A 54,605-nucleotide genomic window follows, 5' to 3' on the forward strand; every position below is an offset into this window, starting at 1 on the left:
GTTTTTCTCGGTTCCCTGCTGGCCGCCATGGCCCTGGGCGTGCCGATTGCCTTTTCCCTCTTGCTGTGTGGTGCCGCCCTGATGTGGCACATGGACATGTTTGATGCGCAGATCCTGGCGCAAAACGTCATCAACGGTGCCGACAGTTTTCCACTGCTGGCCGTGCCCTTTTTCATGCTGGCGGGCGAGGTGATGAACACCGGCGGCCTGTCGCGGCGCATTGTCGACTTTGCCATGGCCCTGGTCGGCCACATCAAGGGCGGCCTCGGTTACGTGACCATCATTGCCGCCTGTCTGCTGTCGGCGCTGTCGGGGTCCGCCGTGGCCGACGCGGCCGCACTCACGGCTTTGCTGCTGCCCATGATGGTCAAGGCCGGGCATGACAAGGCGCGCAGCGGCGGCCTGATCGCGGCCTGCGGCGTCATCGGGCCCATCATCCCGCCATCCATTGGGTTTGTGATTTTTGGCGTGGCGGCCAATGTGTCGATCAGCAAGCTGTTCCTGGCCGGCATCTTCCCCGGGCTGGTGCTGGGCGCGGGCCTGTGGTTGACCTGGTGGTGGCTGACACGCCGCGAACACATCGCCACCCCGCCGCGCCGTTCGGGCGCCGAAGTGCTGCTGGCCATGCGCCAGGCCGGCTGGGCGCTGATGCTGCCGGTGATCATTCTGGTGGGGCTGCGCATGGGCGTCTTCACGCCGACCGAAGCCGCTGTGGTGGCCGCGGTGTATGCCTTGTTCGTCGCAGGTGTCATCTACCGCGAACTCAGCATCAAGCAGTTGTACGACGTTTTTCTGGCCGCGGCCAAAACCACCGCCGTCATCATGTTCCTGGTTGCCGCCGCGATGGTTTCGGCCTGGCTCATCACCGTGGCGCAACTGCCCGCGCAAGTCATCAGCCTGCTGGAGCCGCTGCTGGGCAACCCCACCTTGCTGCTGATGGCCATCATGGTGCTGGTCATGGTTGTCGGAACCGCGATGGACATGACACCCACCATCCTGATCCTGACGCCGGTGCTGATGCCTCTGGTCAAGGCGGCGGGTATTGACCCGGTGTATTTCGGCGTGTTGTTCATCATCAACAACTCCATCGGGCTGGTGACCCCGCCCGTGGGCACCGTGCTCAACGTGGTGGCGGGTGTGGGCCGCATGAAGATGGACGAGGTGACACGCGGCGTGTTGCCTTTCATGGCTGTGCAGTTTGCGGTCATGTTCCTGATGGTGTTATTCCCGCAGATCGTGATGTGGCCTGCGCGTTTGCTTTATGGCTAGAAGAGATATGGCCCCCACGCTTGCCACTGCGTGTGCTGCGCTGCCCCACCAGGGGGCTGAACTTGCTCGGGGCGGCCCTTCGCTGCGTTCGTTGGCCCCCAGTTTGCCGTATTCGTTGGCCTGGCATCGATCCTGATTTCCTGTGTGGCGCCATGCCTGGTACGCGCATGGCCTGCACTTTTACGGTTGGCGTACTGAGAGATTCCCAAGGAGACAACAATGAAACGTCTGATGATCAAAACCCTGGTGGCTGTGGCCACGCTGGGCGCTTTCGGCCTGGCCACGGCACAGGACATCAAGGAGCACACGATCAAGTTTGCCCACCAGAACCCCAAGGGCCATCCCATCGTGATGGGCATGGAAAAGTTCGCCGAGATCGTCAGCGCCAAATCCGGCGGCAAGATCAAGGTCAACCTGTTTCCCGGTGGCGTGCTGGGTGGCGATGCGCCCAACGTGTCGGGCCTGCAGGGCGGCACCATCGAAATGGTGGTGTTGAACTCCGGCATCCTGGCCAGCCAGGTCAAGGAGTTCGCGGTGTACGACTTCCCCTTCCTGTTTGCCAACGCGAAAGAAGCCGATGCCGTGGTCGATGGCCCCTTCGGCAAAAAGCTGCATGACAAGCTGCAGGACAAAGGCATGGTCGGCCTGGCTTATTGGGAACTGGGCTTTCGCAACATGACCAACAGCAAACGCGCCATCAACAAGGTGGAAGACCTGGCCGGTCTGAAAATCCGCGTGATCCCCAACCCCATCAACCTGGACTGGGTCAAGGCGCTGGACGCCAACCCCACCCCCATGGCCTTTCCCGAGGTGTATGCCGCCCTGGAATCCAAGGCGCTGGACGGGCAGGAAAATCCGCTGAACACCATCCTGGCCAACAAGTTCGCCGAGGTCCAGAAACACCTGACCTTGACCAACCACGTTTACAACCCGCAGTCGGTCATCATCAGCAAGAAGTTCTGGGACAAACTTTCCGGCGACGAGAAAAAACTGCTGGCCGATGCCGCCGTCGAGGCCGGCAAATACCAGCGCCAGGCCGCACGGGATGCCGCGGGCAGCACGCTGGATGCGCTCAAGAAGGCCGGCATGCAGGTCACCGAATTGCCGCCCGCCGAAATGGCCAAGCTGCGCGAGAAGATGAAGCCGGTGATTGCCAAGTACTCCTCCGGTGCGGGCGAGTCCTCGGTCAATGAATTGACGGCCGAGCTGGCCAAGCTGCGTAAATAAGCCCGAATGCCTTGCTCCGCCCGGACGGTTGTGCGCCGGGCGGCCGGCGTTTCTTTCACGCCATTTTTTTTGATTCGCATGAACAGCACCTTGATCGTTTTGGCCGTCAGCCCCGCCTGGCGCCCGGCCTCTTGCCTGGGGGCACGCCCATGATTCGCGGCACCACCACCCTGATCGCCCACCTCGGTTACCCGACGGAAGCCTTCAAGGCGCCCATGATTTACAACCCCTGGTTCGAGCAGGCCGGCATCGATGCGGTGGTGATGCCCATGGGGGTCAAGCCCGAGGACTATGCGCAGGTGCTGACAAGCCTGTTCAAGCTCACCAACATTCGTGGTGCGCTGATCACCATGCCGCACAAGGTGACAACCCTGGCGTTGCTGGACGACTACACCCCGGCCGTGGAAATCGCCGGCGCCTGCAACGCCATCCTGCGCCGCCCCGACGGCAGCCTGCTGGGCGACATGTTCGATGGCGCCGGTTTTGTGCGCGGCGTGCAACGCAAGGGCCTGCAACTGGCGGGCGCGCGCGTGCTGGTGGTCGGCAGCGGTGGCGTGGGCTCGGCGATTGCCGCCTCGCTGGCGGCGGCAGGTGTGGGCGCCATGGGTCTGTTCGACGTTCACACCGCATCCGCCGAGGCGCTGGGCGATCGACTGCGCAAACATTACCCGGCGCTGCAGCTTTGCACCGGCAACAAGGACCCGGCTGGTTACGACCTGGTGGTGAATGCCACGCCGCTGGGCATGAACGAGGGCGACCCGCTGCCGGTGGATGTGGCACGTATGGCGCCCTCCACGTTTGCCGGCGAGGTGGTCATGAAAAAGAGATGACGGCATTTCTGCGTGCGGCCCAGGCGCGTGGTTGCGCGGTGCAGGTGGGCTCGGACATGTTGTTCGAACAGATCCCGGCCTACCTTGAATTTTTTGGTCTGGGCACGGCGACGCCCGAGGCCTTGCGTGCGGTGGCCCGCCTCAGTTATTGACCCCTCCCACAGCCAACACCGGAGAACCGCATGAACACCCCCCAACAGGCCACAGCCGCTGACCGGGAAGCCATCACGGAAATCGCCAACCCGCTCGGGCTGGACGGCATTGAGTTCATTGAATACCGCACGAGCCGGCCGCAGGCGCTGGGGCAGGTGCTGGAGAAAATGGGTTTTCACCCGATCGCCCGCCACCGCTCGCGCGAGGTGCTGCTGTACCGGCAGGGCGCCATCAACGTGATTGTCAACGCCCATGTGCCGGCCCAGCTTGAGGCGGACGCCGCAGTGACGGAAAGCAAGCCGGTGATCGCCGCCGTGGCGCTGCGTGTGCGGGATGCCGCGGCCGCCTACCGCCGCGCGCTGGACCGCGGTGCCTGGGCCGTGCCTTCACGCGTGGAAGTGATGGAGCTCAACATCCCGGCCATCCATGGGGTGGGCAGCAGCCGCATTTATTTCGTCGACGGCTACGACCGATTTTCCATTTACGACGTGGACTTTGTGGCTATTCCCGGCGTGGACCCGCAGCCGCCGGCGCTGGCGGGGCTGCATTTTTTTGGCGTGGTGCAATACATCGGCAATGACCGCGGCGAAGACTGGTCGGCGTTTTACCGCGAGTTGTTTGGTTTTACCGAACTGCCTGCCGAGCAGCGTTTTGGCATCTTGCCCAAGGGCCGGATTCTGCGCAGCCCGTGTCCGGCCGCATCGCGTTTTTATATCCAGCTGATAGAGCCGGAAGCCGGTGTGCTGGATCTGGAGGATGACGAAAGCCTGCAACGTATAGGCCTGGGCGCGGCCGACGTGTTGGCGGCGGTGGCCGAGCTCGGCCAACGCGGTGTGGAATTTGTCGAATCAAGTGGCGTGCACACCGCCGACCGGGGGGCGCTGGTCAAAACCGGTCTCGGCGGCGTGAGTTTCGAGCTGGTGCACAACGAGCGTGTCGCGTCATCATGAGCCACGCGAGTGGCAACATTGCCGACTTCGGGATGGACACCATCTCGCTGGCCGGGCCGCTGGAAGCCAAACTCCAGGCCGTGCGCAACGCCGGGTTCACCCAGATCATGCTGGCCGCCAAAGACCTGGTCGGCCACCCCGATGGCTTGGCTGCGGCCGTGGCCGCGGTGCGGGCCAGCGGCCTGCGCGTCACGGGCTTCCAGGTTTTGCGCGATTTCGAGGGCCTGTCCGGCCACCTGCATGACTACAAGATGGACATCGCCAAGTCCATGCTGGAGATGTGCCACTTGCTGGGTTGCCGCCTGCTGCTGATCTGCTCGTCGACCTCCGTACACGCCAGCGGCGAGACACAGGCCTTGGTCAAAGACCTGCGCAAGCTGGCCATGCTGGCGATTCCCATGAATATCCGCATCGCCTACGAAGCCTTGTCCTGGGGCCGCACGGTGAATGAATTTCCGCAGGCCTGGGACATCATCAGCCAGGCCGACATGCCCAACCTCGGCCTGGGTTTTGACTCCTTTCACATGTTCGCCACCGGTACCCCGCTGGACGAGCTGGATCTGCTGGACCCGGCCAAAATCTTCCTGGTGCAACTGGCCGACTTCATGTGGACCGAAATCAAGTCGGTCGAGGAACGTATCGCCACCGCCCGACATTTCCGGGTGTTTCCCGGTGAAGGTGTGCACAGCGACGCCCTGGCGGCGCTGGTGACACGCCTGCACGGCCTGGGTTACCGCGGCGATTACAGCTTCGAGGTTTTCAACGACGACTACCAGCAAATGCCGTTAGCCACCGTGGCCCAGCGCGCCTGGCGTTCGGCCTTGTGGCTGGGCGAGGATGTGTTGCGGCGCTCCGTGCCTTTGCCGAACCAGATTCGCCTGAAACGCAGAACCGGCGGCTGAGCATGTGCATTATCGGAATCAGTTAAAAAACTGGCTGATTACAAACAATTTTGTCCATAATGGCGCATGGACAAACTCAAGCAGCTGGAGTCTTTTGTGTCGGTCGCCACACGTGGCAGCCTGACCGCCGCCGCGAAGGCCGAAGGGGTGGCGCCGGCCATCATGGGCCGGCGGCTGGATGCGCTGGAAGAACGCCTGGGCGTCAAGCTGCTGGTGCGCACCACGCGCCGCATGTCCCTGACCCACGAAGGCAGCGCCTTCCTGGAAGACTGCCAGCGCCTGCTGGTGGACTTTGCCAACGCCGAGGCCAGTGTGTCGGCCGGTGGCGTCAAGGCCAGCGGGCATTTGCGCATCACCGCACCGGCCGGTTTTGGGCGCCGCCATGTCGCGCCTTTGGTGCCCAAGTTCCGCGAACTCCATGCCGACGTGACGATTTCGCTCAACCTCAGCGACCGCGTGGTGGACCTGGCCGGCGAGGGTTTTGACTGCGCGGTGCGGGTCGGCGACATGCCGGATTCCTCGCTGGTCAGCGTGCGTATGGCCGACAACCGGCGCCTGTGTGTGGCCGCACCCGACTACCTCAAACGTTGCGGCACACCGCACCATCCCACCGATCTGGCCAAATTCGCCTGTTTGACCCTGTCCAGCGATGCCTCGCAAACCCGGGGCTGGGCTTTTTTGGTCGGCGGCGAGGTCGTGCATTTCAAACCCGGCGGCCCGCTCGACTGTTCGGACGGCCAGGTCCTGCACGACTGGTGCATGGACGGCTGCGGCATTGCCTGGCGCAGCACCTGGGAGGTCGAGGCGGAAATTGCCGCCGGCAAGCTGGTGCCGGTGTTGAAAGACTTTGATGCGCCACCCAACGGCATTTACGCCGTGTTTCCGCAGCGCAAACACCTGCCGCTGCGGGTGCGGCTGTGGATAGATTTTTTGAAACACAACTACAGCCAGCCCGAGTTCTGGGCCGGCGCGCGCAAACGTTAGCCAGGCCGGGGCGCCTGGGTTGGCATCGTTTTGCTGCCTGGCGTGTTTTCTTAAGGAAAATAAGCCTCCAGCCCTTTGGCTACGGGCGCAAGCAGCTATTTAATTGGTAGCGAATTGAAACACTTGAATCACCCTTGGGCCCAATAAAAACCCCCGCCAGGTTGCCCGGACGGGGGTGGGGGTGTGACATCAGGCCGATGCCACAGTCAGTGCTGAGGTCGGTTTATTTCTTCATGCCGGCATCGGCGGCCATGGGTTTGGCGCCAGCCGCAGCAGCGGGCGCAGCACCGGCTTTTGCGTCAGCCATGCATTTTTTGATGTGTGAGTTTTTGGCGGCGCCGGCGAGCTTTTTGTCGGCGGCCGATTTTTCACAGGCGGCGCTGGGGGCTGCACCCGCGTCAGCCATGCATTTTTTCTCAAAGCTGGCTTTGGCCGCACCCGCCAGCTTTTTCTCGGCGGACTTGGCGGCGCAATCGGTGTCGGCGCCCGCTGCATGGGCCACGGCCGACAGGCCCATCGACATGGCAAAGGTCACAGCGATCAGGGACAACAGTTTTTTCATGGGTGGCTCCAATGGTTGGAAGGGTTGGGAATCAGGATTGAGTTCCGGTTGGAATTCCAACACATAACGCTGCGCCGGGCAAATTCGATGACCGGGTAGGTCCCAAGCCCGGACGGCGCGCGGCTTAACCGTAAAATCGGCCCATGCTCTCGATTAAACAAGACCTGCTCGCGGCCCTGGCTGCGGGGCTGGAAGAACTTTCCCCTGGCGCAGGCGACAAGGCCGCCTTTGAATCCCCCAAAGTGGCGGCCCATGGCGATTTCGCCTGCACGGTCGCCATGCAGCTGGCCAAGCCGCTCAAGCTCAATCCCCGCCAGTTGGCGGAGAACCTGCGTACCATCCTGCTGAAAGCCCCGGCTTTTGAGCGCTGGGTGGACGCCATCGAGATCGCCGGCCCCGGCTTTATCAATATCCGCCTGAAACCCGCGGCCAAGCAGGAAACCGTGCGTGAGGTGTTGCAGGCCGGACCCGGCTACGGCACCCAGGCCGCCAAGGGCCAGCGCATGATTGTCGAGTTTGTGTCGGCCAACCCGACCGGGCCGCTGCATGTGGGCCATGGCCGCCAAGCCGCGCTGGGCGACGCCATCTGCAACCTGTTTGTGACCCAGGGCGCCGAGGTTTATCGCGAGTTTTATTACAACGACGCCGGTGTGCAGATCCAGACGCTGGCTGCCAGCACCCAGGCGCGCGCCAAGGGCATCAAGCCCGGTGACGCCGGCTGGCCCGAGTCGGCCTACAACGGCGACTACATCGCCGATATCGCGGCCGACTTCCTGGCCAAAAAGACCGTCAAGTCCGACGACCGCGAATACACCGCCTCGGGCGACGTGGAAGACACCGACTCGATCCGCCAGTTCGCCGTGGCCTACCTGCGCCACGAGCAGGACCTGGACCTCAAGGCCTTCTCGGTCCAGTTCAACAACTATTACTTGGAGTCCAGCCTGTACAGCTCGGGCCGGGTCGAGTCCACGGTGGCCAAACTCAAAACCGCCGGCAAGACCTACGAGTTGGACGGCGCTTTGTGGCTCAAGTCCACCGACTACGGTGACGACAAAGACCGCGTGATGAAAAAGAGCGACGGCAGCTACACCTATTTTGTGCCCGACGTGGCTTACCACCTGGCCAAATGGGAGCGTGGTTACACCAAGGCCATCAACATCCAGGGCATGGACCACCACGGCACGATTGCCCGGGTGCGCGCCGGCCTGCAGGCGGTGGGTGAAGGCATTCCTCAAGGTTATCCCGACTACGTCTTGCACACCATGGTGCGGGTCGTGCGCAACGGCGAAGAGGTCAAGATCTCCAAACGCGCCGGCAGTTATGTGACCTTGCGCGACCTGATCGAGTGGACCAGCAAGGACGCCGTGCGTTTCTTCCTGCTCAGCCGCAAGCCCGACACCGAATACATCTTCGACATCGATCTGGCACTGGCCAAAAACAACGAAAATCCGGTGTATTACGTGCAATATGCCCATGCCCGCATCTGTTCGGTGTTGAGCGCCTGGGGCGGCGACGAGACCGAGCTCAAGGCGGTGGACCTGTCTGCCCTTAGCAGCCCGCAGGCCCAGGCCTTGATGCTGCTGATTGCCAAATACCCCGACATGCTGAGCAACGCCGCCAGCGGGTTTGCGCCGCACGACGTGGCGTTTTACCTGCGCGAACTGGCCGCTTGTTACCACAGCTATTACGATGCCGAGCGCATCCTGGTCGATGACGCGGTGGTCAAACTCGCGCGCCTGGCCCTGGTCGCCGCGACCGCGCAGGTGTTGCACAATGGCCTCGCCGTGCTGGGTGTTGATGCCCCGCGCAAAATGTAAGGAATGATGAGACCATGGCGCCTACCCCCTCCCACCGGCCCGGCCGGCCAGGCATGAACACACAACGCGGCGGCACCTTTCTGGGCCTGATCATCGGCGCCTTGATCGGCCTGGCCGCGGCACTGGCCGTGGCCGTCTACATCACCAAGGTGCCCGTGCCTTTCATGAACAAAGGCCAGTCGCGCAGCCCCGACCACGACGCGGCCGAGGCCAAAAAGAACCAGAACTGGAATCCGAACGCACCGCTGTACGGCAAAAACCCGGCCAAACCGGCGTCCGCGCCGGCAGCTGCTGCCACGTCCGGCGGGCCGGTGACCGATGTCACGCCGCAGGCGCCTGTGGCCGCGCAGAAACCCGTGGCCGACCCGACCGTCAAGCCCGTGAAGCCGCCGTCGGCCGACCCCATCGGCGACCTGGCCAAAGCCAAACTGGCGGCGCCGGCTGCTGCCTCCGGCCCGGACCCGTTCAACTATTTTGTGCAGGTCGGGGCTTTCCGCACGCCTGAAGACGCCGAACAGCAGCGCGCCAAAATTTCGCTGATGGGCCTGGAGGCCAAGGTGACCGAGCGCGAACAGTCGGGCCGCACCGTGTTTCGCGTGCGCCTCGGGCCTTTTGATAAAAAAGAGGATGCCGACAAAGCCAAGGAGCGCCTGGATGGCAGCGGCATAGAAACTGCTCTGGTTCGGGTTCAACGCTGAACTTTCTGACGCCAGGGTGTCCAACCTGGTGCACTAATGGAGAAATGATTGATGCAAAGACGTGAATTTTCGATATCCGCCGCTTCCGTGGCTGCCGCCGCATCCCTGGGCGCCTTGACGGCGCCGGCCCAGGCCCAGGGCAAACCGCCCCAGGCGGGCAACGACTACCTGGTGCTCGACAAACGCGCCTCGGTCAATGCGCCGGCCGGCAAGGTCGAGGTGGTGGAGTTTTTCTGGTACAGCTGCCCGCATTGCAATGCCTTTGAGCCGGCGTTTGAGGCCTGGGTCAAAAAAGCGCCCAAAGACGTGGTGGTGCGGCGTGTGCCCGTGTCCTTCCGCGCCGACTTTGAGCCGCAGCAGCGCCTTTACTACGTGCTCGAAGCCATGAACAAGGTCGAGGAACTCCACAAAAAGGTGTTTTTCGCGATTCATAACGAACGCCAGATGCTGAACACGCCCGAGCTGGTCGCCGCCTGGGCCGATAAGCAAGGCATCAACAAGGCCAAGTTTGTGGAAATGTACAACTCGTTTGACATCGCCGCCAAGGCCCGCAAAGCCACGCAGTTGCAAGACGACTACAAGGTGGACGGCGTGCCGGCCCTGGGCGTGGCCGGGCGTTTCTATACCTCGGGCGAACTGGCAAAAACCATGGATCGCGCGCTCTTGGTGACGGATTACCTGATCACCCAGGCCCGCAAGGGCTAAAAGCCCCCACGCTTGCCACTGCGTGTGCTGCGCTGCCCCCCGAGGGGGCTCATTTTCCTAGGGGCGGCCCGTCGGAAAATGGCGCAACCTCCACGTGGCCGGCTTGGTGCCGCCGCCGGGTATTTCGCCTCTCGACCCGCCCTGATCCGGCGGGTTTTTCTGCGCCTTGCCAATTCCGGGGAGTGCCATGGCTACAATGAAGCAACACCACCAAAGCAGCAAGATTCGTGCCTTTATGAACTACCCCGCCTGTGTACTGATGCTGGCCGCCACCCTGGCGGTCTTTCCGGTTGCGGCTGAAAAGGCCGATCGCGACCAGCCCATGAACGCCGAGGCCGACGCCTTGCGTTATGACGACCTCAAACAAACCAGTGTGTTCACCGGCAATGTCGTGATCACCAAGGGCACCATCATCATCCGGGGTGCGCAGGTCGATGTGATCCAGGACGCCGAGGGTTACCAGAACGCCATCGTGATCGCCGCGCCCGGCAAGCTGGCGTTTTACCGCAAGAAGCGCGACCTGGTCGACGAATATATTGAAGGTGAAGGCGAACGTATCGAATACGACAGCCGCGCCGACACCGTCAAGTTCATCCGCCAGGCCGTGTTGCGCCGCTATATAGGCGCGACCCTGGCCGACGAAAACCCACGGCAACCTGATTATTTACGACAACCCGACCGACGTGTTCACCGTCGACAGCGGCGAGAAAGCCCGCACGGCCAGCAACCCCTCGGGCCGGATTCGCGCCCTGCTGGCGCCGCGCAACCAGACGCCCGCGGCGGGTGCCGCCGGCACCCCGGCAACGGCGCCCCCCGGGTCAGCGCCAACGCTGCGGCCCAGTACCACGCTGGGCAATGACAAAAAATAACACCGCCTCCATGACCGAGTCTCCGGAAAACGCGCCCATCAGCCGCCTGGTGGCCACCGGCCTGCAAAAGGCCTACGGCAGCCGCAAGGTGGTCAGGGATGTCTCGCTGGCGGTGCAAAAAGGCGAGGTTGTGGGTCTGCTGGGCCCCAACGGCGCCGGCAAAACAACGTCGTTTTACATGATCGTCGGGCTGGTGCGCGCCGATGCGGGCGAGATCACCATCGACGGCCAGTCCATCGAACACATGCCCATCCACAAGCGTTCGCGCCTGGGCCTGAGTTATCTGCCGCAGGAAGCCTCGATTTTCCGCAAACTCACGGTCGAGCAGAATGTGCGCGCCGTGCTGGAACTGCAGGCCGACGAAGCCGGCAAGCCGTTGAGCGCCAAGGCCATCAACGAACGCCTGGACGCCTTGCTGCAGGACTTGCGCGTGGACCACCTGCGTGATTCACCGGCGCCGGCCCTGTCGGGCGGCGAGCGACGCCGTGTCGAGATTGCCCGGGCGCTGGCCACGCAGCCGCGTTTTATTCTGCTGGACGAACCGTTTGCCGGTATCGACCCGATTGCCGTGATCGAGATCCAGCGCATCATCGGTTTCCTGAAGTCGCGCGGCATCGGCGTTTTGATTACCGACCACAACGTGCGCGAAACCCTGGGCATTTGCGACCATGCCTGCATCATCAGCGACGGCCATGTGCTGGCCACGGGCACCCCTTCTGAAATTGTGAACAATGCCGATGTGCGCCGGGTTTACCTGGGCGAACATTTCAAGATGTGATCACTTTGGCTCCCCCCCGTTGTCGCTCACTGCGTGTAGCGCCCTCCCCCCTGCAGGGGGCGGCGCCTGCGGCCCGGCAAAGCCGGCTGCGCAGCCCCCTGCTGGCAAGAAAATCACGGGCACACGCCGGCCGCCGCGCCGGGCCGCCCCAAGCAAGGCCAGCCCCCTCGGGGGGCAGTGAACCACACGCAGTGGGGAGCGTGGGGGCACCATGAAACAGGGTCTGTCATTACGCGTTTCGCAGCATCTGGCGCTGACGCCCCAGTTGCAGCAGTCGATTCGCCTGTTGCAACTCTCCACCCTGGAGCTGAGCCAGGAAGTCGAGCAGATGCTCGACGAAAACCCGTTTCTTGAAGTTTCCGAAGAGGCCGCGCCGCGCGAGGATTTTGGCCTGGTCCAGGCCGACACGCCGGTCAGCCAGGAAACCCGTGAATTTGAATCCGCTACGGATTCCATAGCTGTCAGTGCAGACGGGGTGGGGGCTACAGGTCAAAATGATGCTGAACCCAGCAGCGAGGCCAAACTCGAGGAAAGTTGGGAGGGCGACGGCAGTGTCGACATCGCGCCCGACGACAACGAGTGGGGCGGCGACGCCGCGCCGCGCAAAAACAACCATGACGACAGCGAAGTCGATGCCGCCGATCTGGCGCGCAGCCATGAGTCGCTGCAAGACCATTTGCATCGCCAGGCCTTGTCCCTGCGCCTGTCGGACGAAGGCCGGGCGGCGCTGCATTTCCTGATCGAGTCGCTGAACGACGACGGTTACCTCGAAGACAGCCTGGCCGCTCTGGCCGCCGGCTTGGCCGGGGATGACCTGGAACAACTCGACGCACTGGTGCACGAGTTCACCGTGGCCCTGAAGCTGCTGCAACACATGGAGCCGGCCGGCGTGGGCGCGCGCAACCTGGCCGAATGCCTGGGCCTGCAGTTGCTGGACCACAAAAACTGCGACGAAACCCGCGCCGCCATCGCCATGTGCCAGCAACCCATGGAGTTGCTGGCCCGACGCGACGTCAAACGTCTGTCGCAGCTGTGCGGTTTTCCCGACACCGTGATCAAGGCCGCGATGGCGCTGATCGCCCGGCTGGACCCCAAGCCGGGCCGGCGTTTTGTCAATGTCGAGCGCAACCTGATCGTGCCCGATGTGATCGTGGTCAAGTCCGGCCGCGGCTTCAAGGTCTCGCTCAACAGCGACGTGATGCCGCGCCTGCGCGTGCACGACATTTATGCCAATGCGCTCAAGCAGAACCGGGGCCAGAACGGCCAGGCCCTGCAGCAGCGCCTGCAGGAAGCGCGCTGGTTCATCAAAAACATCCAGCAACGGTTTGACACCATCCTGCGGGTCAGCAGCGCGATTGTCGAGCGGCAGAAAAACTTCTTCACCCACGGCGAACTCGCCATGCGCCCGCTGGTGCTGCGCGAAATCGCCGACGAGCTGGGCCTGCACGAGTCCACCATCTCGCGTGTGACCACGGCCAAATACATGAACACGCCGTTTGGCACCTTCGAGCTCAAGTATTTCTTCGGCTCGGCGCTGGGCACCGAAACCGGCGGCAATGCCTCCAGCACGGCGGTGCGGGCGCTGATCAAGCAGTTTGTCTCGTCCGAGAGCCTGACCAAACCACTGAGCGACAACCAGATTTCCGAAATGCTCAAGGAGCAGGGTATCGAGTGCGCACGCCGCACCGTGGCCAAGTACCGCGAGGCTTTGCGCATCGCCCCGGCGAACCTGCGAAAATCGCTGTAAAGAGGATTTTGTACCTCCGGTGCCCGGGCGCGGGGTCCGGCATCCTCCAGCACCTCCTGCCTGCCGGTGTCCTGCGCCCTTGGCCCTGTTTCCCGATCACCCCATTCCCCGGAGCCCCTAGAGGCACCCCATATGAACCAACTTCAATTATTTTTACCTTGCGCCGCGGGTGTCGAGGAACTGCTGTCCGCCGAGGTCAAACGTATCACCGGCACCCAGGGCAAGGCCTGGCGCGCCGGTGTGCAGGTGGCCGGCTCCTGGCGCGACGCGATGCAGCTCAACCTGCACAGCCGTCTGAGCCAGCGCGTGCTGATCGAGCTGCAGCACAACCAGTACCGCAGCGAACAAGACCTCTACAACGCGGCGGCCGCCGTGGCCTGGGAAATCTGGTTCACGCCCAAACAGACCTTCAAGATCGAGATCACAGCGCAACACAGCCCGCTGACCAGCCTGAACTTTGCCGCGCTCAAGATCAAGGACGCGATCGCCGACCGCTTCCGTGATAAATACGATGTGCGCCCCGATGTCGACACCCGCTGGCCCGATGTGCGTGTGTACGTGCACCTGACGGTGGATACCGTGACCCTCTACATCGACACCTCGGGCGAGCCGCTGTTCAAGCGCGGCTGGCGCGAAGACAAGGGCGACGCCCCGTTGAAGGAAACCCTGGCCGCCGCTATGCTGGCCGCCAGCGGCTGGAGCGGCGAAGAAGGGCTGTGCAAACAAGGCGTGCCGCTCTATGACCCTTGCTGCGGCTCCGGCACCATCGTGATTGAAGCGGCGCAGATCGCCCGCAACATCGCGGCCGGCATGGGCCGGCGTTTTGCGTTTGAAAAATTTGTGCCTTTCCAGCCCCATGTCTGGGAAGGCTTGTTGGACCAGGCCGAAGCCGCCATCACCGAACCAACCGCGCCCATCTTTGGCAGCGATGTGTCTTTCCGCATGGTCGATTTTGCCGAGCGCAACGCCGAACGGGCCGGTGTGGCCAGCGCCATACAACTGCGCGGCGGCGACGCCCTGCAACGTATGCCGCCCGCGCCGTCCGGTGTGATGCTGGTGAACCCGCCTTATGGCGAACGGATTGATGTGGCCGGTGTGGCCGGTATTCCTTCGGTGCAGGGCCGCGACCAGCGCCGCACCGCGCAATTCCAGGGCCAGGGCATCGATGAGTTCGGCCAGCCTGTGCCGCAAGATGATCGCGCGGATTCCGAGGACGGCCCGCGGCGCGACCGCAGCGCCAACCCGGGCCGCGAGCAGGCGCAGACCGCCAGCGGCGAAGAAGCCTCGGATTTCTTTCCACAACTGGCCAGCCACTGGAAGAAAAACTACGCCGGCTGGACCGCCCATGTGCTGACACCCGACATGAAGCTGCCGCAGAAAATGCGCCTGAAAGAATCGCGCCGCGTGCCGATGTGGAACGGCCCCATCGAATGCCGGCTGTTCCGTTTTGACATGGTGGCCGGCTCCGCACGCGAGAAAAAACCCGCTGCCAATTCCTGATGTCCGCGCCCATGGACACCCCCGCCCGGGCCGGCGACTGTGTGGTGCTGGACACCAACATCGTGCTGGACCTGTTTGTGTTTGGCGACCTCGCGGCGCAGGCGCTGAAAAGCGCGGTGCTCGGCGGCCAGTTGGTATGGCTGGCCACCGAGGCCATGCGCATCGAACTGGAACGGGTGCTGGACTACCCGCAAATCGCCAAACGCATGGCCCGGGACGGCCTGGAAAATGCGGCGGTGCTGCAGGCTTTTGACACCCATGCGCGCCTCGTGGCGGCTGCGGCCAAGGCACCGGTGACCTGCAGCGACGCCGACGACCAGATTTTTATCGACCTGGCGGTGGCGCACCAAACCTGGCTGCTGAGCAAGGATCAGGCCGTGCTTTGTATGCAAAAAAGACTTCTAGCCCTTGGTGCACGGGTACTACCAGCTATTAAAACAGTAGCGATCTGAGGCTGGCGCTGCCCAAGCCGGCATCAGTGCGTATTCCGGTCTGCTTGACCGTCGGCGTTGGGCGTTGATGACACGCCATGCGCGCTGTCACAAATGCCGACAGGGGACGTCAAAGCCTATTGCACGCTAGCGGCTTATACAAGCCAACAAACTGAACCCTATCCGCCTTGCCGCAGAAAGGCCGTGTGCACCGAAAGACGCGTCCCGCACATACGCCAGCGCTACGGGGAAGGCTTTGCGTAGACATCGGCACTTAGCACCTCAAGACCGACAAAGGGTTCGTTACCTTCGACCCAAGCATCGTGACCAGGCGGGATTGCGTAGGATTCTCCCGCGCTGAGCATTTTCTGAGAACCGTCCTGCATTTGAACGGTGAGTTTTCCCGAAACGACATGCCCCACATGCGAGAGTTGGCAATACTCTGTCTTCACCACGGGCTTGATGCATTCTGACCAACGCCATCCGGGTTCGAAGTTAAACCGCCCGATTGTGTAGCCCTGGAGCTTTACCACCTCGACGCGGGTTTTTTTGGGTGTGCGAAGCTCGTCCGGCGTGCCATGCGACTTGACTTCCAGCTTCTCAACGCTGACTGGAGTGACCATGATTTTCTCCTTCAATTGAGCTGTCCCCCGCTACCGCGGAATGTGATCGCTAATGAGTCGGAGGACAAATGAAAGACTATCGCTATGTCATTCGCATGGCAATACCAACGAGCACAGGGCGTTACAGGTTGATGGCACGTGGCACGGCATTGCTTGCGCCGCCCAATCCAGCTGGCCAGCAGAGCAAAGAGACGCGGGGATACAGAGCGCTAACACGACCCAATCTAAAGGGCCACAAATTCGCACAAGTTTTGCACTCATCCCAAGTGATGAGTCCTTTGAAAAGCTTCAACGGCAGAGCAAATGACTACCCCAACCTGTGACGCTCGCAGGACGACCCGAAGCGGGCATACAAGCTGCCATTGAGACTGACTTCTCCTGGCCGACTGCCGAATTCCGTGGCTGACCGCTTCGCCAGCGGCTGACCGGCGGCAAAGGGCCCGAAGCCGGCATGCCGCAGTCAACACCAACGAAGTGTTCATGGCCCATCGGAATGATGGGCCATGATTCCCTGCATCGACAACCCGGGGAGACCGCTCAGGCCTGCGGGTTCAGCGCAAACGGCGCGTGTACAAACAACTGCACGCCGTGTAACAAGGCATCTTCGTCAAAGTCAAAACGCGGATGGTGGTGCGGGTGTTCTATGCCTTTGGCCGCGCTGCGTGCACCTATAAACACATAGGCGCCGGGGGCGTGTTGCAAAAAGGCGCTGAAGTCTTCGCTGTTGGGCAGCGGCCGTATGGCTTCGAGCTGGGCCGAGGGCATGTGTTGTTCCACCACGCCGCGCAAGGGGGCGGCGACCACCGGGTCGTTCACCACCGGGCCGTAACCGCGGATGTATTCCAGCTCGCAGCGTCCGCCATAGGTGGCGGCCACCCCTTGCGCCACGCGTTCAATGAGTTCCGGCACGCGTTGGCGCACGGCGTCGTTGAAACAACGCACCGAGCCCCAGAGCTCCACGCTGTCGGGGATCACGTTGAAGGCGCTGCCGCCGTCGAACTTGGTGACCGAGATGATCACCGCGTCGTGCGGGTCCATGTTGCGCGACACCACCGTCTGCAGGCTGCCCACCAGTTGCGCGCCAATCACGATAGGGTCCACGCAGCGGTCGGGGTTGGCCGCGTGGCCGCCCTTGCCGTAGACCCGCAGCTTGAAGCGGTCCGAGCTGGCCAGCGCTGGGCCGTCCAGCACCGCGATTTTGCCGGTGTCCAGGGTGGACATGACATGGGCGGAAATCACCTGGTCCACACCCAGCATCACGCCGGCGTCGACCATTTGCTGGGCGCCGCCAGGGTGTTGTTCTTCGGCGTGCTGAAAGAAAAAACGCACCTCGCCCGGCACCTGGCTTTGCAGCCGGCCCAGGATTTGCGCCGCGCCCAGCAACATGGCCGCATGGCCGTCGTGGCCGCAGGCGTGCATCACGTTGCTGTTTTGCGAGGCGTAGTCGCAGCTTTTCTGGTCCTGGATGGGCAAGGCGTCAATGTCTGCCCGCATGGCCAACGTGCGGCCGGGCAGACCGCCCACCAGGCGCGCCAGCAGGCTGGTGGCGGTGGGGCGCGAGACTTCCAGGCCGGGAATCGCTTTCAGCCTGGCTTCCAGGTAGTCGGAGGTGTTGACCTCCTGAAACGACAACTCGGGGTTGCGGTGCATGTGGCGGCGCCAGGCCACCACTTGTGCGTGTTGTTGCAGCGACTGCGCCTCGACACCTTCGGGTGCGGCGATCAGGGCGGAAAAATCAATGGCTTTGTTCATAGCTGGCTGCTTATTCCGCGCTGATGTTGGCGGTTTTCACGATCCGGGTGTTGAGTGCCAGGCCATCGACGATCTGCTTGCGAAAGGCCTCGGGGGAATTGCCCACGGGGTCCACGCCCAGCTCTTTCAGACGCGCCAGCAAGGCCGGGTCGTGCAGCGCCTCGATCGCGGCCTTGTGCAGCTTGGCCTGGATCGCCGCCGGCGTTTTGGCCGGCACGACGAGGCCGAACCAGGTCATGGCCAGGGTGTTGAGGTCGGCATAACCGAGTTCCTTGAGTGTCGGCACCTCCGGCAGATCGGCCAGGCGCTGGTTGGCGCCCACGGCGAAGGGCACCAGCTTGCCGGCCTTGATGTGCGGCGCGGCCGAGGGGTACTGGTCGCTGAGCACCTGGGTTTCACCGGCCAGCGCGGCCGTCACGGCCGGGCCCATGCCGCGGTAAGGGATGTGGCGCAGCTTGAACTTCAGGTCGGCGTTCATGGCTTCGATCAGCAAATGGCTGATGGAGCCCGGGCCGGAGGAGCCCATGTTGTACTGGTCAGGCTTGCTGCGGATTTCCGCCACCACGTCCTTGAAGGTACGTGGGCCGAAAGCCGGGTTCACGGCAAACACCGAGGGCACGGCCGCCAGCGCGGTGATGGGCAGCAGGTCTTTCAGCGGGTCCACCCGGTTGGATTTGAGCAGGATGGGGTTCACGGTCAGGGTGCTGACGGTGCCAATGCCTATGGTGTAGCCGTCCGGCTCGGCCCTGGCCACCACTTCGGTGCCAATCATGCCGCCGCCGCCGGCGCGGTTGTCCACCACCACGGCCTGACCCAGGCTTGCACGCATCTTGTCGGCCACCAGGCGGGCCACGATGTCGGTCGAGCCGCCGGGCGCGAAAGGGACGATCAGCTTGATCGGGCGCTGTGGGTAATCGGTCTGCGCCAAGGCCGGGGTGGTCGCGGTGGCGGCCAGCAACAAAAGCGGAAGCGCGGCGGCCAGGGTGCGTCGTGAAATGTGCATGGTGGGTAGAAAGGTTGGTAAAAGGTCGAAAGGGAAAGCAATTATGTGGACAGCAGGAATTGAGAACAAATAGATTTATGCTGTTAGATATTCGCAAACCCGATAGCTTCGCATGACACCTTCTCCACCCGCCGCCTCTGTCCTGTACGCCCGTCTGGTCGCCAAGGGGCGGCTGCGGCATTTGCAACTGCTGGTCGCGATTGCCGAGTTTGGCAGCACCAAACGTGCGGCCGAACAAGTTGGCCTGAGCCAGCCGGCCGCGACCCAGGCCTTGGCCGACATTGAGGGCCTGCTGGGCACGGCCCTGTTCGAGCGCCACGCGCGTGGCATGCGCCTGACCCAGGCCGGACGCGCGCTGATTCCGATTGCCAAAAGCGCCATGGACGCTTTGCGTGCCTCGGCCGACACCTTGCATGCCTTGCAGGACGGCGCCAGCGGCGTGTTGCGTGTGGGGGCCATTCCGGCCGCCGTCACCGGGCTCTTGTGCCGGCGCCTGCCGGCGCTGAGCAGCCGTTACCCGAGTCTGCGCATCGAGGTGCAGGAAGACCGGGGTGAGCACTTGCTACCCGAAGTCAGCTCCGGCCGGCTGGATTTGGCGCTGTGCCGCCGGCCGGCCGCCGTGCCCACCGCCTGCCGGTTTGTGCCGCTGCTGGCCGACACGCCATGGGTCGTGGCCAGCCCCAGCCACCCGCTGGCGCAGCAGCCCAGCCTCACGCTGGACGACTTGCGCGCCGCCTGCTGGTTGTTGCCGACCGAAGGCAAGGGCGTGCGCAGCCTGTTTGATGTCATGTTTGCGTCTTTTGACCAGCGGCCGCGCCTGCATCCGATTTCGGGCACCTCGCTGCCCTTGTTGCTGGAGCTGTTGCGCCGCGAGCCGCTGCTGTCGCTGGTGCCCGGGAGTTTGATCGCGCCGTTTTGTGAATGGGGCCTGGTGACACGGCTGGCCTTCGAGGTGGGCGGCGATTTTGACGGTCTGGGCGCGCTGCTGGGGCCGGGCAGCGACAACCCGCTGGTGGCGACCTTTGTGCAGGAGATGCGCGGCGATGCCGCCTAAGGCTTGCCCGCCTGATATTTATAAGAAACAGGCCCCCAGCCCTGATGAATCGGGCGCAAGCAGCTATTTAATTCATAGCGATTCAGTCAAGACTAGCGGGCGGGCGTTGTCACCGCGGTGCCGGCCTGGCTGCGTATCTGCGCCGCAAAACGTGCGGCCGCCGGCGACAGCGGGCGGTCTTGCCGGGTGATCAGGTAAATCGGCGGCACACGTATCGACATGTCCAGCGGCAAGGCGTGCAACACGCCGAGCCGGCCGTAGTGGTCGGCCAGCGAGGCCGGCATCACCGCCACCATGTCTGAAATTTCCAGCATCGCCGTGGTGACGATGGTCGAGGAGGTTTCGGTGATGTTCAGCCGCGTGTGGATGCCGGCTTCACGCAGCGCCGCGTCAAACCGCAGGCGTTGCGGCGAGCCCGGCGGCTGCAAGATCCAGGGCAGGGCGGTCAGGTCGCTGAAGGCCACGTTGGCGCGCTGGGTCAGCGGGTGGTTGCGGCCCACCACCACCACCAGTGCTTCGTGCAGCAAGGGCACCAGGGTGTAATCGCCTTCGCCGTGGCCCTCGGTCAGGCGCCCCAGCACCAGGTCGACCTCACCGCGCGCCAGCTGGGTGATCATGACATTGCTGGTGTCCACCGTGACCGACACGGCGACCCGGGGGTGGCGGCGTTTGTATTCGTTCAGCGTGGGCGCCAGCAACTCGGGCACGGCGCCGGGCACGCTGCCGATACGCAAGGCCCCGCGCAGGCCGGAACTCAGCGCCACCATTTCTTCGCGTACAAAACCGAAATCGGTGAGCAGGCCGCGTGCATAACGGATCAGGATTTCGCCGTGCGGCGTGGGCGCCATGCCGCGCGCCAGGCGTTCGAACAGCGGCACGCCAAAGGTGTCTTCGGCCTGTTGCAGCAGCTTGCTGGCGGCCGGCTGGCTGATGTTGAGCGCGGCCGCGGCCCGGCCCAGGTTGCGTTCGGTGTCCAGCAGGCTGAGCAGGGCCAGCTGGCGGGTGCGCAGGCGCAGCAGCAGGGAAAGGTCGGAAACCGCCGTCATCATTCATCCATATACAAAAGTGTATGAATTATTGATGAGATTCGATTGGATTGGAATGTCTTTTCTGGTTAGTCTCTGCTTGGATCGCACAACAACAGGAGACAAACCGATGAAGCCCGCTTCCTTTTTTCGTTTCGCGCTGCCTTGCGCACTGGCCCTGAGTTCTCTGGTCCTGCCCGGCACCGCTGCCGCGCAGGCCTACCCGGCCAAACCGGTGCGCATCATGGTCGGCGCCTCGCCGGGCGGCGGCACCGACATCCTGGCGCGTGTGCTGGCCGAGAAGTTTGGCCGCGACATGAAGCAGTCCTTCATCGTGGAAAACCGTCCCGGCGCGTCCAACACCATTGCGGCTGAAATCACCGCCCGCGCCGAGCCCGACGGCCTGACCCTGCTGCTGGCCACCAACACCGGCCAGGCGATTGCGCCGCACCTGCTCAAGCTCAAGTTCGATCCGATCAAGGATTTACAGCCCATCGGTATGGTGGCGGTCATGCCCAACGTGCTGGTGGTGTCCAGCGCCTCGCCCTACAACAACGTCAAGGACTTGCTGGCCATGATGCAGGCCAAGCCCGGCGACGCCAAATACGGCTCCTCGGGCCTGGGCAGCACCCAGCACATCGGTGGCGAAGCCTTCAACCTGGCGACCGGCACCAAGGCCATCCACGTGCCTTACAAAGGCAGCTCACAAGCCCATATCGACATCATTGGCGGCCAGGTCGACATGATGTTCGACACCACCTCCTCGGCCATGGCGCAGATCAAGGGCGGCAAGCTGCGTGCCCTGGCCGTCAGCGCGCCCAAACGCACACCCGAGTTGCCCAATGTCGCCACCTTGGCCGAACAAGGCATCAACGGCGCCGACGTCACCACCTGGTACGGCTTGTTTGTCACCCGCGGCACGCCGCCGGCCGTGGTGGCGCGCCTGAGCGAACAACTGCTGAGCACCTTGCAATCACCCGAGGTCCAGACCCGTATCAAGTCCCTGGGCGGCGAGATCGAACTGATGTCCGTCGAGCAGTTCGCCAAGCTCAACCAGGGCGATTTCGAGCGTTACGGCAAGCTGGTCAAGGCCGCCAACATCAAGGCCGAATAAGTCCCCGGCCGGGGCGCCGCAACGCCCGGACGTCTTCTTTTCCATCCCAAGAACCCACCAAGGAAGTTCCCATGACCCTCCCACGCCCCAGCCTCGCCGTCCTCCTGGGAGATCCCGCCGGCGTCGGCCCCGAAATGGCCGTCAAGTTGCTGGCGCGCCAAGAAAACCGCGACACGGCCAATCTGCTCCTGATCACCGACCCGGTGATGCTGGCCGATGCCCAGCGAATAACCGGCATCACGCTGGACACCTTGGTTGTTACCGACCTGGCGCAGGTCCGTTTTGAACCCGGCCGCGTGACCGTGCTGGCGCAGGACTGGCTGAATGGCCAGTCGCCGCCACTGGGCGAATGCACGGTCGAAGCCGGTCGCGCCTCTTTCCTGGCCATGGAGACGGCGCTGGCCGCGGTCAAACGTGGTGTCTGCGACGGCATCCTGTTTGCGCCGCTGAACAAACATTCCTTGCGCCTGGGCGGGCTGACCGAGGAAGACGAGTTGCGCCACATGCAGGAAAGTTTCAAGGTCGCCGGTTTTGTCTGCGAGTTCAACATCACCCAAAACCTCTGGACCTCCCGCGTGACCTCGCATGTGCCGATTCGTGAAGTGGCCGACCTGATCACGCGTGAAGGCGTGTGTGAGGCCGTGAAAATTGTCGATGCCGCGCTGCGCCAGGCCGGCATTGCCAAACCCCGCGTGGCGGTGTCGGGCCTGAACCCACATGCCGGCGACGGCGGCTCCATCGGCATGGAAGAGATTGAAGTGATTGCCCCCGCGGTGAAACAGGCGCAGGCCATGGGACTGGACGCCCGCGGCCCGTATTCGCCAGACACGGTGTTTATCGCGGCGCGCCGTGGCGACTTTGACGCGGTGGTGTCCATGTACCACGACCAGGGCCAGATCGCGATGAAGCTCATGGGCTTCGATCAGGGCGTGACCTTGCACGGCGGCCTGCCGGTGCCGGTCGCCACCTCGGCCAGCGGCAGCGCCTTTGATATTGCGGGCAAAGGCATTGCCAATATTGAAGGCCTGCAACAGGCCTTCAATTTGTGCGCCCGTATGGCCGCCGCCAGTCGGCCGGCGCAGAAAGTGGCCGCATGAACCAGCTGGATTTGCAGGGCCAACATGCGGTGGTCACAGGCGGTGCCTCCGGCATCGGCCTGGGCATCGCGCGCCGGCTGATCGCCAGTGGTGCGCAAGTCACCTTGTGGGACCGCGACGAGGCCGGCCTGCGCCGTGCCGTAGCCGAGCTGGGCGAGCAGGCGCGTGCAGAAGTTGTCGACATCGCCGAACCCACCGCGGCGCGTGAAGCCGCACAACGCACGGCGGTCGTGGGCGGGGCGATTGACATTTTGGTCAACAGCGCCGGCCTGACCGGCCCGAATGCGCCGGTGGTGGATTACAAGCTGGACGACTGGTCGCAGGTGATGCAGGTCAACCTCACCGGCCTGTTCCTGTGTTGCCAGGCCGTGTTGCCGGGCATGTTGGCGCAGGGCTACGGTCGCATCGTGAACATCGCCTCGGTGGCTGGCAAAGAAGGCAATCCCAATGCCTGCGCCTACAGCGCGTCCAAGGCCGGTGTGATCGCGCTGACCAAAACACTGGGCAAGGAGTTGGCCCAGCAAGGCGTGGTGGTCAATTGCGTGGCGCCGGCTGCGGTAGAGACACCCTTGTTCGCGCAGATGTCGCCCACCCACATTGACTACATGCGCTCCAAAATTCCCATGGGGCGTTTCGGCACGATTGACGAGGTCGCCGCCCTGGTGGGCTGGCTCTGCACGCGGGAGTGTTCGTTTTCCACCGGCGCGGTGTTCGACCTGTCCGGCGGGCGCGCCACGTACTGACCTTTTATCCGAAGTTTTGTCATGACAAACATCAGTTTTTTAGGCACTGGCCTGATGGGCGCGCGCCAGGCGCGTTGCGTGCTGGCGGCCGGTTTTGCGCTCACGGCCTGGAATCGCAGTGTGGCCAAGGCCGAGGCGTTGCTGGAGCACGGCGCCGTGCTGGCCTTGACACCGGCCGACGCGGTGAAAGCCGCCGACATCGTGGTGTTGATGCTGGAGAACGGCGACATCGTGCGTGAGGTCTTGTTCGACAGCGGCGCCGCGCAAGCCATGAAGCCCGGCACGCTGGTGATAGACATGAGTTCCATCAAACCGGCGCAAGCACGTGAGCATGCGGCGCAACTGGCTGCCTTGGGCCTGCAGCATCTGGACGCGCCGGTCTCGGGCGGTATCAGCGCGGCCGAAGCCGGCACGCTGGCCATCATGGTGGGCGGCGAGGCTTCGGCTTTTGCGCAGGCTGCGCCCCTGTTCGCGGCCATGGGCCGCGCCACCCATGTCGGTCCCAGCGGCGCGGGACAGCTCGCCAAACTGGCGAACCAGTTGATCGTGGCCATCAATATCGCGGGCGTGTGTGAAGCCTTGCAACTGGCCGCCAGCGGTGGTGCCGACCCGGCCAAGGTGCGGGAAGCGATTCGCGGCGGCTTTGCCGAAAGCCGGGTGCTGGACTTACACGGCCAACGCATGGTGGCGCGCGACTTCACCCCCCACGCCCGCGCCACCATGCAGCTCAAGGATTTGGACAACGCCATGGAAGTGGCGGGCCAGAACGGTTTTGACGCCCCCGTGGCCAGCCAGGTGCGCCAGTTGTTCACCGACCTGGTGGCGCGGGTCGGCGAGACCGACCACAGCGGCTTGTGGCTGCAGCTCGAACACATCAACCGTCAAAAACCCGGCCAGGAAAGAACACCCACATGACAGAACGCAAAAAATTACGCAGCCGCGCCTGGTTTGATCGCCAGGACAAGATGGGTTTTTATTACCGCTCGTGGCTGAAAAACAGCGGCATTCCGCAAGACCAGTTTGATGGCCGTCCGGTTATCGGCATCTGCAACACCTGGTCGGAACTCACACCCTGCAACTCGCATTTCCGCGAGCTGGCCGAACATGTGCGCCGCGGCGTGCTGGACGCCGGCGGTTTTCCGCTGGAGTTTCCGGTCTTGTCGCTGGGCGAAACCATGATGCGGCCGACAGCCATGTTGTACCGCAACCTGGCCTCCATGGATGTGGAAGAAGCCGTGCGTGCGAACCCGCTGGACGGCGTGGTGCTGCTGATGGGCTGCGACAAAACCACGCCTTCCTTGCTGATGGGCGCGGCCAGTGTGGATCTGCCGACCATAGGCGTGTCGGGCGGCCCCATGTTGCGCGGGTATTACGAAGGCAAGGCGGTGGGTTCGGGCACCAACACGATTTCCATGAGTGAGCAGTTGCGCGCCGGCAGCATCACCTTGAACCAGTTCCACGAAGCCGAAGCCGCCATGCACCGCTCGCATGGGCATTGCATGACCATGGGCACGGCCTCGACCATGGCGTGTATGGTGGAAGCGCTGGGCATGGGCCTGCCCGGCAATGCCGCGATTCCTGCGGTCGATGCACGCCGTCACGTGTTGGCACGTGAAGCCGGCCGGCGCATCGTGCAACTGGTGCACGACGATGTGCAGATGTCGCAAATTTTGACGCGGCCCGCGTTTGAAAATGCGATACGCACCAATGCCGCGATTGGCGGCTCGACCAATGCGGTGGTGCACCTGATCGCGCTGGCGCGCCGCATCGGTGTGGACCTGAACCTGGACGACTGGGACCGCCTGGGCCGTAACGTGCATTGCCTGCTGGACCTCATGCCTTCGGGGCGTTTCCTGATGGAAGATTTTTTCGAGGCCGGTGGTTTGCCGGCCATCCTGGACCAGCTGGGTCAGCAGGGTTTGTTAGACCTGTCCGCCCTGACGGTCAACGGCCGCACCCTGGGTGACAACATCGCCAAAGCGCCATGCTGGCGGCCCGAGGTGGTGCATTCGTTTGACAGCCCGTTCAAGGAAGACGCGGGTATTGCGGTCTTGCGCGGCAACCTGGCGCCCGACGGTGCCATCATCAAACCGTCCGCCGCCTCGCCGCATTTGCTGACCCATACCGGCCGCGCCGTGGTGTTCGAGTCGATCGAAGACCTGCATGGGCGCATCAACGACGAGGATCTGGACATTGACGAAAACTGCATCATGGTGCTCAAGTACTGCGGGCCCAAGGGTTACCCGGGCATGGCCGAAGTGGGCAACATGCCTTTGCCGCCCAAGCTGCTACGCCGGGGTGTGACCGACATCATCCGCCTGTCGGACGCACGTATGTCGGGCACGGCTTACGGCACGGTGGTCTTGCACACCTCGCCCGAGGCGGCCATTGGTGGCCCGCTGGCCTTGGTGCGCAACGGCGACCTGATCACGCTGGATGTGCCGGGCCGGAATCTGCACCTGCATGTGGACACGGCCGAGCTGCAGGCGCGCCGCGCTGCGTGGACCGCCCCCGCGATTCATTCCAACCGCGGTTACGTCAAACTCTACGTGGACCATGTGTTGCAGGCGCACGAAGGCGTGGACTTCGATTTTCTGGTCGGCAAAAGCGGCTCGGCCGTGCCGCGCGACAACCACTGAGCCGGGATGGGCGCTGTTTTTAAGTAAAAAGTGCCTCTAGCCCATATGGCGTGCACGCAAGCAGCTATCAAGTTGATAGCGTCTCAGGGCTGCTGGGTTGCAGCGCGGGCGTGCTGCTGGGCTGAAAGCTGTGTGCGCTGGCCAGCGGCCAGTACAGGCGAAACACATTGTGTTGTTCGTCCAGCGAACCCAGCAAGGCCCCGGGCGCGACCTGCATGATGAGGTTGCTGAGCAGCCGCACCTCGGTGTCGTTGATGCGGCGCACGATGTGGTGCGCGGTGACGTCGCTGCTGTGTTTCAGCCCGGCCGCTTCCAGCAATTCCTTGAGCGCCTTCAGCGTGCTCTGGTGAAAACGCCAGACGCGTTCGGCCTTGTCCGGTACCACCAGGGCCTGCTGGCGCACAGGGTCTTGTGTGGTCACGCCGGTCGGGCAGTTGCCGGTGTGGCAGGTCTGGGCCTGGATGCAGCCCAGCGCAAACATGAAGGCCCGGCCCGAGTTGCACCAGTCGGCACCCAGCGCCATCATGCGGGTGATATCAAAAGCGCTGATCACCTTGCCGGCGCAGCCTATGCTGATGCGCTCGCGCAGGCCCACACCTAGCAGCGTGTTGTGCACCAGCAGCAGGCCTTCCTGCACCGGTACCCCCACATGGTCGGTGAACTCCAGCGGCGCCGCGCCGGTGCCACCTTCGGCGCCATCGACCACGATGAAGTCCGGCGTGATGCCGGTTTCCAGCATGGCTTTCACCATCGCAAACCACTCCCAGGGGTGGCCCAGGCAAAACTTGAAACCGGTGGGTTTGCCGCCCGACAACTCGCGCAGGCGGGCGATGAAAAACATCATCTCCACCGGCGTTGAAAAAGCGCTGTGCGAGGACGGCGATACGCAGTCCTTGCCCACCGGTACGCCGCGCGCGGCCGAAATTTCAATCGTCACCTTGGCGCCCGGCAAGATGCCGCCATGGCCGGGCTTGGCGCCCTGGCTCAGCTTGATCTCGATCAGCTTGACCTGCGGGTCGCAAGCGCTGGCCGCAAAGCGCTCCGCGTTGAAACTGCCATCATCGTTGCGGCAGCCAAAATAACCCGAGCCGATTTCCCAGATCAAATCGCCGCCGTGCACGCGGTGGTGTTGCGAGATCGAACCTTCGCCGGTGTCGTGCGCAAAACTGCCGCGCTGGGCACCACTGTTCAGCGCCAGGATGGCGTTGGCCGACAGCGCGCCAAAACTCATGGCCGAGATGTTGAAAATACTCGCGTTGTAGGGCTGGGCCGTGTTCGGGCCTATGGTGACGCGAAAGTCGTGTGAGCTTATGTGTGTGGGCTGCACCGAATGGTTGATCCACTCATAACCCTGGGTGCTGACGTCGAGCTGGGTGCCAAAGGGCCGGTTGTCCATCTCGCCCTTGGCGCGCTGGTAGACCAGCGAACGTTGCGCACGTGAAAAAGGCGCGGCCTCCGCATCGCTTTCAATGAAGTACTGGCGCATCTCCGGGCGTATGAACTCCAGTAAAAAGCGCAGGTGGCCAATCACCGGGTAGTTGCGCAAAATGGAGCTTTTGGTCTGCCGCAGGTCGTGGATGCCCAGGCCCAGCAACAGCGCGCAAAGCCCCAGGGCCAGCCAGCCCACGCCAAAAGCAATCAGGCTGAACAGCGCCAGCAAGAGGCCAAACAGGCAAAGCCCCAGGAAGGTGTAACGAACCGGAAACAGGGCATCGAGTCGCTGGAGCATGGCGGGACTTCCATCAGGTGGGTGGGGGCAAGACGGCTTCAGAGCCTGTTCACAATCTACAGGGGGTCACGCAAGTGGATTGTCGGGATGGGATGCAAGGCGCAAAATCCAAGCCAAGGCTAGAGCCTTGGCTGATTTTGCAACGCCGCAGACCGCCCGAGAATCCACTTGCCCTTCGGGTTGGAACGAAATCGGGCGATTTGCCCACCAAATCCCTTGCATGGGCATCAGCCCATGCTGCGTGATCTTGGCGAGCAACTCATCCCGATTGCGTCCCAACGCGGCCCCCTGTAGATTGTGAACAGGCTCTTGGGCGCGGCAGATACACTTTCGATCATAAGAGCCCCGTCCGGGGCTCAGGACTGTTTTTCCATGACGACTTCAACACCCCCCGATTCTTCTTCCCCCACCCCAGCGTCCGACGCGCCCGAAACCACCTGGATGGAAATGGAAGCCTTTGACGAGCTCGACGCGATTCTGGACGACCTGCGCAGCCGCTACGACGAAACCCCGCAGTGGGAGTTTTGTGAAGGTTTCATGGCCGCCGTGATCTGCTCGCGCCGGCCCATCCCGCCTGTGGAGTACCTGTCGGTGCTGCTGGCCACGCCCGCCGAAGGCGAAACGCCAGACGCGGAAAGCGGCTCGTTTGCCAGCCCAGAGCAGCAAGCGCGTTTCATGGAACTCTGGAACCAGCGCTGGGCCGAAGTCGCCACAGCGCTCGATGCCCAGGTGGACACGCTGGAAGATGACCTGTGCTACCACCCCGAGGTGATGGACATTCGCGGCGCCGTCGCCGACATGCCGTCCGAAGAACAAGCCGCCTTCAAGGGCGAAGACCTGCCGGCTTTTGCCCAGGTCTGGGCCCTGGGTTTTATGTTTGCCGTGGAAAGCTGGCCCGAAGAATGGGCCGCGCCGCGCGACAAGGACGCCGCCCAGTGGCTGGACAACGCCCTGCAAGCCGTGGTGGCCATGACCGAAGACGACACGGCCAAACCCGAGGTCTCACCCTTGAGCGAAGAAGGCGCGCCCAGCACCAGCATCGCCCGCCTCAACGCCTTTGGCGACGCGATCTGGGCTGTGTACGACCTGCGTGAACTGTGGAAAACCATGGGCCCGAAAGTCGAAACGATTCGCAAGGAAGCCACACCAGGCCGCAATGATTTGTGTCCTTGCGGCAGTGGCAAGAAATACAAGAAGTGCCATGGGGCGGGGTGAGGAATCGGGCCTGAAGTTCAGGCCTGATTGCTTCTGATTTGGTTGCGGTTAGCGGCCGCTGTTAAAGGGTTGGCTGCCGACTTTTTGATCACACTGGTTCTTGACCTGTACCGCAGGGCCGAGCCGCTCAACGTTTGACATGAGGGCTTAGGCCGCACCCGACCCCTCTGCGAGGGCCTTCAGCTTGCGGAGTGTGACCGGAAGTCCTGCGTTCAGTTGCCTGGACAGCATGGGACCTAGAACAAAAGACAGCAGACCTGCGAATGTCACCCTGTGGACGACTTCTGTCGCTCCTAGCACGGGGACGAGCTCGTGCTCGAATAACATGCGAAACAGGGGGATCTTCGACTCGACCGTGAAACACTTGCCGGGCACCACTTCGGTAAGAACCATGGGAACGGTCATGCCCTTGGGGGGCGTGATTCGGCCGCGACTGCCGACGCGAAACGGACCTTCAAGAAAGGCTTGCTTCGTGTCCGGATCCCACGTGTGCCAGTTCTGGACATCCTCGTATATCCGGAAGACTGTTTCGGGGGACGCAGCAATTGCGATGCGGTGTTCGACTTGCATTGAGGGCTTTCAGGCAGGAGACAGGTGACGTGAGCGGCCCAAGGTGATTCAGACCGTAAACCTGAGGAATAACAGGGCTGATTTTTATACAGGCAACGCCTTTGTTTTCGGAAGTCATTGGTTTATTCCCGCATCGCTTGGGCCGTCAAGGACTTTGCGGCGATAACAAATCCACACACGCCGCAAAGACATTCAACAACAGGGCGCCCGCGCCGTTTCAAGGCTTGCGCTGGGCCAGTGTGCATGGCGGTTAAGTACGTCCATGCCGCAAGGCATCTCTCTCTCTCGCCTCCAGAGCCCGAAGGCGTGGAAACCCCAAAGAGCAGAGGGTTGTGAGTGTTTTAGGTCTTTAGTCCAATAAGGACGGGCGCAAGTAGCTATTAATTGGGTAGCGTTTGCGTGACTTCATTGTTGGCGATCCAGCCGTCCACGCGCGACCGGCCTGCACCCGCCGACGAGTAACGTGTGTGACATCAAAGGCTTGGAAAGCCTTGGTGTTTTCCCGTGAAAGCCGCCACCGCGGGATAGTGCCGGTTGACGCCCCCCCACCCCGTCCGCAGAATGGCTCGTACCGCCAGAGGCGCCTGCCATCGCGCAACGCCTTCCGGCCTTTTGTGTACCTTGTTCTTTCACCTGCAACCGTCGGCATCCTCAAGGAAACCAGCATGCGAATGACCCACCGGCACCTGCCGTGTACGGGCTGAAGGACGATCCATGGACGTTTTTCTTCAGCAAGTTCTCAATGGCCTGACCCTGGGCGGTATCTACAGCTTGGTCGCGCTGGGCCTGACCCTCGTCTATGGCATCCTGCATGTGCCCAACTTCGCCCACGGGGCTTTTTACATGGCCGGGGCCTTTGTGTCCTTCCATCTGATGACGGCCTTCGGCTGGAACTACTGGCTGGCCATGGGCGGATCGGCGCTGTGTGTGGCGGCCATTTCCGTGTTGTCGGAGCGGCTGGTGTTTCACCCCTTGCGTCATGCCTCGGGCCTGCACCCCATGGTGGCGGCCATCGGCATGTTGCTGTTTCTCGAAGCCGCGGCGCAGGCCTTGTGGGGCGCGGACTTTAGGCGCATGCAGACGCCTTACACCAGCATCATCGATCTGGGCGGCGTGGTGGCGCCGGCGCAGCGGCTGCTGATCATTGCGGGCGCCTTCAGCCTGATGCTGGTGCTGCAGCTTTTCCTGAAAAAAACCGTGGTCGGCTCAACCATCATCGCGATGGCGCAAAACCGCGATGGGGCGTCGCTGGTGGGCATTGACGCGAACAAGGTGGCGATGTTGACCTTTGGGATTTCGGGCGCACTGGCCGCGATTGCCGCCACCTTGTACGCGCCCATCAACCTGGTTTATCCGGCGATGGGCGGCATTGTCATCACCAAGGCTTTTGTGATCATCATCCTGGGCGGCATGGGCAGTGTGCCGGGCGCCATCGTCGGCGGACTGATCATCGGGTTCGCCGAGAGTTTCGGCGCCTTTTATATTTCGACCGACTACAAGGACATCATCGCTTTTGTGCTGCTGGTGGTGATTTTGTCGGTGCGCCCGCAAGGGCTGTTTACCCAGGCGGGGCGCTGATCATGAAATACCTGCAAGGCAAAACCGGCTGGAGTTTGTTGTTCATCGCAGGCCTGCTGTTTCCGTTTGTGGTGGGTAACGACTACCACCTGACGGTGATGTCGACGGCCTACATCTTTGCGATCGCCACCGTTGGGCTCAATCTCATCACGGGTTACACCGGCCAGTTCAACCTGGGGCACAGCGGCTTCATGGCCGTCGGCGCCTACACCGTCGGCATTTTGACGGTGGACCACCAGGTGCCGTTCTGGATCGCCTTTGCCCTGTCCGGCGTGATCGCGGCGGCGCTGGGGTTTTTTGTGGGCCTGGTGTCCTTGCGCCTCAAGGGCCACTTCTTTTCCATCTTCACCCTGTGTGTCGGCTACATCATGTTTTTGCTGATCGAGAAGTGGGAAAGCCTGACCCACGGCACGGTGGGCATCATGGGCATCCCGGTGCCGACGGCCATCGGCGCGCTGACCTTCGACTCGCCGCGTTCGCTGTATTACCTGGTGTTTTTTTTCCTGGTGATCGGCATGTGGGTCATGCACCGCATCGTCAACTCCTTGTTAGGCCGCACCTTCATGGCGATTCGCAACGGTGACGAACTGGCCGAATCGCTGGGCATTCACCTGATGCGCAACAAGCTGCTGGCCTTCATGTTGTCGGTGGCGTATGCCGGTTTTGCGGGCGGCTTGTACGCGGGTTTTGTGCGTTTCCTGGGGCCGGACCTGGCCTCGGTGGAACACACCTTCAACATGACCATGTACATGCTGATAGGCGGTCTCGGCACCTTGCTCGGGCCGCTGCTGGGCGCGATTGCCATGCCCTGGCTCACGCAGTATTTGCAGTTTCTGCAGGAGTTGCGTTACATGGTCTTCGGCCCGATTCTGGTGCTGCTGGTGATTTTTGTGCCGCACGGCATTGTCGGTACCTACCTGGGCTGGCGTGCGCGCCGCGCCGCGATGGCGCCTGCAGTGACGCCGGCCGCACCGGCACACGCGACACCGACCCGGTCCGGCGCGAAACCCACGGTTGCGCCAGGAGGCCTCGATGCTTGACATCTCCCACCTCAGCAAACACTTCGGCGGCCTGGCCGCAGTCAACGATGTCAGCACCACCATCGAAGCCGGCAAGATCAACGCCATCATTGGTCCCAACGGCGCCGGCAAAACCACCTTCTTCAACCTGATCAGCGGCATGCAGCAGCCCAGCGCCGGTAGCATCACTTTTCAGGGCCGGGACATCACGCATCTGCGCACCGACCAGGTGGCGCAACTGGGCATTGCGCGCACCTTCCAGAGCACCACCTTGTTTGACATGGCGACGGTGCTTGACAACCTGATCGTGGGCCACCGCTTGCGCACACGCTCCGGCCTGCTCGATGTGCTGGTCAACTCGGCGCGGCTCAAGCAGGAAGAACGCATCTGCCGCGAGAAGGCCGCGGCCGCGCTTGATTTTGTCGGGCTTTCGCACATCGGCAACCGGCTGGCCGGCGACATTTCGCAAGAAGAGCGCAAACGTGTGGCCTTTGCGCTGGCGCTGTCGACCGATCCGGTGTTGCTGCTGCTGGACGAGCCGGCCGGCGGCGTGAATCCGGAAGAAACCACGGGCCTGGCCGACCTGATCCGCAAGATGGTCAAAAGCGGGCTGACGGTGTGCCTGATAGAACACAAGATGGACATGATCATGCGGCTGGCTGACAAAATCCTGGTGCTCAACTACGGTGAAAAAATCGCCGAAGGCACACCGGCCGAAGTTCGTGCCAACCCCGCGGTGATCGACGCCTACCTGGGGAGTGAACATGCTGACGCTTGAGAACGTCTCGCTCAACTACGGCAGTTTTCGCGCGCTTAATGGTGTGACCCTGCACGCCAAAGACGGCGAGCTGGTGGTGCTGCTGGGCGCCAACGGCGCCGGCAAAAGTTCTATCTTCCTGACCATCAGCGGCCTGCACAAGGCGGCCGGCGGCAGCATCCAATACGGCGGCCGCGAACTCGCCGGCATGAAACCCTCACACATCGTCGAACACGGCGTGGTGCAGTGCCCCGAGGGCCGCAAGTTGTTCCCGCAGATGTCGGTGCTCAAGAATCTGATGCTGGGCGCGTATGTGCACCGCGGCGACAAGGCCGGCAACCTGAGCCGGCTCGAAGAAGTGCTGGCCCTGTTTCCCATCCTCGATCAAAAAAAGGAAGACGCTGCCGGCTCGCTCAGCGGTGGCCAGCAACAAATGGTCGCCATCGGCCGGGCGCTGATGGGGCGGCCCAAAGCCCTGCTGCTGGACGAACCTTCGTTAGGCCTGGCGCCGCTGGTGGTCAAGCAGGTGTTCGAGGTGATCCAGAAAATCAACCGCGCCGGCACCACGGTGTTGCTGGCCGAACAAAACGCCTTCGCGGCGCTGAAGATCGCGCATCGCGCTTACGTGATTGAAAGCGGGCGCATCGTGATGGAAGGCGACCGCGACACCCTGCTCAACAACGACGCCATCCGCAAGGCCTATATCGGCGCCTGATGCATCCCTCACCCGTTCAGCAAGTTGATCCCACAGGAGACATTTCATGAATTCGCACTCAGGTTTCAAACGTCTTTCCGCCCTGGCCCTGGTGGCCGGCATGGCGCTGGCCGGCGCCCCTGCCATGGCGCAGGAGGTGGTCAAGATTGGTTATTCGGGCCCGCTCAGCGGCGGCGCCGCGCTCTACGGCAAAAACGTGCTGGACGGCATGACCATGGCTGCCGGCGAGATCAATGCCGCCGGCCTGGAAGTTAACGGCAAGAAGTACAAAATCGAAATCGTGTCGCTGGACGACAAATACAACCCCAGCGAAACCGCCATCAATGCCCAGCGCCTGGTACAGGAGCACAAGGCCGCAGTGATTCTGGTGCCGCATTCGGGCGGCATCTTCGCACTGCAAACCACCAATGAGGCTCAGAAGTATTTGCTGCTGGCCTATTCCAGCGTGCCGCAGATCACGGCCACCAACAACAAGCTGACCTTGCGGATTCCGCCGGAATATACCAGCTACATCCAGCCTTTTGTGAAACACGCCATGGGCAAATACGGCAAAAACCTGGGTATCGCGGACGGGGACCACGACTACGCCAAGGCCTGGAACGCGGCCTTCAAGCCGGCCTGGATCGCGGCCGGCGGCAAGATCGTGGCGGACAACCCCATGTCTTACAACCGCGCCACCGATTTTTACAGCGGCGTGAGCCGTGTGCTGGCAGCCAAGCCCGATGTGATGTTTATTGGCGGCGCGTCGGAGCCCACCGGCCTGGTGGTCAAGCAGGCGCGCGAGCTGGGCTTCAAGGGCGGCTTTGTCATCATCGACCAGGCCAAGATGGACGAGATCAGCAAGGTCAGCGGTGGTTACGCCTCGCTGGAAGGCGCCATCGGTGTCTTGCCCCTGGTGGACGACGGCGAGCCGACGGCCAAGGCCTTTGTCGAGCGTTACCGCAAGTTGTTCCCGGGCCGCGACCCCAGCTCCGAAGTTTCGCTCAACTACACGGCCGTGCACGCCGCGGTCGAGGCCATGAAACTGGCCAAGACCACCACCGACGCCACGGCGATTCGTGCGCAACTCGACAAGGCCATGAAAACCTTGTCACCAGCCCACAACCCGAACTCCCTGACCGGGGTTGACAGCAAAGGCGGCAGCCTGGCCGATACCCGCGTGGCGGTGGTTGAAAACGGCAAGATCCGTGAGGTCAAACTGAGCGCGATCAAATAAGCTGCGGCACGGCTGCTCAGAAAGAAAGCCAGGCAATCCGCCTGGCTTTTTTGATGGACCACCACGCGCGCGGTGGGGTCAGGTCGCTGGAGGGCCTTCCGTCCCTTCCGCCGCAAAAAACTGCGCCAGTGCATGGGCGGTTTCCAGCGGCAACTCTTCGGGGATGAAATGCCCGGCCGGCAGGGACTGGCCGCTGACCATGCCGGCACACTGCGCTTGCCACAGCGCCAGCGGTTGGAAGAGCCGATGGACCACGCCGCGTTCACCCCACAGGACATGGGTGTCGCAGGCAATTTTTTCGCCCTGCGCGCGGCTTTCGCGGTCGTGCACCAGGTCTATGCCGGCGCTGGCGCGGTAGTCTTCGCAGGCGGCGTGAATTGCCTCGGGCGTGCAAAAGCAGCGTTCGTATTCCAGCAGCGCTTCGGCCTCGATGTAGTTCAAACCCTGGCTGCCCCAGCCGCCCAGCTTGGCGTGCAGATAAGGCAGGGCATTGCCACCTATCATGGTCTCGGGCAGCGGGCTGGGCTGGATCAGGTGGAACCAGTGGTAATACGCCGTGGCGAACTGCATGTCGGTGGCGTTGTACATGTCCAGTGTGGGTGCAATGTCGATCAGACACAGCTTGTGCACACGCCCCGGGTGGTCCAGCGCCAGCCGGTGCGCCACGCGGCCGCCGCGGTCGTGGCCGCAGACATAAAACCGGTCCCGGCCCAGCGCGTCCATCACGCTCAGCGCGTCCTGCGCCATGTTGCGTTTGCTGTAGTTGCTGTGGTCGGGCAGGCCGGCCACCTTGGACGAGTCGCCGTAACCGCGCAGGTCCGGCAGGACGATAAAAAGCGCGCCTGCAGCGCCTGCACCACGCGGTGCCACATCACATGGCTTTGCGGAAAACCGTGCAGCAGCAACAAGGCCGGTCCCGCCACATTGCCACCAAAACGCGCGAATATGGAGGTGCCGTTGACTTCGAAGTCGCGCGCTTCAAAACCTTCAAACCAGGCATTGGGCAGGGTGGAGGCCATGGTCAGTTCCGTCCGGGGCTAGTGACAGTGCGCCGCGCCGGGCCGCCCCAAGCAAGCACAGCCCCCTCGGGGGGCAGCGCAGTACACGAAGTGACAAGCATGGGGGCCTCAATTCTTGTTGTCGAGGTATTTCTGCAGGTTGGCCGCGGCCTGTGCCCGCACCTTGTTGCGCAGAAACGGGGTCCAGCCCAGCAGCAGGCCAGGTGTACCCAGTGCCTGGCGCGACCAGGCCCAGAAGTCGAAAGCATCGAGCTGGGTGCGGATCAGGCCTTGCGCATCGAAGGTGAAGCGGCTGTTGACCACGTTGTGCACCATGCGGCCGGTGGCGCTGAAGCGGTAGTCGGCCTCCCAATGGGCCTGGCCGCTGGTCGCATCGGCGCTGATGCCGCTGTAGTCCAGCCGCCAGACCTCGCGCCCGCTGGCCTGGGTGGCGTCGCAAAGCATGTGCCACATGCCGGTCACCTGCTGATGACCACGCAGCGAAAAAACCTCGTCGTCAAACGAGGCGTCGGCGGCATAACACTGGGCCATGGTGCCCGGGTCCAGGTGCGCGAAGGCGTCGTAAAGCTTCTCGATGGTGTGCTGGTTGGCAGGCATGAACAAACTTTCGTCAGTTGTCGTCAAAAGGGCCGGGGACCGGTTTGGGCTCGGGAAATAGTACACCGCCTGGGGCGTACGTGGTGGCGCATTTCCCTGCCTGGGAGGCCTACACGCTTTGTAGGCTGGCACCGCTTGGCCTTGCCACGCTCAGGGCGTATAAATAATTCTGGACGATTTTTTCATGGAGAAATGACATGAGCAACCCGCCCCCTTATCGCGAACCGGCTGACCGCCAGCGCGTCAACGTATATGACGCCTGGGAAGAGCTCTATTGGGGCGAAAAGCTGGGTTGCACCGCCCAGCAGTTGCGTGCGAGCGTCGATGCGGTCGGGGCGCGGGTGGAGGATATCAAGGCCTATCTGGCCACAATGCGGCACAAACCGGACCCGACGGTACACCAGCCCCGTTGAAGCCCTGGCCCCAGCAGGGGCAGGACTGCCGGCCTGACAAACGGCCGCAGCCATGGCTAGACTCTTTTTTCGCAGCGTGCCGGGGTGTGACCCAGGCATTGATAAAGCTTCAAAACCACCCATCTGCACAGCATGATTCCTTTTTCCGTTCTGGACCTCTCCCCCATCGTGGAGGGCGGTGACGCCGCGCAATCCCTGCGCAACACCCTTGATCTCGCGCAACATGCCGAACGCTGGGGCTATCAGCGTTACTGGCTGGCCGAACACCACGGCATGGCCGGTATTGCCAGCGCCGCCACGGCGGTGGTGATTGCCCATGTGGCGGGCGGTACCTCGCGCATACGGGTCGGTGCCGGCGGTGTGATGTTGCCCAACCATTCACCGCTGGTAATTGCCGAGCAGTTCGGCACCCTCGAATCCCTGTTCCCCGGCCGCATCGACCTGGGCCTGGGGCGGGCGCCGGGGTCCGATCAGGCCACGGCACGGGCCTTGCGGCGCGACCTCAATGCCGACCCGAACGAGTTTCCGCAGGATGTGGTGGAGCTGATGCATTATTTCGAACCGGTGGCCGAAGGCCAGCGTGTGCGGGCCGTGCCTGGCGCCGGCCTGAAGGTGCCGGTCTGGATTCTGGGCTCCAGCCTGTTCGGTGCGCAACTGGCGGCCGAACTGGGTTTGCCCTTTGCGTTTGCCTCGCACTTTGCGCCGGCGCAGATGATGCAGGCGATCGAGGTTTACCGCAGCCGTTTCAAGCCGTCGGAGCAACTGGCCAAATCGCACGTGATGCTGGGCTTCAATGTGTTTGCCGCCGATACCGACGCGCAAGCGCATTTCCTGTCTTCGTCGATGCAGCAGGCTTTTGTCAACCTGCGCAGCGGCCGGCCTTCGCGTTTGCAGCCGCCGGTGGACGCGTACGAAGAGCGGCTGACGCCACCCGAACGCGCGATTCTGGAGCAGACCTTGTCGTGCTCCGCGATTGGTTCGCCCGAGACCGTGCGGCGCGGCCTGCAGGCCTTTGTGGACCGTACCGGCGCCGACGAGCTGATGATCACCTCGCAAATTTTCGACCACCATGCGCGCCTGCGTTCTTACGAAATCACCGCCAGCCTGCAGGGCTGAGGCAAGCATTCAGCGCTCGGATTCCTTAAGCCAGCCAGGGCCGCGGAACCGGCTTCGCCGGGCCGTAGGCGCAGCGGCCCCCTCGGGGGGCAGGGAGTTACACGAAGTGAACGACCGTGGGGGCTACTTCTTAACGGACAGCAACTCGATCTCAAACTCCAGCGTGGCATTCGGCGGGATCACGCCACCGGCGCCGCGTGCGCCATAAGCAATCGCTGGCGGGCAGGTGAGTTTGGCCTTGCCGCCGACTTTCATTTTTTGCACACCTTCGGTCCAGCAGGCGATCACGCGGTTCAGCGGGAACTCGGTGGGCTCGTTGCGTGAATAAGAGCTGTCAAACTCCTTGCCGCCCGGGAAGGTGCCGCGGTAATGGACCTTGACGGTGTCGGTTGCAGCCGGGCTGGCGCCGCTGCCTTCTTTCAGTGAACGGTAGACCAGGCCGCTGGGGCTGACGCTGGCGCCGGCTTCTTTGGCCGCCAGTGCGGCCGCATCGGTTTGGGCCCAGGCGGCAGGCAGAAGCATGAGGGAACAAAGACTGGCACAGAGGATGGATCGCACAAAAACTCCTGAGTTTGTTTTCTGAAACGGCCATTGTGCCCCGGCGCCCGCAGTCGTTATCCCGCCAGGGTTGTGTGCTGGGGCATGGCGCGGCGGCTTAAGCCAGCAATTGCAGCAGCCGCTGCAAGGCATGGTGCACGGTGGCGGCACGCACGGCGGCGCGGTCGCCGTCGAAGTATTTCATTTCACTGCTGAGTTGGCCATCCACCATGAAGCCGAACCAGACCGTGCCCACCGGTTTTTCAGGGCTGCCGCCACTCGGGCCGGCCACGCCGGTGACGGCGACCGCCACTTGGGCTTTGGAATGGGTGATCGCGCCTTGCGCCATGGCGCGCGCCACCGGCTCGCTGACGGCGCCGTGGGTGGCGATCAGCGCCGCATCCACACCCAGCATCTCGGTTTTGGCCTCGTTGGAGTAAGTCACCAAGCCGCGCTCAAACCAGTTGCTGGAACCGGCCAGATCGGTGCAGGCGGCGGCGATCATGCCGCCTGTGCAACTTTCGGCAGTGGCCAGCAACCAGTGTTTGTTCAGCATCAAATCGGCCACCAGCCCGACCAGGACAATTGTAGGTAGCTCTGAATTTGATAGCGGTGGGGCGGTCATATGAAGAAACGCCAGAGCGCCATCACCAGCAGCGTGCAGGCCGCGGCCACCAGGTCGTCGAAGATGATGCCGAAACCGCCGCGGGCATTGAAGCCTTTGAAGGCCTGGTCGGCCCAGGCCACCGGACCGGGTTTGACCGCATCAAAAAACCGGAACAGACCAAAGGCCACCAACTGGGCCCAAAAACCGGTGGGGCTGATCAGCCACAAGACCAGCCAGAAGGCCACCACCTCGTCCCAGACGATGTTGCCGGGGTCCAGCACCCGCATGTTTTTGGCGGTCACGGTGCAAGCCCACCAGCCGACCAGCAACGAGGCCGCAATCACCAGCCCCATTTGCGCAGCCGTCAGCCAGGGCGCCATCACCACAAAAGCCAGCCAGGCCCACAGGGTGCCGGCGGTGCCGGGCGCGACCGGGCTCAGGCCGGAGCCAAAACCCAGCGCAATCAGGTGGGCCGGATGGGCCAACATGAAACGGGCCGTCGGCCGCTGCGGGGTGGAGGGGGAATCGGGGGGATCGGTCGGACGGGTCATGACGTGAGGGGCGGGTGGCGCACGCCCTGATTATGGTCAGGGCTGGCGGCGGCGGCAATCGCCGAGGCTTGCTGGGCGGGCTGGTCTGGCGCAATTATGAATGAAATAGGCCTCCAGCCCAGATAGGACGGACGCAAGCAGCTATTGATTTGGTAGCGAGTCGGGCAGAGGGTTGTTCAGCACGGCCAGCAGCGTGGCATCAAATACCGGCGCCTGCTCGAACTGCACCCAGTGGCCGGCGTCTTCTATCCACTGCAGGCCCTGGAAGTTAGGCGCGGCTTGCAGGGCCTGGGCCAGGATGTCCTGGCGCTGGCGGTACAAGGCGTCTTCACGGCCGTAGATCGCAAACACCGGGCAGTACACCCGGGTCAGCGCCTGCGCCAGCGCGTCGGTATAAGCCAGCCTGCGCCCCTTCATGCGGTCGCGCAAGGTGTTGTCGGTGTGGATACGCAGCGCCAGCGTACTGATGGCCCTCGGGCCGGTACAACATCAGCGCGGCCAGGTTGTGGCGGTGGATGGCCTGGCGTTCCGCCGGGTCGCTGAGATGGCGCCAGGGTGTGAGCGTGACGGTGTTGCGCGACGCCACCCCCAGGCCGGGCGCGCCCACCAGCACCAGGCGCAGCACCCGCGCGGGAAACTGCGCGGCCAGAAAACCGGCGACCATGCCGCCAAAAGAAAACGCCACCAGGTCGCAAGCACGTTCGCCCAGCAGGATTTGCAAACCGGCTTCGACTGGTGCCGGCAAGGCGTCGGCGTCGGTTCCGGTGCTGGGTGGGGCCGAGTCGCCAAAACCCGGCAGGTCGGCCGCATAGACCTCGCGGCCGGCGCGCACCAGGGGTTCGATGTTGCGCAGCCAGTGCGTCCAGCTGCCGCTGCCGCCGTGTAGCAGCACGACAGGCGGGTGCTCGGCCAAGGCCTGGGCCGGGTTCGGGCGCCAGACATGCCAGACCATGGTACCGGCGCCGCAAGGGGTTTCAAGACGGGTGGCGCTGGTTTGCAGGCGCTGGAGGTCGGGCGGTAAATCGCTGGAAAAATCTGAAGTCATCGCAGGGTTATACCTGCTTGGCTGCAGGTCGGCGTACGTGGTCGCCGCAGGTTGCTGCCCGGGCGACCCCGATCAGGCCGCCAACTGCAGTGCCACGCGACCGGCGCCACGCAACACGTCGATCAGCGCGGCCGGTTGGTCTGGCGCGTGATCACTGCGCCAGACCACATGTTGATCGGCGCGGCACAACACGAGGCGGTGGTGGTAGGCGTCGGGAACGTCCGGCGCATCCACGTCCAGCACCGTGAGCGGCACACCGCGGGCCTGCGCCGCCAGTACCAGCGCCGAGATTTCCCCCCCGTTGCCAAACCGCAGAAGCGTGTAGCCCGGGCCAAAAGCGTCGTACAGCGAGCGGCCGTCGCGCAGCCAGAAGTGCGGGGCGCGGCAACCAGGCACCGTGGACGGCGTGAACGCGCCCATGGTGTAGACCGGCGGTGTTTCCCCATCTTCCACCATGATGGGGGAGTCGCTGTAGTAGTAGCCAAAATTCAGACCGGCGCAGCAAAACTGCTGCACGTTCAGGTCGTAGGCCTCTTGCCCAATCTCGGTGCGTAGCGCGTCGCCTGCTGGGCCTGCCTGTTCGATGTTGGCGGGTACTGCGCGGCGGGCCTTGATCATTTTCTGTGCGTGGTCCATCGCGAATTGAGAGACCTGTCCGGTGATCGGCTGACGTTCGGCTTCGTAGGCATCGAGGATGGCCTCTGCACCCCAGCCTTGCAGCCGGGCCGCAAGCAACCAGGACAGGTTGATCGCATCGGCAATGCCGGCATTCATGCCGTAGCCGGCATAAGGCACCCACAAATGCGCCGCATCGCCGGCCAGGAACACCCGGCCGGAACGAAAGTGATTGGCCACGAGGCGGCGGCCAACCCAGTCTTCCTTGCTGATGATCTCGTAGTTGAAATCGGGACCCACGCCGAGGATGTCGCGGATGGATTGGTCGCGGTCCACCGAGTCGAACTCGGGCTCTTCCGCATTCAGGTGGTTGTGCACCAGCCAGGTTTCGTGGCCGTCAATCGCAAACATGGTGCCGCAGCGTCGCGGGTTCATCGAATAATAAGACCAGGCGCGTTTGCCCGGGATCATTGCGGCCAGCTGGGGGGCGCGAATATAGGTGGACTGCACGCGCTGGATCACGGCTGTGCCTTCGAGTTTGGCGCCTATCTGCTTGCGCACCGTGGAGCCGCCGCCGTCGCAGCCGACCATGTAGCGGCAACGAATGCGGCGTGTAGCGCCGGTATCGAGGTCTGTGGCCACAGCGGTCACGCCGTCGGCATCCTGGGTGAAGCTCTGGATCTGCGTGCGGTTGAGCAGCGTCACACCGGGCAGCCCGGCCGTGTGTTCCAGCAAGATAGGCTCCAGGAAAATCTGGTTGATGCGGTGCGGCGGTTCCGACGTGGGCCACCAGGCGTCGGGACCTTCGGTTTCGCTGTAGCGGTCCTGGCGACAGGGGATGGGGATGCGCGTGAGTTCGGTGCCGGTGACGCTGGTGCGAAACACCACGTCGTTCGGGTAGTCGGCCGGCAGGCCGGCATCGCGCAACTTGTGCGCCACGCCCAGGCGGCGGAACTGCTCCATGGTGCGGGCCGCCACGTGGTTGCATTTGACGTTGGGTGGCTCCGCGTAACGGCGGATTTCGGCAATCACCACGGGGATGCCGCGCGAGGCCAGGTCCATGGCCAGCGTCAGGCCCACGGGGCCGGCGCCGACGATCAGGACTTCGGTGTTCAGTTCAGCAGACATGGCGTTCTTTCAGTCGATCTTGGTGCCCGAGAGCTTGATGACCCGGGCCCATTTCGTGGTCTCGGATTTGATGTAGGCGTCAAACTCGGCCACCGTGCTGGGCGCCGGTTCCACGCCCAGGTTGCGCATGCCGCTCACCAGGTCGTTCTCCTTGAGCGCGGCCGTGATCTCCTTGTTCAGGCGGGTGACCACCGCGGCCGGGGTGCCGGCCGGTGCCACCACGCCAAACCAGCCGGTCGAGTCATAACCGCTGAGTCCGGCTTCGGACACCGTGGGCACATCGGGCAGCATGGGCAGGCGTTGCGGGCTGGTCACGGCATAGGCCACCAGCTTGCCGGCCTTGATGTGTTGCAGCGCGGCCGGCAGGTCCACCACGGCCAGGGGAATCTGGCCGGCCAGCACAAGGGGGGTGATGTTTGAATTGATCCAAAAACAAACGGGCAAAAAAACGCCGGAAAACGGCATGGAATCAAGGGTTTACGGGCTTTTGGCCTGCTGAAACGAAAACGTTTGTTTTGATCCAGTCAGTGACAAAAATCGGCGCGCAAAAGCTGATTAATTGCCCGAAAAATAACAACAAGCTGAGCAATTGAAGTCTGGAAATTGCCAGAACTTCCCGGCTGACCTAAAATTTAATCAAGCCGGTGGACTGGAAAGCACCATGCCCCACGCAGCCTTTGCGTGATTATGAGGAACTTGCGACCCTCCCGGCCCCTTTCATAGCTTCCCGACCAGCAGCTTGTACTGGCCGGACTTCAACAAGTCGCCGCGCGGCGACGATCCCAAACTGACCACCGATGCCGCCAGCCCGGCCTTGGTCTTTACGTTCGGACGCAGGACGATCTTTGCCACGCTGTCGCCCAGAACCCCCGCCCAATTCGTTGCTTGCCCGAACGGCACAACCACCAGCGTGCCGTTTTTAGTGTCCCAAAGCACCGCCCGATAGTTCCTGACATTCTCGGGAAGCGCGTCGATCCAGTCGGCTGGCCAGAGTTGCGCGCCCTTAGCGGCCTTGTGGGCGCCAGTTAAATGGACCGTTTTGCTGTCCAAGACTGCGACGGCGGTTGTCTCCAATGCCAGCGTAGGCACATGCTCGGAGAGCGCGGCCAGCGTGCGGCTGTCCAGAAAACCCACGATCTGTGCGTTTCCGCGTGCGACCTTGTCGGTTTTAATGACGTTTCGAAAGGCTTTGAAATCGTCATTTAAGACCTTTTGATAGGCCGGTGAAATGGTTTTATCGACCATCGGCCCCTGCAAGTAGCGCGGCAACGCGGCCAGCTTTTGGCCTAGCGCCAGCTCGGGGCTTAACCAGCTCTGGCCGACGTTGTGATCCCAGCCAGGGTCGATGCCGACCGGCACCTGGTCTTTTATCTCGCCGTCCTGACTGACAACAGTGCGAGTTTTCAGATTGAAGGGTGCGCTGGGCTTTGTCCCCAATGCCTTCAGGTCGTCCTCGCTGTAGGCGCGGATCGTGCACCGGCAGCGCCAGCCGTTGGGCGGGTAGTGTGTTTGCCAGAAGGCATCGCCGATGGGGAAAACTAGCCCATTCCATGCCGCGTGTTGTGGCCTGACGCGAGAATCGCCAGCCGTCCGGTATTCAAGGTATGGCCTGCTGCCACTGTTGGCCAGCAGTTGCTCCCAACGCCCGGCCATATGGGAGCTGCGCATGTTGGTGTCAAAAATGACCGAGGTACGCCAGCCGCGCTTGCCTTTGTACGTCCATCCGTGGTTCTGCACAGCGGCGTCAAAGTCCTTGCGGAATTGGGTAATCGTGGAGCCCTTTTCGAGGGCGCCGACCAGCGATTTTTGAATGTCGGCGACCAGATCGGTGTTCGTCGCCCCCCGCGATGGCAAAGACTTTGCCATGCACCGGCCCGGCCAGGTCATCCCATGCCGTTGTACTCTCGGGCAGCTTGCCTTTAAGGTTATCGATGGCCCCCTTGAATTGGACGCCAAACTCGCGAGCGGCGACCTGATCAGGCATGCGGCCCTTCGCAGATATCGCCAGCCTTGACTACGCGCAAGGCCAGATCGTGCGCAAGGCGATGCTCAACGCTTGCGCCTTTGGACGTCTCCCAGCCGGGCAGAAGCGCGACGCAATCACAGGTGGCCAATTGCGCGATGGCCATCCGCATGTATCCGGCCCACGACTTGCAAGGCGGCACGGGGTTGTCGGCTGGGTTTTCTACGTGATAGCCCAGCGCACGCAGGCGCCCGGCCTCTGCGTTAAATGCCGGATAGTTGAATTCCGGCAACCCGGTCATCGGGCCAGCAATGTAGATGCGTTTCATGGTGCATTCGTGGCCACGCCACGCAGAAAGGAATAGGTCATAGCCTGGTCAAGCACCTCGCGCAGGCCCTGATCGTCCATCTGGCCGACCACGTCCTGCAGCGCGGCGCTGAACTCAGCCAGCGTCTTGCCGTCGCGTTCGAACTGGGCCAGCATGTTCGCAATCGGCTCAATCATTTGGTCGGCAATGACCTGATCGGCGGCGTCGATTGCCAGTTGCTGCGCCTGGTCGTCCGTCATGCCCGCTTCCCTGGCGAAGCTGAAGCCGGGAACCTTCGAAAAGTTAACCGCCTTCAGGTCTGGCTTGCCGGTGGGCTGTGGAGGCTTTACCTCGGGCCTGGCATCGGGCAAAAGCGCATCGCTGTCGTCCTCGGCTTCTGGAATGCCCAGTTCGATCAGCATGGCCTTGCGCGATGGCTTGGCGCCGGCCTTGCGTGCCACGTCGTAAGTCTCTGCGCGGTCTTTGCCGGCATCTTCCTGCTTGAAAAACTCCAGGGTCGGCGGTGCAATACCTTCACCGAAGTTGAACAGCGTGATCCAGCGAAAAATCTGGCTCATGCTGGACGCCGCGATGTCGCGGTCGGAGTCATGCACGCTGTTTTGTCGGACCTGGGCGGTGTCGGCTGCGGCGCGTGAGCCGACTTCCATCTGCTCGCCGATCATGGCCTGGCTGGTCAGGGCCTTGCTCATTTCCCGGTTGGCCAGGCTGATTAGGGCCTGCTGTGGTGCCGCACCAGAGCCGCCCTGCGGCACCAGCAACTCGATGCCCGTTCCCTCCTGCACCACCAGGTAGCCGGATTCGACCATGCTGGCCAGAGCATCGGCGAGCTGATCCTGTTCCTTTTCTCCCGTCCCGACTGGGTATCGGCCGACAGGCCAAGGCAGGCCGTGGCGCTCGCAGTACTTGACGAAATAGCGCCAGCCACCAGTTTTGAAGGTCCACGGCCAAAAGCAACTGGACAGCAGCGCCATGCCGTATGGGTTGTCCGTGGTGGCCATGTGCCGCGAAATGGCGAACTGGTAGGGCTCGACGGGCGCACCCATGGGCGCGGCCCGGCTGACCAGCAGCGGGTTGGCGGATGAGTCGAAATGAATGCGGCGGCCTGGGAGATCGGCGACTTCGCTGGGCACCAGCTTCCCGGCGGCGTTAATGTTCCAGACCAGCTCGTGGGCCTTGTAGCCGGTCAAGATGCAGGAGCACATCTGCCACATCACCTCCATCCAGTCGGCCACCTTGTTAGGCGGGCCGCTCTGCATCCAGCTCTGGCACAGCTCCATCGCTGCGGCCGCCTTGGGGTCGTTTTGCGCGCCGAGTTTCAGGCGGTATTCATGCGAGCGAAAAGAACCACGAATGGAGCGAATCTCGCCGATTACATGGCTGTCCGCCATGATGGAACGGTAGACAACATCGGTCTTGCCCATGGCCCGCAAGATCGGGTCAGGATTAGGCAGCATGGCCAGGGAGGAAAGAAAGCGCTCAGGGTCGGTTTCGGCGGTGGCAAGCGGTTTGCCCAGCCAGCCTTTGACGCCTTGGATCAGGCCACGGAGGGTACTCATTTTTTATTTCCTTTTCGGGGGCCGGTTTTGATTCGGGGAATGCCGCCAGCGCGTGCGACGCATATCTTCCAGAGCATTTCCAGCGCGTCTGGGCCATCGTCGTGGTCGGCCTCGGGCCAATGCTTCAGCTGGGTGTTTAAGACCGTGTGCGCCTGGCTGAAGCGGATCAGTCCGTTAAAGACGTGCGGGCTGAGCGACTCAATCCGCAGGTCCTTGTCGGTGTGCGGGATCACCGGCATGGCTGGCACCGGGACGCCCATGATTGCGGACTGCTTGACCAGCTCCTGCCGCATGAACTCCTGAAACTGGACGGCCTCGAAGGCCCACACCAGGCACCCGTACTCACGCTGAAATTCGATGACGTGGCTGATCTGCAGGCTAGGAGTGCGGCGGGCCACTTTGGCTTCGATCACATCGAGAATTCCATGATTGCGGTCGAACCCTCCCACCAGCGTTGCGGACGGGTCTCGCTTATTGGTGTTTTTCTTGCCCAGGCTGGGATCGTGCGACCCGTAAAAAATCCAATCGCGAGACGGCTGCACCCAGTACTGCATCGTTGAAAAGAACGACGCCTCTTCATTGCTCGGGTCGTTCTGATACTCGCAATCGAAGGTGTGGTGGTCGCCCGCCCGAATCTGCATAAGCCGCAGCAGCGGGCGCATGGTCGGCCAGCTAACAATCGCACCGCGCTCCATGTCGGCCTTGTTTTCCCGGTAGAAGGCGTCCGCTTCGGTTTCCCGCTCTTCATCGTCCGGGTCTGCCTCGTCCGGCACCTCCTGATTGATGAACAGCTCCTCCCACTTCTGCCACAGGTCCATGCGGTCGGGCCAGCGAATGACAGCCTTGAACTTCTTGCGCGTGCGCCACTGGGGATTGCTGTGAAAGCGGTTTGCGGCCGAGTCATAGTGCAGGATCGTGTTCAGGTAGAACACATCCAGCGAGCCGTCGGGCGGGCCGAGCGGCAGCACGACCTTCTTAACCCACTTTTCGACCTTATCGCGCTGCTCCTTGCTGCGCACGTTCTCGTCATTCTCGATATCGTCCAGCCAGACGAAGTCGGGGCGATGGGGGCCGTGGCGTAGGCCGCGCATCCGCGTGCCCGAGCCGAACGCCTGAATCTTGGCTTCGTTTTTGGTGAGGATAACGCCGGCATTCCACACGCGGCCGGCGCCGCAGGCTTCGGGGAAGTCCATCGCCAAACGCGGGTTGCTGTCCAGCTCGACCTTGACGGCCTCCAGCATGGTCGCGGCCTGGCCCAATGAGTCCATGACAATGGGAATGAACTTCTTGCGACCGGTGACCACCAGCCAGATCGTTCCGAGCTGCGTGCCCAGCGTAGACTTCGCCTCGCCACGCGGCGCCGACAAGTTGACCAGTTGGCCGGTGGCCTTGTCCACCAGGATCGGCAGGTATTTGTAAAGCCACGCCTGAAAGATCGATGATTCGCTTTTGACGTAGTGCGGGAAGTACGTGCGGCAGAAGAACTCATAGTCATACTGCGCCCTGGTGCGCCGCATGTCCCGCGCCGAATAGTCCGTGGCAAAGCCCTCGCACTCGGCCTCGATCATCACGCGCTGCTGCTCGGCAAAGCCCGCCAGTTCAGCGAGAAAATCTTTGTCCTTTAGCTTTTGCTGCTTGGCCATCGCTTAATTCCCTGAGCCAAATTCGGCGACGAACTCCGGCCCCGCGGCCTCGGCCAATTCGATAAATTGCTTCTGCAGCTTGGGCGCATTCTTGCCGATGAAAACGGTCATGAACTTCAGCACGTCCATGGCCACGGCCAGGCGGTTGCCATTGGGCATGGCGCGGGACGCGGCGCCGATGGCCTTGTTGAAGCCGTCCATCAGCTTTACCAGAATGTCGGCGCGCTTGTCAGCGGGCATTTTTGGGTCGGCTTTAATGGCTTCGATGGTGGCCAGGAACTGTTCGGACAGGCCGCCCAGCACCTCATTGGCCATTTCCTCCATGCCGCCCTTGCTCATGCGGCGGGCGTTCTTGGCCAAGTCCCAATCGTCGCCTTCGTCAGCGGCCGTGCGCTTCCAGTTTCGGGCGGTGTTGTACGACACCCCGCACAGCTCGGCGGCGCCGGTCAGAGGCATGCCCTGCAGGTATTTGCCGCGCACCTTGCCGCGTGTGGTTTTGTCGTGAGCCATCTGCTTACCTGTTCGCCATCTTGATGGCTTCGATAGCAGCCGCCACTACAGCGCCTGCGAGGGCACCGCCGCTTGCTACGCGCATGGCTGTGCCGCGTTCGTTCTTTTCGATCACGCCCACACGAGCTTCCACACCAGTCAGGCGGCCCTCAATAGCGTGCCGAAAGTCGTTGATGCGCTGGTGTGTCGAATCATGGTTCGATTGGATGACTTGCATCATCAGTTTGAGCTGCCCCTGCACCTCTCCCATCTGCTGCAGCAATTGCTGGTTTGGATCACTCATAAACCGCGTCCTTTGGATTTTTCAAAAGTTGACTGGCAATGGATGCAGCGAATCGCTCCCGGCACTGCCTTGCGCCGGTCACAGGGGATGGGTTTGCTGCAGGACGCGCAATCGATCTGGCCTTCACCTTCCAGTTGGGCCTGAGCGTGTCGCACTTGGGTGTCGCGCTGGGATTGCTCCAGCGCTGACGCCTGTTCCAAATACTTTTCATCCACCGTTGCGCACCTCGATGGCAACAGGTCCGGCAGCGGCAACCACCTCGCACGGAGCGGGGATGCCGGGCAAACCTGCCGGATTCCAGCCAGCAAGGCGATACACCGCCGCCGACAGCGCCGAGCAGACCTTGCGGCCGTCGTCAGCGTCCGGCGCTTTCCAGCCCAGCTTCAACCTGGCCGCGATGCGCAGCAGGTCAATGAAGTCGTAATTGATCGGCGTGCCCAGAATGTTGAAGGCTTCGATAAAGACATATTCCGGGTCAGCCACCGGGCAGCGGATCACGTCAAAATCGGTGTCGCCCAACTGGCTCATGGGCACGATGCCAGCGACGATGCGTGTTTCAATCATCATCAGCCGGTCGCACATCCACAGCGCCACCGCGGTGTGCGTATAGGGCGACTTGGTGAACCACCGCACCAGGGCTGGAAAGCCGCCGTGCGTGGTGCGCAGAGCGATCAGATCGCCAGTCTTGATGTGGCTGCGCGCTTCAACGTAGTTCATTCGTTGTGCGCCACTGGTTGCATTGCTCACGATTGACCTCCAGAAAGTCCAGCAGATTGCACATCTGCGTTGCGAGCTGGTGGTACGCCTTGGCCACCAGACGGTGATTCGCCTCCAGATCGGGCACCTTGCCCGTTGCCGCCTGTGGCAGCGGGGCCGGTGCCTGTGTCAAGTTCGCGGGCGGCGCCACCTTGATCGGCTGTATCGACGCGTCCGGCGTTGGCTGAGTTCCACCGGCGCAGCCGAGCGTCAGGCAGCACGCAACTATCAACAGAGTCAGCAGCTTCATGGCTTGAATCCTTCGTAAGTTGTTCAAAAAACTGATCGACGGCAGCGCGGCCTTTTTCCTGCGCGTTGCCAGAGGCGTCGGCACGCTTGAGGTCGCCCTTTGTTTTGGCGTTGGCCTTGGACTGCTGCTTTTTGTCGGACTTGGTGTGTGCCTCTTCGCATTCCTGCTTGCCCACCTTTTTGCCGTGTTCGTACAGCGCCACTTCTGCGCGGCCGATAGCAGCCAGACAGGCGATGACAGCTATAGCGATGCACCACTTCACCCAGGTCTTCATGAGCAGCTCCCCGCACCCCAGCCCGCATACAGCGGCTCATATCGCCGCAGGATGACTTCGGGGTAATGCTGGTTCTCGCGCTGACTGGCAGGGGTCACGCCGGGGTTGATCGTGCAAGTGGCGTCAAGGCACCGCCCCGGCTCCTTTGAGAGCCTCTGGCGCTTGTAAACCCAGCCCAGGCCGCCGTTGTAGGCACTCAGGGTGAAGGCCATGCGCTCGCAGTCGTCCACCGCCTTGATGCGGTCGGCCAGCCATCGGTCATAGGTGACGAGTGCGCGCAGTGCCCAGGTGGGGTTTGTCGGCGCCCGGTCGCCCAGGCTGACATACAGGCCGCCGATCCAGTTGCTGGTTGCGGGCATGAACTGCGCCAGGCCTACCGCACCCACCGGGGACCGCGCATCCTCGCGCCAGCGGCTCTCCTGATGGACTTGTGCGGCAAAGGTGGCCACAGGGGCATTAAGGCCCCAGACGCGCTGTGCCTCGCGCTTGAGCGTGGCCTGATGACGCTGGGCGTCCCTTGGGATGCCTTGAGCACAAGCCACGGACATGAACGCGCAAAGCATCAGTAGCGCCAGGCCTATGTGGAACCACAGGGCCATGCGGGCGGCCAGCTTCATGCGGGGCTTGGCCACTTATGCCCCCAACCCGACAGTGATCAGGCAAGCCGCGACGATTACGGCGCGGCGAAGCTCGGCCAGGTCGAAGGCGCGGGCGCAATCTCGGTCAGAAAAGACGGCGGTTACCGCGCTTTCCCAGCAGGCCTGGCGGTCCGCGCCCAGCACTTCATAAGTCGGCAACGGCTTACCGTCAAAGGTCTTGCCTCCACCAGTTCGGCAATAGGCTGCATACGCCATGCGGGCGGCCGCGTCAGCGTCGAGCAGTTCGGCCAGCTCATGCGGCCGGGCGTGGGGAAAGAGCGCCCGGTCGAGCCAATAGCCGCCCCAGCCGCCGAGTGAGAGCAAGTGCGCTTTGTAGAGCGTGACAGCGACCAAGTTGCCCGGCGCCTCGGCTTGCAGCAGAAGCGCCAGACCCATCAGCACAATGGTCAGCACCAGCCAGACCAGCATGCGCGGAAGTTTGAGAACATGATTGACTCCAGACGTTAAAGAGGGCTCTTCGATGAGAGCCCTCAGTGTCTGGAATCAGCGCGCTTTAATCTTGGTGAAGCATTTCACCAGAGGGGCTACTTGTCTGGCGCTTGTGCTTTCAACTCTTCAATTAAATCAAACAGTCGTTGCTTGGCGTAACGCATCCCGTCAGGGGCGAGCCCACAGCGCCGTGGTATTCAATTGCCCATTTCAGGGAGTTCATTTGGGTGCCGCAATGCATTTCCAATTTCCCAAATGTGCGCAGCAATGCATTGCCGGCCTTCTTGGTCAGATATGGATGAAAGTCATTTATCGCGGGGCGCACGCTTTTCAGCAACGGCTCGACCAAATAATGCAAGCCACCGGCTGTCCAGTGCTGGTCTATCGGCGGGAGATTTTCCTTCGCTCGATTCAGGGCAATCCTGAAAGTGGCAGCAGCCGCCGCCCGCCGACCCACCGCCGCTTGGTTCAAGCCAATGCGGTAAGAGAGTAGCGCCGTGATCGGCAAACTCAGCAGGCTCAGAATCCAAAGCTCACCCTGCGAGAACATGACCCCTAATATTTCCATGGTCGGATCACGAGTTCACCTTAAGGCGGTACGCACGATGCCTTGCCGCTCATCGACCCACAGTCCATACCGCTGCTTACCTTGGTACTCAGCGTAAGGCTCTAGCTTGCCTGTCATGGCGTCTTGCAGCGCCAGAGCTGCAATCATGTTCGGGCTGGGCCGTAGGCGATCAACATTCACTGTTTTGCGTAGTCCATCAATATCCATGGCGCTAATCACCTTGATGATCTCGCAGGGTGCGGCGCACTCATAAGCCGTCAAAATACTGGTCTGCCTCGCGTGTATCTGATGCTTGCCGTCGCGCTGGCCGGCATAGCTGAACATCACAATTTCTGCACTGGCCTTTCCTGCTTTTCGCTGGTCATCAGTGAGCAGCACGGTGTAACCATAGTCCACGCCCTCCTTCAAGTCGTAATTGTGTTCACGAACAACTGCGGCAGATTGCAACGAAGTGGGCGGCTGTTGAGCCTGGTTTTTTGGGCCAAGGACAAATAGGTAATACAACAGCAAACCGACGGCCGCACCAATGGCCGCCGTAATGATTTTTTTCGTGATTGGTTGCAGCGATTGCCCGCTTTGAATGTTATCTGCCATGGCTATTTCCCTTAAAAATTACCACTCATGAGTTGAGGCCACAACGCGGCCAAGGATAGATACATCCGTCGTCTTGCTCAGATCGATGTCATATGGTCGGTAAGACTGGTTCTCGCTGCTCACTCGCAGAATGCCGTCGGGCAGCAACTGCGCGTATTTCACCAGCAGTTCGTCGCCCTGTCGCAGCACATAGGCGAACCCGCTTTTTGGAGTGGTCTGCGACATGTCGATCAGCACCTGGTCGCCGTCTGACAGCTTGCCAGTCATGGAATCTCCAGACACGTCGATCACCCGGAGCTGAGAAGCCTGCAGGCCTCTTTTGTTTAACCAGCTCTTGCGAAAGCAAAGCCCATATATTTCAGCGCCTTCACCGTTGACCGCGCCAGGGCCAGCGCTGGCCGCAACGTCATGCCGGGGAATCACCACGAAGTCGTCGTTTGCTGCAGCCTTGGACCGCCTGCCTGTGATCACGTAGGCGGTATCAACGCCCAGGCTGTCCGCCAGGGAGAAGTACTCGCCGTCTGGCGATCGTTCTCCAACCTCGTAATTGAACTGAGACGTTTTGCTTACGCCGCATTTCGTCCCGAACTCTTTTTGCGCAAGACCTAGCCGCTCGCGCTCTTCCCTCAGGCGTTCACCTATTCCCACGTTTGTTGACCCTGTTTGTTCTTGTGGTTCGTTCACGGTTAATTCACGGTGAATCAAAAACGAGAGTATCGCACCCACAAAACGGTCTGCATAGCCCCCGCAAGTACTTCATTCCGGTTACTAGATCACATCGATTCAACAAAAAGGCACCAAATCACTTGTGTTACCCGTTTTGTTGAACTATGATCAACAACAGTTCAATAACAGCTAATCCACTGTCAACAAAAAGGGCTATATGGAAATGAAGAAACAGAAAATGTCCACAAACGCGAACGTTCCCACGATCCGCGCAAAGACGCCGCAAGAGGCCAAGCAACTGCTGCAGGCCAAGGGTGTGACCCTCAAGCAGTTCGCCGCCAAGCACGACTTCGACTACCGCACCGTCTCCGAGGTGGTGCGCGGCGTGAATAAGGGCCTTTACGGCGAAGGCCACAAAGTGGCCGTGGCTTTCGGCCTCAAGAAGGCGGCGTGATCATGGCAAAAAAACCATCCACAGCCGTCACCGAAGCAAATCCCCGGACTGTCCGGGCTTTTGATTTCAGCCCCGCAGACGCCGAAGCCGCCCAGCAAATGGGCATCGTCGTCGGTGGCCCGGCCGCTGACCGCATCACGCGGGCGGTCGTCTCGTACAACATGGCCGCACGCCTTGCTGTTGAATCCGGTTATTTGTTGCTGTCGGTCAAGGGCGAGCTGGAGCACGGTGACTTCACCGCAGCCCTTGAAGAAACGGGTCTTTCAAGCCAGCGCGCATCAGAGTTGATGCGCATGGCCAAGTTCGCCACCAGCCTGCCAGATGCCCAGCGGGCTGACATGCTCAGCATGCCGAAATCCAAGGTGTTAATGCTGGCCAGCGCTGACCCGGCTGTCATTGAAGACCTTTTGAGCGACGAAGAAGCCGGCGATCTTGATGCCCTGAGCGTGCGTGAGCTACGCCAGCGCATCAGCGACCTGAAGGCTCAGGCCACCGACCTGTCGGTGCAGGTGGAAACGGCCGAGGCTGAGCGAGACGGTGCCCTGAAAAAGCTCAAGAAGCGCAACCAGCGCGACGAAGACGACCAAGGCGTGCCGCTGGTGATCGCCGACATTCGCGCCGAAATGGCCAGCCTTGTCAAAAAGGCAGAACTGGCAGTGACGTCCATGTACCCGGTGGGCGTCGAAGCCGTGACCTTGAGCGGCCACGCCGAGGCCAGCGAGTGGGTCAAGCCGACCCTGCGCCTTGGCCTGTCCGGTCTGATGGCTGTTCGC

General features: G+C 62.4%; 57 protein-coding genes and 3 pseudogenes (2 of these 60 only partly in view). 30 read left to right on the forward strand and 30 right to left on the reverse strand.

Annotated features, from left to right (window positions below):
* The 6 genes and pseudogenes from ACHMXK_RS22990 to ACHMXK_RS23015 all read left to right on the forward strand — a co-directional run.
* Window positions 1–1,269: the 3' portion of a TRAP transporter large permease subunit gene (locus ACHMXK_RS22990; protein WP_397443020.1), read on the forward strand. 12 nt of this gene lie to the left of the window's left edge; only the last 1,269 of its 1,281 coding nucleotides appear in the window; its start codon lies off the left edge, out of view; its stop codon occupies window positions 1,267–1,269.
* 219 nt (window positions 1,270–1,488) lie between these two features.
* A complete protein-coding gene (locus ACHMXK_RS22995; RefSeq protein WP_397443021.1) occupies window positions 1,489–2,496 on the forward strand; it encodes a TRAP transporter substrate-binding protein in 1,008 nt (335 codons plus the stop codon).
* A 149-nt stretch (window positions 2,497–2,645) separates the two neighbouring features.
* A pseudogene (locus ACHMXK_RS23000) lies at window positions 2,646–3,478 on the forward strand (shikimate dehydrogenase family protein).
* A 30-nt stretch (window positions 3,479–3,508) separates the two neighbouring features.
* Entirely contained in the window at window positions 3,509–4,429 is a 921-nt protein-coding gene (locus ACHMXK_RS23005) for a 4-hydroxyphenylpyruvate dioxygenase (RefSeq protein ID WP_397443022.1), read from the forward strand.
* Window positions 4,426–5,331, forward strand: coding sequence for a sugar phosphate isomerase/epimerase family protein (locus ACHMXK_RS23010; RefSeq protein WP_397443023.1), 906 nt, complete (start codon window positions 4,426–4,428; stop codon window positions 5,329–5,331). Before ACHMXK_RS23005 ends, ACHMXK_RS23010 begins: the two co-directional genes overlap by 4 nt.
* Window positions 5,332–5,397: 66 nt before the next feature.
* Complete coding sequence (locus ACHMXK_RS23015) at window positions 5,398–6,315, forward strand: LysR family transcriptional regulator (RefSeq protein ID WP_397443024.1); 918 nt, start codon at window positions 5,398–5,400, stop codon at window positions 6,313–6,315.
* A gap of 223 nt (window positions 6,316–6,538) precedes the next feature.
* Here ACHMXK_RS23015 and ACHMXK_RS23020 read toward each other — a convergent pair whose 3' ends face one another.
* The gene (locus ACHMXK_RS23020; RefSeq protein ID WP_397443027.1) at window positions 6,539–6,877 is read right to left on the reverse strand and encodes a hypothetical protein; all 339 of its coding nucleotides are present in this window, start codon (window positions 6,875–6,877) and stop codon (window positions 6,539–6,541) included.
* 143 nt (window positions 6,878–7,020) lie between these two features.
* On the opposite strand from ACHMXK_RS23020, the gene argS reads away from it, so the two are divergent.
* The 8 genes and pseudogenes from argS to ACHMXK_RS23060 all read left to right on the forward strand — a co-directional run bounded on the left by argS (window position 7,021) and on the right by ACHMXK_RS23060 (window position 15,443).
* Window positions 7,021–8,694, forward strand: a complete 1,674-nt coding sequence (argS, locus tag ACHMXK_RS23025) for an arginine--tRNA ligase (RefSeq protein WP_397443028.1) — start codon at window positions 7,021–7,023, stop codon at window positions 8,692–8,694.
* A 14-nt stretch (window positions 8,695–8,708) separates the two neighbouring features.
* Window positions 8,709–9,392 (forward strand): SPOR domain-containing protein, encoded by a 684-nt coding sequence (locus ACHMXK_RS23030; RefSeq protein ID WP_397443030.1) that lies wholly within the window; start codon window positions 8,709–8,711, stop codon window positions 9,390–9,392.
* Window positions 9,393–9,443: 51 nt separating this feature from the next.
* Window positions 9,444–10,097 (forward strand): thiol:disulfide interchange protein DsbA/DsbL, encoded by a 654-nt coding sequence (locus tag ACHMXK_RS23035; protein ID WP_397443031.1) that lies wholly within the window; start codon window positions 9,444–9,446, stop codon window positions 10,095–10,097.
* Between the two features lie 235 nt (window positions 10,098–10,332).
* Window positions 10,333–10,966, forward strand: a pseudogene (lptA, locus tag ACHMXK_RS23040) (lipopolysaccharide transport periplasmic protein LptA).
* 10 nt (window positions 10,967–10,976) lie between these two features.
* Window positions 10,977–11,744, forward strand: a complete 768-nt coding sequence (gene lptB, locus ACHMXK_RS23045; RefSeq protein WP_397443032.1) for an LPS export ABC transporter ATP-binding protein — start codon at window positions 10,977–10,979, stop codon at window positions 11,742–11,744.
* Window positions 11,745–11,955: 211 nt separating this feature from the next.
* A complete protein-coding gene (locus tag ACHMXK_RS23050; RefSeq protein ID WP_397443033.1) occupies window positions 11,956–13,491 on the forward strand; it encodes an RNA polymerase factor sigma-54 in 1,536 nt (511 codons plus the stop codon).
* Between the two features lie 132 nt (window positions 13,492–13,623).
* Window positions 13,624–14,991: a class I SAM-dependent RNA methyltransferase gene (locus tag ACHMXK_RS23055; protein WP_397443034.1), complete on the forward strand. Its 1,368-nt coding sequence runs from the start codon at window positions 13,624–13,626 to the stop codon at window positions 14,989–14,991.
* Between the two features lie 11 nt (window positions 14,992–15,002).
* Complete coding sequence (locus ACHMXK_RS23060) at window positions 15,003–15,443, forward strand: putative toxin-antitoxin system toxin component, PIN family (protein ID WP_397443035.1); 441 nt, start codon at window positions 15,003–15,005, stop codon at window positions 15,441–15,443.
* A gap of 221 nt (window positions 15,444–15,664) precedes the next feature.
* Here the strand turns inward: ACHMXK_RS23060 and ACHMXK_RS23065 are convergent, their stop codons facing one another.
* The 3 genes from ACHMXK_RS23065 to ACHMXK_RS23075 all read right to left on the reverse strand — a co-directional run bounded on the left by ACHMXK_RS23065 (window position 15,665) and on the right by ACHMXK_RS23075 (window position 18,800).
* Window positions 15,665–16,045, reverse strand: coding sequence for a cupin domain-containing protein (locus ACHMXK_RS23065; RefSeq protein WP_397443036.1), 381 nt, complete (start codon window positions 16,043–16,045; stop codon window positions 15,665–15,667).
* A 537-nt stretch (window positions 16,046–16,582) separates the two neighbouring features.
* Entirely contained in the window at window positions 16,583–17,797 is a 1,215-nt protein-coding gene (locus ACHMXK_RS23070) for an amidohydrolase (protein WP_397443038.1), read from the reverse strand.
* A gap of 10 nt (window positions 17,798–17,807) precedes the next feature.
* Window positions 17,808–18,800 carry a Bug family tripartite tricarboxylate transporter substrate binding protein gene (locus ACHMXK_RS23075; protein WP_397443039.1) on the reverse strand — a complete coding sequence of 331 codons (993 nt, stop codon included), beginning with the start codon at window positions 18,798–18,800 and terminating at the stop codon, window positions 17,808–17,810.
* Between the two features lie 112 nt (window positions 18,801–18,912).
* On the opposite strand from ACHMXK_RS23075, the gene ACHMXK_RS23080 reads away from it, so the two are divergent.
* Window positions 18,913–19,854 (forward strand): LysR family transcriptional regulator, encoded by a 942-nt coding sequence (locus ACHMXK_RS23080; protein WP_397443041.1) that lies wholly within the window; start codon window positions 18,913–18,915, stop codon window positions 19,852–19,854.
* A 92-nt stretch (window positions 19,855–19,946) separates the two neighbouring features.
* On the opposite strand, the gene ACHMXK_RS23085 is transcribed toward ACHMXK_RS23080, so the two are convergent.
* A complete protein-coding gene (locus ACHMXK_RS23085) occupies window positions 19,947–20,900 on the reverse strand; it encodes a LysR family transcriptional regulator (RefSeq protein ID WP_397443042.1) in 954 nt (317 codons plus the stop codon).
* Between the two features lie 109 nt (window positions 20,901–21,009).
* Here ACHMXK_RS23085 and ACHMXK_RS23090 point away from each other — a divergent pair, with 109 nt between their 5' ends.
* The 5 genes from ACHMXK_RS23090 to ACHMXK_RS23110 all read left to right on the forward strand — a co-directional run bounded on the left by ACHMXK_RS23090 (window position 21,010) and on the right by ACHMXK_RS23110 (window position 26,472).
* Window positions 21,010–21,993: a Bug family tripartite tricarboxylate transporter substrate binding protein gene (locus ACHMXK_RS23090; protein ID WP_397443043.1), complete on the forward strand. Its 984-nt coding sequence runs from the start codon at window positions 21,010–21,012 to the stop codon at window positions 21,991–21,993.
* Between the two features lie 71 nt (window positions 21,994–22,064).
* A complete protein-coding gene (locus tag ACHMXK_RS23095) occupies window positions 22,065–23,090 on the forward strand; it encodes a 4-hydroxythreonine-4-phosphate dehydrogenase PdxA (protein WP_397443044.1) in 1,026 nt (341 codons plus the stop codon).
* Window positions 23,087–23,833, forward strand: coding sequence for an SDR family NAD(P)-dependent oxidoreductase (locus tag ACHMXK_RS23100; protein ID WP_397443045.1), 747 nt, complete (start codon window positions 23,087–23,089; stop codon window positions 23,831–23,833). Before ACHMXK_RS23095 ends, ACHMXK_RS23100 begins: the two co-directional genes overlap by 4 nt.
* A 21-nt stretch (window positions 23,834–23,854) precedes the next feature.
* Window positions 23,855–24,748 (forward strand): NAD(P)-dependent oxidoreductase, encoded by an 894-nt coding sequence (locus tag ACHMXK_RS23105; RefSeq protein ID WP_397443046.1) that lies wholly within the window; start codon window positions 23,855–23,857, stop codon window positions 24,746–24,748.
* Complete coding sequence (locus ACHMXK_RS23110) at window positions 24,745–26,472, forward strand: IlvD/Edd family dehydratase (RefSeq protein WP_397443048.1); 1,728 nt, start codon at window positions 24,745–24,747, stop codon at window positions 26,470–26,472. Before ACHMXK_RS23105 ends, ACHMXK_RS23110 begins: the two co-directional genes overlap by 4 nt.
* Window positions 26,473–26,539: 67 nt before the next feature.
* Here the strand turns inward: ACHMXK_RS23110 and ACHMXK_RS23115 are convergent, their stop codons facing one another.
* Complete coding sequence (locus ACHMXK_RS23115; RefSeq protein ID WP_397443049.1) at window positions 26,540–28,201, reverse strand: FMN-binding glutamate synthase family protein; 1,662 nt, start codon at window positions 28,199–28,201, stop codon at window positions 26,540–26,542.
* Between the two features lie 372 nt (window positions 28,202–28,573).
* Here ACHMXK_RS23115 and ACHMXK_RS23120 point away from each other — a divergent pair, with 372 nt between their 5' ends.
* The gene (locus tag ACHMXK_RS23120) at window positions 28,574–29,416 is read left to right on the forward strand and encodes a UPF0149 family protein (RefSeq protein ID WP_397443050.1); all 843 of its coding nucleotides are present in this window, start codon (window positions 28,574–28,576) and stop codon (window positions 29,414–29,416) included.
* A 147-nt stretch (window positions 29,417–29,563) separates the two neighbouring features.
* Here the strand turns inward: ACHMXK_RS23120 and ACHMXK_RS23125 are convergent, their stop codons facing one another.
* Complete coding sequence (locus ACHMXK_RS23125; RefSeq protein ID WP_397443052.1) at window positions 29,564–29,986, reverse strand: SRPBCC family protein; 423 nt, start codon at window positions 29,984–29,986, stop codon at window positions 29,564–29,566.
* A 714-nt stretch (window positions 29,987–30,700) separates the two neighbouring features.
* Here ACHMXK_RS23125 and ACHMXK_RS23130 point away from each other — a divergent pair.
* Genes ACHMXK_RS23130 through ACHMXK_RS23150 form a run of 5 tightly spaced genes read left to right on the forward strand, consistent with a single transcriptional unit; the run spans window position 30,701 to window position 35,271 of the window.
* Complete coding sequence (locus ACHMXK_RS23130) at window positions 30,701–31,564, forward strand: branched-chain amino acid ABC transporter permease (protein WP_318404264.1); 864 nt, start codon at window positions 30,701–30,703, stop codon at window positions 31,562–31,564.
* A gap of 2 nt (window positions 31,565–31,566) precedes the next feature.
* Window positions 31,567–32,604, forward strand: coding sequence for a branched-chain amino acid ABC transporter permease (locus ACHMXK_RS23135; RefSeq protein WP_397443053.1), 1,038 nt, complete (start codon window positions 31,567–31,569; stop codon window positions 32,602–32,604).
* Window positions 32,597–33,361 carry an ABC transporter ATP-binding protein gene (locus ACHMXK_RS23140; protein ID WP_397443054.1) on the forward strand — a complete coding sequence of 255 codons (765 nt, stop codon included), beginning with the start codon at window positions 32,597–32,599 and terminating at the stop codon, window positions 33,359–33,361. The genes ACHMXK_RS23135 and ACHMXK_RS23140 overlap by 8 nt, the downstream gene beginning before the upstream one ends.
* On the forward strand, window positions 33,348–34,055 hold the full coding sequence (locus tag ACHMXK_RS23145) for an ABC transporter ATP-binding protein (RefSeq protein ID WP_397443055.1): 708 nt from the start codon (window positions 33,348–33,350) through the stop codon (window positions 34,053–34,055). The genes ACHMXK_RS23140 and ACHMXK_RS23145 overlap by 14 nt, the downstream gene beginning before the upstream one ends.
* Before the next feature lie 46 nt (window positions 34,056–34,101).
* Window positions 34,102–35,271 (forward strand): ABC transporter substrate-binding protein, encoded by a 1,170-nt coding sequence (locus ACHMXK_RS23150; protein WP_397443056.1) that lies wholly within the window; start codon window positions 34,102–34,104, stop codon window positions 35,269–35,271.
* Window positions 35,272–35,349: 78 nt separating this feature from the next.
* On the opposite strand, the pseudogene ACHMXK_RS23155 reads toward ACHMXK_RS23150, so the two are convergent.
* Both ACHMXK_RS23155 and ACHMXK_RS23160 read right to left on the reverse strand, forming a co-directional pair.
* A pseudogene (locus ACHMXK_RS23155) lies at window positions 35,350–36,290 on the reverse strand (alpha/beta fold hydrolase).
* Window positions 36,291–36,398: 108 nt separating this feature from the next.
* Entirely contained in the window at window positions 36,399–36,887 is a 489-nt protein-coding gene (locus ACHMXK_RS23160; RefSeq protein ID WP_397443057.1) for a nuclear transport factor 2 family protein, read from the reverse strand.
* Window positions 36,888–37,084: 197 nt separating this feature from the next.
* Between ACHMXK_RS23160 and ACHMXK_RS23165 the strand changes: the two genes are divergently transcribed.
* The gene (locus ACHMXK_RS23165) at window positions 37,085–37,300 is read left to right on the forward strand and encodes a DUF3606 domain-containing protein (protein ID WP_397443058.1); all 216 of its coding nucleotides are present in this window, start codon (window positions 37,085–37,087) and stop codon (window positions 37,298–37,300) included.
* 132 nt (window positions 37,301–37,432) lie between these two features.
* Complete coding sequence (locus ACHMXK_RS23170) at window positions 37,433–38,416, forward strand: LLM class flavin-dependent oxidoreductase (RefSeq protein WP_397443059.1); 984 nt, start codon at window positions 37,433–37,435, stop codon at window positions 38,414–38,416.
* Window positions 38,417–38,539: 123 nt separating this feature from the next.
* Here ACHMXK_RS23170 and ACHMXK_RS23175 read toward each other — a convergent pair whose 3' ends face one another.
* From ACHMXK_RS23175 to ACHMXK_RS23275, 21 genes are all read right to left on the reverse strand, one after another.
* Complete coding sequence (locus ACHMXK_RS23175; RefSeq protein ID WP_397443060.1) at window positions 38,540–38,938, reverse strand: FKBP-type peptidyl-prolyl cis-trans isomerase; 399 nt, start codon at window positions 38,936–38,938, stop codon at window positions 38,540–38,542.
* A gap of 133 nt (window positions 38,939–39,071) precedes the next feature.
* Complete coding sequence (locus ACHMXK_RS23180; protein ID WP_397443062.1) at window positions 39,072–39,578, reverse strand: CinA family protein; 507 nt, start codon at window positions 39,576–39,578, stop codon at window positions 39,072–39,074.
* On the reverse strand, window positions 39,575–40,111 hold the full coding sequence (locus ACHMXK_RS23185; protein ID WP_397443063.1) for a phosphatidylglycerophosphatase A: 537 nt from the start codon (window positions 40,109–40,111) through the stop codon (window positions 39,575–39,577). Before ACHMXK_RS23185 ends, ACHMXK_RS23180 begins: the two co-directional genes overlap by 4 nt.
* 141 nt (window positions 40,112–40,252) lie before the next feature.
* Window positions 40,253–40,462 (reverse strand): alpha/beta fold hydrolase, encoded by a 210-nt coding sequence (locus ACHMXK_RS23190; RefSeq protein ID WP_397443064.1) that lies wholly within the window; start codon window positions 40,460–40,462, stop codon window positions 40,253–40,255.
* Window positions 40,440–41,156 carry an alpha/beta fold hydrolase gene (locus tag ACHMXK_RS23195; RefSeq protein WP_397443066.1) on the reverse strand — a complete coding sequence of 239 codons (717 nt, stop codon included), beginning with the start codon at window positions 41,154–41,156 and terminating at the stop codon, window positions 40,440–40,442. The genes ACHMXK_RS23190 and ACHMXK_RS23195 overlap by 23 nt, the downstream gene beginning before the upstream one ends.
* 72 nt (window positions 41,157–41,228) lie before the next feature.
* A complete protein-coding gene (locus ACHMXK_RS23200; protein ID WP_397443067.1) occupies window positions 41,229–42,899 on the reverse strand; it encodes an FAD-dependent oxidoreductase in 1,671 nt (556 codons plus the stop codon).
* 9 nt (window positions 42,900–42,908) lie between these two features.
* Complete coding sequence (locus ACHMXK_RS23205) at window positions 42,909–43,343, reverse strand: tripartite tricarboxylate transporter substrate-binding protein (protein ID WP_397443068.1); 435 nt, start codon at window positions 43,341–43,343, stop codon at window positions 42,909–42,911.
* 273 nt (window positions 43,344–43,616) lie between these two features.
* Window positions 43,617–44,765, reverse strand: a complete 1,149-nt coding sequence (locus tag ACHMXK_RS23210; protein WP_397443069.1) for a phage minor head protein — start codon at window positions 44,763–44,765, stop codon at window positions 43,617–43,619.
* Window positions 44,766–44,875: 110 nt separating this feature from the next.
* Window positions 44,876–45,190, reverse strand: coding sequence for a DUF4406 domain-containing protein (locus ACHMXK_RS23215; RefSeq protein WP_397442764.1), 315 nt, complete (start codon window positions 45,188–45,190; stop codon window positions 44,876–44,878).
* Window positions 45,187–46,746: a DUF935 family protein gene (locus tag ACHMXK_RS23220; protein WP_397442762.1), complete on the reverse strand. Its 1,560-nt coding sequence runs from the start codon at window positions 46,744–46,746 to the stop codon at window positions 45,187–45,189. The genes ACHMXK_RS23215 and ACHMXK_RS23220 overlap by 4 nt, the downstream gene beginning before the upstream one ends.
* Window positions 46,743–48,389, reverse strand: a complete 1,647-nt coding sequence (terL, locus tag ACHMXK_RS23225) for a phage terminase large subunit (RefSeq protein WP_397442761.1) — start codon at window positions 48,387–48,389, stop codon at window positions 46,743–46,745. Before terL ends, ACHMXK_RS23220 begins: the two co-directional genes overlap by 4 nt.
* Window positions 48,390–48,392: 3 nt before the next feature.
* Entirely contained in the window at window positions 48,393–48,899 is a 507-nt protein-coding gene (locus ACHMXK_RS23230) for a DUF1804 family protein (protein ID WP_397442760.1), read from the reverse strand.
* Between the two features lie 4 nt (window positions 48,900–48,903).
* A complete protein-coding gene (locus tag ACHMXK_RS23235) occupies window positions 48,904–49,182 on the reverse strand; it encodes a hypothetical protein (RefSeq protein ID WP_397442759.1) in 279 nt (92 codons plus the stop codon).
* A complete protein-coding gene (locus tag ACHMXK_RS23240) occupies window positions 49,179–49,397 on the reverse strand; it encodes a TraR/DksA C4-type zinc finger protein (protein ID WP_397443070.1) in 219 nt (72 codons plus the stop codon). The genes ACHMXK_RS23235 and ACHMXK_RS23240 overlap by 4 nt, the downstream gene beginning before the upstream one ends.
* Window positions 49,390–49,929: a hypothetical protein gene (locus ACHMXK_RS23245; protein ID WP_397442758.1), complete on the reverse strand. Its 540-nt coding sequence runs from the start codon at window positions 49,927–49,929 to the stop codon at window positions 49,390–49,392. The genes ACHMXK_RS23240 and ACHMXK_RS23245 overlap by 8 nt, the downstream gene beginning before the upstream one ends.
* Complete coding sequence (locus ACHMXK_RS23250) at window positions 49,926–50,462, reverse strand: hypothetical protein (RefSeq protein WP_397442757.1); 537 nt, start codon at window positions 50,460–50,462, stop codon at window positions 49,926–49,928. The genes ACHMXK_RS23245 and ACHMXK_RS23250 overlap by 4 nt, the downstream gene beginning before the upstream one ends.
* Window positions 50,459–51,010, reverse strand: a complete 552-nt coding sequence (locus ACHMXK_RS23255; RefSeq protein ID WP_397443102.1) for a transglycosylase SLT domain-containing protein — start codon at window positions 51,008–51,010, stop codon at window positions 50,459–50,461. The genes ACHMXK_RS23250 and ACHMXK_RS23255 overlap by 4 nt, the downstream gene beginning before the upstream one ends.
* A gap of 84 nt (window positions 51,011–51,094) precedes the next feature.
* Window positions 51,095–51,529, reverse strand: coding sequence for a putative holin (locus ACHMXK_RS23260; protein WP_397443071.1), 435 nt, complete (start codon window positions 51,527–51,529; stop codon window positions 51,095–51,097).
* A 151-nt stretch (window positions 51,530–51,680) separates the two neighbouring features.
* Window positions 51,681–52,118 (reverse strand): hypothetical protein, encoded by a 438-nt coding sequence (locus tag ACHMXK_RS23265; RefSeq protein ID WP_397442755.1) that lies wholly within the window; start codon window positions 52,116–52,118, stop codon window positions 51,681–51,683.
* 15 nt (window positions 52,119–52,133) lie between these two features.
* Window positions 52,134–52,712 carry a hypothetical protein gene (locus ACHMXK_RS23270; RefSeq protein WP_397442754.1) on the reverse strand — a complete coding sequence of 193 codons (579 nt, stop codon included), beginning with the start codon at window positions 52,710–52,712 and terminating at the stop codon, window positions 52,134–52,136.
* 18 nt (window positions 52,713–52,730) lie between these two features.
* Complete coding sequence (locus ACHMXK_RS23275; RefSeq protein WP_397442753.1) at window positions 52,731–53,396, reverse strand: S24 family peptidase; 666 nt, start codon at window positions 53,394–53,396, stop codon at window positions 52,731–52,733.
* 220 nt (window positions 53,397–53,616) lie between these two features.
* Between ACHMXK_RS23275 and ACHMXK_RS23280 the strand changes: the two genes are divergently transcribed.
* Together ACHMXK_RS23280 and ACHMXK_RS23285 are read left to right on the forward strand one after the other, a co-directional pair.
* Window positions 53,617–53,832: a DNA-binding protein gene (locus ACHMXK_RS23280; protein ID WP_397442751.1), complete on the forward strand. Its 216-nt coding sequence runs from the start codon at window positions 53,617–53,619 to the stop codon at window positions 53,830–53,832.
* A gap of 2 nt (window positions 53,833–53,834) precedes the next feature.
* On the forward strand, window positions 53,835–54,605 hold the 5' portion of the coding sequence (locus tag ACHMXK_RS23285) for a hypothetical protein (protein WP_397443072.1). It continues 222 nt past the right edge of the window; only the first 771 of its 993 coding nucleotides appear in the window; the start codon lies at window positions 53,835–53,837; the stop codon falls past the right edge of the window.

This window comes from Polaromonas sp. UC242_47, assembly GCF_044452385.1.
Taxonomy (GTDB): Bacteria; Pseudomonadota; Gammaproteobacteria; order Burkholderiales; family Burkholderiaceae_C; genus Polaromonas.

Bases quoted from the DNA above. Each gene is read 5' to 3' on its own strand.
- ACHMXK_RS22995 (WP_397443021.1), top strand. From the start codon at position 1,489: ATGAAACGTCTGATGATCAAAACCCTGGTGGCTGTGGCCACGCTGGGC.
- ACHMXK_RS23005 (WP_397443022.1), top strand. From the start codon at position 3,509: ATGAACACCCCCCAACAGGCCACAGCCGCTGACCGGGAAGCCATCACG.
- ACHMXK_RS23010 (WP_397443023.1), top strand. From the start codon at position 4,426: ATGAGCCACGCGAGTGGCAACATTGCCGACTTCGGGATGGACACCATC.
- ACHMXK_RS23015 (WP_397443024.1), top strand. From the start codon at position 5,398: ATGGACAAACTCAAGCAGCTGGAGTCTTTTGTGTCGGTCGCCACACGT.
- ACHMXK_RS23020 (WP_397443027.1), bottom strand. From the start codon at position 6,877: ATGAAAAAACTGTTGTCCCTGATCGCTGTGACCTTTGCCATGTCGATG.
- argS (WP_397443028.1), top strand. From the start codon at position 7,021: ATGCTCTCGATTAAACAAGACCTGCTCGCGGCCCTGGCTGCGGGGCTG.
- ACHMXK_RS23030 (WP_397443030.1), top strand. From the start codon at position 8,709: ATGGCGCCTACCCCCTCCCACCGGCCCGGCCGGCCAGGCATGAACACA.
- ACHMXK_RS23035 (WP_397443031.1), top strand. From the start codon at position 9,444: ATGCAAAGACGTGAATTTTCGATATCCGCCGCTTCCGTGGCTGCCGCC.
- lptB (WP_397443032.1), top strand. From the start codon at position 10,977: ATGACCGAGTCTCCGGAAAACGCGCCCATCAGCCGCCTGGTGGCCACC.
- ACHMXK_RS23050 (WP_397443033.1), top strand. From the start codon at position 11,956: ATGAAACAGGGTCTGTCATTACGCGTTTCGCAGCATCTGGCGCTGACG.
- ACHMXK_RS23055 (WP_397443034.1), top strand. From the start codon at position 13,624: ATGAACCAACTTCAATTATTTTTACCTTGCGCCGCGGGTGTCGAGGAA.
- ACHMXK_RS23060 (WP_397443035.1), top strand. From the start codon at position 15,003: ATGGACACCCCCGCCCGGGCCGGCGACTGTGTGGTGCTGGACACCAAC.
- ACHMXK_RS23065 (WP_397443036.1), bottom strand. From the start codon at position 16,045: ATGGTCACTCCAGTCAGCGTTGAGAAGCTGGAAGTCAAGTCGCATGGC.
- ACHMXK_RS23070 (WP_397443038.1), bottom strand. From the start codon at position 17,797: ATGAACAAAGCCATTGATTTTTCCGCCCTGATCGCCGCACCCGAAGGT.
- ACHMXK_RS23075 (WP_397443039.1), bottom strand. From the start codon at position 18,800: ATGCACATTTCACGACGCACCCTGGCCGCCGCGCTTCCGCTTTTGTTG.
- ACHMXK_RS23080 (WP_397443041.1), top strand. From the start codon at position 18,913: ATGACACCTTCTCCACCCGCCGCCTCTGTCCTGTACGCCCGTCTGGTC.
- ACHMXK_RS23085 (WP_397443042.1), bottom strand. From the start codon at position 20,900: ATGACGGCGGTTTCCGACCTTTCCCTGCTGCTGCGCCTGCGCACCCGC.
- ACHMXK_RS23090 (WP_397443043.1), top strand. From the start codon at position 21,010: ATGAAGCCCGCTTCCTTTTTTCGTTTCGCGCTGCCTTGCGCACTGGCC.
- ACHMXK_RS23095 (WP_397443044.1), top strand. From the start codon at position 22,065: ATGACCCTCCCACGCCCCAGCCTCGCCGTCCTCCTGGGAGATCCCGCC.
- ACHMXK_RS23100 (WP_397443045.1), top strand. From the start codon at position 23,087: ATGAACCAGCTGGATTTGCAGGGCCAACATGCGGTGGTCACAGGCGGT.
- ACHMXK_RS23105 (WP_397443046.1), top strand. From the start codon at position 23,855: ATGACAAACATCAGTTTTTTAGGCACTGGCCTGATGGGCGCGCGCCAG.
- ACHMXK_RS23110 (WP_397443048.1), top strand. From the start codon at position 24,745: ATGACAGAACGCAAAAAATTACGCAGCCGCGCCTGGTTTGATCGCCAG.
- ACHMXK_RS23115 (WP_397443049.1), bottom strand. From the start codon at position 28,201: ATGCTCCAGCGACTCGATGCCCTGTTTCCGGTTCGTTACACCTTCCTG.
- ACHMXK_RS23120 (WP_397443050.1), top strand. From the start codon at position 28,574: ATGACGACTTCAACACCCCCCGATTCTTCTTCCCCCACCCCAGCGTCC.
- ACHMXK_RS23125 (WP_397443052.1), bottom strand. From the start codon at position 29,986: ATGCAAGTCGAACACCGCATCGCAATTGCTGCGTCCCCCGAAACAGTC.
- ACHMXK_RS23130 (WP_318404264.1), top strand. From the start codon at position 30,701: ATGGACGTTTTTCTTCAGCAAGTTCTCAATGGCCTGACCCTGGGCGGT.
- ACHMXK_RS23135 (WP_397443053.1), top strand. From the start codon at position 31,567: ATGAAATACCTGCAAGGCAAAACCGGCTGGAGTTTGTTGTTCATCGCA.
- ACHMXK_RS23140 (WP_397443054.1), top strand. From the start codon at position 32,597: ATGCTTGACATCTCCCACCTCAGCAAACACTTCGGCGGCCTGGCCGCA.
- ACHMXK_RS23145 (WP_397443055.1), top strand. From the start codon at position 33,348: ATGCTGACGCTTGAGAACGTCTCGCTCAACTACGGCAGTTTTCGCGCG.
- ACHMXK_RS23150 (WP_397443056.1), top strand. From the start codon at position 34,102: ATGAATTCGCACTCAGGTTTCAAACGTCTTTCCGCCCTGGCCCTGGTG.
- ACHMXK_RS23160 (WP_397443057.1), bottom strand. From the start codon at position 36,887: ATGCCTGCCAACCAGCACACCATCGAGAAGCTTTACGACGCCTTCGCG.
- ACHMXK_RS23165 (WP_397443058.1), top strand. From the start codon at position 37,085: ATGAGCAACCCGCCCCCTTATCGCGAACCGGCTGACCGCCAGCGCGTC.
- ACHMXK_RS23170 (WP_397443059.1), top strand. From the start codon at position 37,433: ATGATTCCTTTTTCCGTTCTGGACCTCTCCCCCATCGTGGAGGGCGGT.
- ACHMXK_RS23175 (WP_397443060.1), bottom strand. From the start codon at position 38,938: ATGCTTCTGCCTGCCGCCTGGGCCCAAACCGATGCGGCCGCACTGGCG.
- ACHMXK_RS23180 (WP_397443062.1), bottom strand. From the start codon at position 39,578: ATGACCGCCCCACCGCTATCAAATTCAGAGCTACCTACAATTGTCCTG.
- ACHMXK_RS23185 (WP_397443063.1), bottom strand. From the start codon at position 40,111: ATGACCCGTCCGACCGATCCCCCCGATTCCCCCTCCACCCCGCAGCGG.
- ACHMXK_RS23195 (WP_397443066.1), bottom strand. From the start codon at position 41,156: ATGACTTCAGATTTTTCCAGCGATTTACCGCCCGACCTCCAGCGCCTG.
- ACHMXK_RS23200 (WP_397443067.1), bottom strand. From the start codon at position 42,899: ATGTCTGCTGAACTGAACACCGAAGTCCTGATCGTCGGCGCCGGCCCC.
- ACHMXK_RS23210 (WP_397443069.1), bottom strand. From the start codon at position 44,765: ATGGCAAAGTCTTTGCCATCGCGGGGGGCGACGAACACCGATCTGGTC.
- ACHMXK_RS23215 (WP_397442764.1), bottom strand. From the start codon at position 45,190: ATGAAACGCATCTACATTGCTGGCCCGATGACCGGGTTGCCGGAATTC.
- ACHMXK_RS23220 (WP_397442762.1), bottom strand. From the start codon at position 46,746: ATGAGTACCCTCCGTGGCCTGATCCAAGGCGTCAAAGGCTGGCTGGGC.
- terL (WP_397442761.1), bottom strand. From the start codon at position 48,389: ATGGCCAAGCAGCAAAAGCTAAAGGACAAAGATTTTCTCGCTGAACTG.
- ACHMXK_RS23230 (WP_397442760.1), bottom strand. From the start codon at position 48,899: ATGGCTCACGACAAAACCACACGCGGCAAGGTGCGCGGCAAATACCTG.
- ACHMXK_RS23235 (WP_397442759.1), bottom strand. From the start codon at position 49,182: ATGAGTGATCCAAACCAGCAATTGCTGCAGCAGATGGGAGAGGTGCAG.
- ACHMXK_RS23250 (WP_397442757.1), bottom strand. From the start codon at position 50,462: ATGAAGACCTGGGTGAAGTGGTGCATCGCTATAGCTGTCATCGCCTGT.
- ACHMXK_RS23255 (WP_397443102.1), bottom strand. From the start codon at position 51,010: ATGTCCGTGGCTTGTGCTCAAGGCATCCCAAGGGACGCCCAGCGTCAT.
- ACHMXK_RS23260 (WP_397443071.1), bottom strand. From the start codon at position 51,529: ATGCTGGTCTGGCTGGTGCTGACCATTGTGCTGATGGGTCTGGCGCTT.
- ACHMXK_RS23265 (WP_397442755.1), bottom strand. From the start codon at position 52,118: ATGGAAATATTAGGGGTCATGTTCTCGCAGGGTGAGCTTTGGATTCTG.
- ACHMXK_RS23270 (WP_397442754.1), bottom strand. From the start codon at position 52,712: ATGGCAGATAACATTCAAAGCGGGCAATCGCTGCAACCAATCACGAAA.
- ACHMXK_RS23280 (WP_397442751.1), top strand. From the start codon at position 53,617: ATGTCCACAAACGCGAACGTTCCCACGATCCGCGCAAAGACGCCGCAA.